This window comes from Cyclobacterium sp. 10D3-21 (assembly GCF_055809755.1).
Genome location: NZ_CM147924.1, coordinates 2,537,542 through 2,595,212, shown reverse-complemented (window position 1 = coordinate 2,595,212; position 57,671 = coordinate 2,537,542). Strand labels below are relative to the sequence as shown.

49 protein-coding genes (2 of these 49 only partly in view) are annotated in these 57,671 nt (G+C 37.2%); 18 read left to right on the top strand and 31 right to left on the bottom strand.

The features are described 5' to 3' along the window. The 3 genes in view from xylA to AC0L7T_RS10530 are tightly spaced (at most 38 nt apart) and all read right to left on the bottom strand, a layout consistent with a single transcriptional unit that may run on beyond the window. Positions 1-394, bottom strand: the 5' portion of a protein-coding gene (xylA, locus tag AC0L7T_RS10540; protein WP_473342569.1) for a xylose isomerase. 920 nt of this gene lie to the left of the window's left edge; only the first 394 of its 1,314 coding nucleotides appear in the window; the start codon lies at positions 392-394; the stop codon falls past the left edge of the window. A 38-nt stretch (positions 395-432) separates the two neighbouring features. Then, the gene (locus tag AC0L7T_RS10535; RefSeq protein ID WP_473342568.1) at positions 433-1,923 is read right to left on the bottom strand and encodes a xylulokinase; all 1,491 of its coding nucleotides are present in this window, start codon (positions 1,921-1,923) and stop codon (positions 433-435) included. A gap of 21 nt (positions 1,924-1,944) precedes the next feature. After that, positions 1,945-3,588, bottom strand: a complete 1,644-nt coding sequence (locus AC0L7T_RS10530) for a sodium/sugar symporter (RefSeq protein WP_473342567.1) — start codon at positions 3,586-3,588, stop codon at positions 1,945-1,947. Positions 3,589-3,958: 370 nt separating this feature from the next. Between AC0L7T_RS10530 and AC0L7T_RS10525 the strand changes: the two genes are divergently transcribed. Then, positions 3,959-5,320 carry a transglutaminase-like domain-containing protein gene (locus AC0L7T_RS10525; protein WP_473342565.1) on the top strand — a complete coding sequence of 454 codons (1,362 nt, stop codon included), beginning with the start codon at positions 3,959-3,961 and terminating at the stop codon, positions 5,318-5,320. A 43-nt stretch (positions 5,321-5,363) separates the two neighbouring features. Here the strand turns inward: AC0L7T_RS10525 and AC0L7T_RS10520 are convergent, their stop codons facing one another. Beyond that, positions 5,364-5,567 (bottom strand): hypothetical protein, encoded by a 204-nt coding sequence (locus AC0L7T_RS10520; RefSeq protein WP_473342564.1) that lies wholly within the window; start codon positions 5,565-5,567, stop codon positions 5,364-5,366. A gap of 191 nt (positions 5,568-5,758) precedes the next feature. Between AC0L7T_RS10520 and AC0L7T_RS10515 the strand changes: the two genes are divergently transcribed. Then, on the top strand, positions 5,759-6,220 hold the full coding sequence (locus AC0L7T_RS10515) for a hypothetical protein (protein WP_473342563.1): 462 nt from the start codon (positions 5,759-5,761) through the stop codon (positions 6,218-6,220). Positions 6,221-6,393: 173 nt separating this feature from the next. Here AC0L7T_RS10515 and AC0L7T_RS10510 read toward each other — a convergent pair whose 3' ends face one another. The 3 genes from AC0L7T_RS10510 to AC0L7T_RS10500 all read right to left on the bottom strand — a co-directional run bounded on the left by AC0L7T_RS10510 (position 6,394) and on the right by AC0L7T_RS10500 (position 9,639). Beyond that, complete coding sequence (locus AC0L7T_RS10510) at positions 6,394-7,077, bottom strand: DUF2490 domain-containing protein (RefSeq protein WP_473342562.1); 684 nt, start codon at positions 7,075-7,077, stop codon at positions 6,394-6,396. Continuing rightward, positions 7,077-7,652: a hypothetical protein gene (locus tag AC0L7T_RS10505; RefSeq protein WP_473342561.1), complete on the bottom strand. Its 576-nt coding sequence runs from the start codon at positions 7,650-7,652 to the stop codon at positions 7,077-7,079. Before AC0L7T_RS10505 ends, AC0L7T_RS10510 begins: the two co-directional genes overlap by 1 nt. Positions 7,653-8,049: 397 nt before the next feature. Next, complete coding sequence (locus tag AC0L7T_RS10500; protein WP_473342559.1) at positions 8,050-9,639, bottom strand: M81 family metallopeptidase; 1,590 nt, start codon at positions 9,637-9,639, stop codon at positions 8,050-8,052. A 302-nt stretch (positions 9,640-9,941) separates the two neighbouring features. Between AC0L7T_RS10500 and AC0L7T_RS10495 the strand changes: the two genes are divergently transcribed. Then, complete coding sequence (locus AC0L7T_RS10495; RefSeq protein WP_473342556.1) at positions 9,942-11,009, top strand: serine hydrolase domain-containing protein; 1,068 nt, start codon at positions 9,942-9,944, stop codon at positions 11,007-11,009. A gap of 14 nt (positions 11,010-11,023) precedes the next feature. Here the strand turns inward: AC0L7T_RS10495 and AC0L7T_RS10490 are convergent, their stop codons facing one another. Both AC0L7T_RS10490 and AC0L7T_RS10485 read right to left on the bottom strand, forming a co-directional pair. Then, complete coding sequence (locus tag AC0L7T_RS10490; RefSeq protein ID WP_473342555.1) at positions 11,024-12,346, bottom strand: ABC1 kinase family protein; 1,323 nt, start codon at positions 12,344-12,346, stop codon at positions 11,024-11,026. A 3-nt stretch (positions 12,347-12,349) separates the two neighbouring features. Further along, on the bottom strand, positions 12,350-13,006 hold the full coding sequence (locus AC0L7T_RS10485; protein ID WP_473342553.1) for a TetR/AcrR family transcriptional regulator: 657 nt from the start codon (positions 13,004-13,006) through the stop codon (positions 12,350-12,352). Between the two features lie 195 nt (positions 13,007-13,201). Here AC0L7T_RS10485 and AC0L7T_RS10480 point away from each other — a divergent pair, with 195 nt between their 5' ends. Continuing rightward, positions 13,202-14,527, top strand: coding sequence for a S41 family peptidase (locus tag AC0L7T_RS10480; protein WP_473342552.1), 1,326 nt, complete (start codon positions 13,202-13,204; stop codon positions 14,525-14,527). Between the two features lie 127 nt (positions 14,528-14,654). On the opposite strand, the gene AC0L7T_RS10475 is transcribed toward AC0L7T_RS10480, so the two are convergent. The 4 genes from AC0L7T_RS10475 to AC0L7T_RS10460 form a co-directional block, all read right to left on the bottom strand. Then, positions 14,655-16,169, bottom strand: coding sequence for a RagB/SusD family nutrient uptake outer membrane protein (locus tag AC0L7T_RS10475; RefSeq protein ID WP_473342550.1), 1,515 nt, complete (start codon positions 16,167-16,169; stop codon positions 14,655-14,657). Between the two features lie 25 nt (positions 16,170-16,194). Next, entirely contained in the window at positions 16,195-19,506 is a 3,312-nt protein-coding gene (locus AC0L7T_RS10470; RefSeq protein WP_473342549.1) for a SusC/RagA family TonB-linked outer membrane protein, read from the bottom strand. 113 nt (positions 19,507-19,619) lie between these two features. Then, the gene (locus AC0L7T_RS10465; RefSeq protein ID WP_473342547.1) at positions 19,620-20,678 is read right to left on the bottom strand and encodes a FecR family protein; all 1,059 of its coding nucleotides are present in this window, start codon (positions 20,676-20,678) and stop codon (positions 19,620-19,622) included. A gap of 146 nt (positions 20,679-20,824) precedes the next feature. Further along, positions 20,825-21,364 (bottom strand): RNA polymerase sigma factor, encoded by a 540-nt coding sequence (locus AC0L7T_RS10460; protein ID WP_473342546.1) that lies wholly within the window; start codon positions 21,362-21,364, stop codon positions 20,825-20,827. 253 nt (positions 21,365-21,617) lie between these two features. On the opposite strand from AC0L7T_RS10460, the gene AC0L7T_RS10455 reads away from it, so the two are divergent. Together AC0L7T_RS10455 and AC0L7T_RS10450 are read left to right on the top strand one after the other, a co-directional pair. Next, on the top strand, positions 21,618-22,370 hold the full coding sequence (locus AC0L7T_RS10455; protein WP_473342545.1) for an acyl-CoA desaturase: 753 nt from the start codon (positions 21,618-21,620) through the stop codon (positions 22,368-22,370). 346 nt (positions 22,371-22,716) lie between these two features. Continuing rightward, on the top strand, positions 22,717-23,085 hold the full coding sequence (locus AC0L7T_RS10450; protein ID WP_473342544.1) for a BlaI/MecI/CopY family transcriptional regulator: 369 nt from the start codon (positions 22,717-22,719) through the stop codon (positions 23,083-23,085). Positions 23,086-23,236: 151 nt separating this feature from the next. On the opposite strand, the gene AC0L7T_RS10445 is transcribed toward AC0L7T_RS10450, so the two are convergent. The 6 genes from AC0L7T_RS10445 to AC0L7T_RS10420 form a co-directional block, all read right to left on the bottom strand. Beyond that, positions 23,237-24,640: a UDP-glucose 6-dehydrogenase gene (locus tag AC0L7T_RS10445; protein ID WP_473342543.1), complete on the bottom strand. Its 1,404-nt coding sequence runs from the start codon at positions 24,638-24,640 to the stop codon at positions 23,237-23,239. A 689-nt stretch (positions 24,641-25,329) separates the two neighbouring features. Continuing rightward, positions 25,330-26,085: a 3'(2'),5'-bisphosphate nucleotidase CysQ gene (gene cysQ, locus AC0L7T_RS10440; protein WP_473342542.1), complete on the bottom strand. Its 756-nt coding sequence runs from the start codon at positions 26,083-26,085 to the stop codon at positions 25,330-25,332. Between the two features lie 130 nt (positions 26,086-26,215). After that, on the bottom strand, positions 26,216-27,475 hold the full coding sequence (gene cysN / locus AC0L7T_RS10435; protein ID WP_473342540.1) for a sulfate adenylyltransferase subunit CysN: 1,260 nt from the start codon (positions 27,473-27,475) through the stop codon (positions 26,216-26,218). Between the two features lie 146 nt (positions 27,476-27,621). Continuing rightward, a complete protein-coding gene (gene cysD, locus AC0L7T_RS10430; RefSeq protein WP_473342539.1) occupies positions 27,622-28,527 on the bottom strand; it encodes a sulfate adenylyltransferase subunit CysD in 906 nt (301 codons plus the stop codon). Position 28,528: 1 nt separating this feature from the next. Beyond that, the gene (cysC, locus tag AC0L7T_RS10425) at positions 28,529-29,122 is read right to left on the bottom strand and encodes an adenylyl-sulfate kinase (protein WP_473342538.1); all 594 of its coding nucleotides are present in this window, start codon (positions 29,120-29,122) and stop codon (positions 28,529-28,531) included. A gap of 36 nt (positions 29,123-29,158) precedes the next feature. After that, positions 29,159-30,916, bottom strand: a complete 1,758-nt coding sequence (locus tag AC0L7T_RS10420; RefSeq protein WP_473342537.1) for an SLC13 family permease — start codon at positions 30,914-30,916, stop codon at positions 29,159-29,161. A gap of 599 nt (positions 30,917-31,515) precedes the next feature. Between AC0L7T_RS10420 and AC0L7T_RS10415 the strand changes: the two genes are divergently transcribed. Beyond that, positions 31,516-32,463: a metallophosphoesterase gene (locus AC0L7T_RS10415; protein ID WP_473342536.1), complete on the top strand. Its 948-nt coding sequence runs from the start codon at positions 31,516-31,518 to the stop codon at positions 32,461-32,463. 145 nt (positions 32,464-32,608) lie between these two features. Further along, positions 32,609-34,510 carry a beta-N-acetylhexosaminidase gene (locus AC0L7T_RS10410; protein ID WP_473342535.1) on the top strand — a complete coding sequence of 634 codons (1,902 nt, stop codon included), beginning with the start codon at positions 32,609-32,611 and terminating at the stop codon, positions 34,508-34,510. Between the two features lie 53 nt (positions 34,511-34,563). On the opposite strand, the gene AC0L7T_RS10405 is transcribed toward AC0L7T_RS10410, so the two are convergent. The 3 genes from AC0L7T_RS10405 to AC0L7T_RS10395 all read right to left on the bottom strand — a co-directional run bounded on the left by AC0L7T_RS10405 (position 34,564) and on the right by AC0L7T_RS10395 (position 37,988). After that, the gene (locus AC0L7T_RS10405; RefSeq protein ID WP_473342534.1) at positions 34,564-35,100 is read right to left on the bottom strand and encodes a CPBP family intramembrane glutamic endopeptidase; all 537 of its coding nucleotides are present in this window, start codon (positions 35,098-35,100) and stop codon (positions 34,564-34,566) included. A 158-nt stretch (positions 35,101-35,258) separates the two neighbouring features. After that, positions 35,259-35,696 (bottom strand): OsmC family protein, encoded by a 438-nt coding sequence (locus AC0L7T_RS10400; protein WP_473342533.1) that lies wholly within the window; start codon positions 35,694-35,696, stop codon positions 35,259-35,261. Between the two features lie 417 nt (positions 35,697-36,113). After that, on the bottom strand, positions 36,114-37,988 hold the full coding sequence (locus AC0L7T_RS10395; RefSeq protein WP_473342532.1) for a TIGR00341 family protein: 1,875 nt from the start codon (positions 37,986-37,988) through the stop codon (positions 36,114-36,116). 463 nt (positions 37,989-38,451) lie between these two features. Between AC0L7T_RS10395 and dnaA the strand changes: the two genes are divergently transcribed. Then, a complete protein-coding gene (dnaA, locus tag AC0L7T_RS10390) occupies positions 38,452-39,876 on the top strand; it encodes a chromosomal replication initiator protein DnaA (RefSeq protein WP_473342531.1) in 1,425 nt (474 codons plus the stop codon). Positions 39,877-39,914: 38 nt separating this feature from the next. Here dnaA and AC0L7T_RS10385 read toward each other — a convergent pair whose 3' ends face one another. Further along, the gene (locus tag AC0L7T_RS10385) at positions 39,915-40,325 is read right to left on the bottom strand and encodes a hypothetical protein (protein WP_473342530.1); all 411 of its coding nucleotides are present in this window, start codon (positions 40,323-40,325) and stop codon (positions 39,915-39,917) included. Between the two features lie 49 nt (positions 40,326-40,374). Between AC0L7T_RS10385 and AC0L7T_RS10380 the strand changes: the two genes are divergently transcribed. Genes AC0L7T_RS10380 through AC0L7T_RS10370 form a run of 3 tightly spaced genes read left to right on the top strand, consistent with a single transcriptional unit; the run spans position 40,375 to position 42,031 of the window. Beyond that, complete coding sequence (locus tag AC0L7T_RS10380) at positions 40,375-40,911, top strand: CopD family protein (RefSeq protein WP_473342528.1); 537 nt, start codon at positions 40,375-40,377, stop codon at positions 40,909-40,911. 36 nt (positions 40,912-40,947) lie between these two features. Then, positions 40,948-41,616, top strand: coding sequence for an SCO family protein (locus AC0L7T_RS10375; protein ID WP_473342527.1), 669 nt, complete (start codon positions 40,948-40,950; stop codon positions 41,614-41,616). Beyond that, complete coding sequence (locus AC0L7T_RS10370; protein WP_473342526.1) at positions 41,597-42,031, top strand: c-type cytochrome; 435 nt, start codon at positions 41,597-41,599, stop codon at positions 42,029-42,031. Before AC0L7T_RS10375 ends, AC0L7T_RS10370 begins: the two co-directional genes overlap by 20 nt. 10 nt (positions 42,032-42,041) lie before the next feature. Here AC0L7T_RS10370 and AC0L7T_RS10365 read toward each other — a convergent pair whose 3' ends face one another. From AC0L7T_RS10365 to AC0L7T_RS10340, 6 genes are all read right to left on the bottom strand, one after another. Beyond that, positions 42,042-42,461: a hypothetical protein gene (locus AC0L7T_RS10365; RefSeq protein WP_473342525.1), complete on the bottom strand. Its 420-nt coding sequence runs from the start codon at positions 42,459-42,461 to the stop codon at positions 42,042-42,044. 247 nt (positions 42,462-42,708) lie between these two features. After that, positions 42,709-43,134, bottom strand: a complete 426-nt coding sequence (locus AC0L7T_RS10360; protein WP_473342524.1) for a hypothetical protein — start codon at positions 43,132-43,134, stop codon at positions 42,709-42,711. A gap of 12 nt (positions 43,135-43,146) precedes the next feature. Further along, complete coding sequence (locus AC0L7T_RS10355; protein ID WP_473342523.1) at positions 43,147-44,367, bottom strand: ABC transporter permease; 1,221 nt, start codon at positions 44,365-44,367, stop codon at positions 43,147-43,149. After that, positions 44,364-45,002 (bottom strand): ABC transporter ATP-binding protein, encoded by a 639-nt coding sequence (locus AC0L7T_RS10350; RefSeq protein WP_473342522.1) that lies wholly within the window; start codon positions 45,000-45,002, stop codon positions 44,364-44,366. Before AC0L7T_RS10350 ends, AC0L7T_RS10355 begins: the two co-directional genes overlap by 4 nt. 6 nt (positions 45,003-45,008) lie before the next feature. Further along, positions 45,009-46,187 (bottom strand): hybrid sensor histidine kinase/response regulator, encoded by a 1,179-nt coding sequence (locus AC0L7T_RS10345; protein WP_473342521.1) that lies wholly within the window; start codon positions 46,185-46,187, stop codon positions 45,009-45,011. A gap of 37 nt (positions 46,188-46,224) precedes the next feature. Then, positions 46,225-47,586 (bottom strand): PAS domain-containing sensor histidine kinase, encoded by a 1,362-nt coding sequence (locus tag AC0L7T_RS10340; RefSeq protein ID WP_473342520.1) that lies wholly within the window; start codon positions 47,584-47,586, stop codon positions 46,225-46,227. Positions 47,587-48,156: 570 nt separating this feature from the next. Here AC0L7T_RS10340 and sucD point away from each other — a divergent pair. The 5 genes from sucD to AC0L7T_RS10315 all read left to right on the top strand — a co-directional run bounded on the left by sucD (position 48,157) and on the right by AC0L7T_RS10315 (position 56,162). Continuing rightward, positions 48,157-49,038, top strand: coding sequence for a succinate--CoA ligase subunit alpha (gene sucD / locus AC0L7T_RS10335; protein ID WP_473342519.1), 882 nt, complete (start codon positions 48,157-48,159; stop codon positions 49,036-49,038). Between the two features lie 544 nt (positions 49,039-49,582). Beyond that, positions 49,583-51,541 (top strand): DUF1592 domain-containing protein, encoded by a 1,959-nt coding sequence (locus AC0L7T_RS10330; RefSeq protein ID WP_473342518.1) that lies wholly within the window; start codon positions 49,583-49,585, stop codon positions 51,539-51,541. A gap of 142 nt (positions 51,542-51,683) precedes the next feature. Beyond that, complete coding sequence (locus tag AC0L7T_RS10325) at positions 51,684-53,069, top strand: DUF1552 domain-containing protein (RefSeq protein WP_473342516.1); 1,386 nt, start codon at positions 51,684-51,686, stop codon at positions 53,067-53,069. A 64-nt stretch (positions 53,070-53,133) separates the two neighbouring features. Then, positions 53,134-54,633, top strand: a complete 1,500-nt coding sequence (locus tag AC0L7T_RS10320; protein WP_473342515.1) for a c-type cytochrome domain-containing protein — start codon at positions 53,134-53,136, stop codon at positions 54,631-54,633. A gap of 53 nt (positions 54,634-54,686) precedes the next feature. Beyond that, the gene (locus AC0L7T_RS10315; RefSeq protein WP_473342513.1) at positions 54,687-56,162 is read left to right on the top strand and encodes a PhoPQ-activated pathogenicity-related family protein; all 1,476 of its coding nucleotides are present in this window, start codon (positions 54,687-54,689) and stop codon (positions 56,160-56,162) included. 83 nt (positions 56,163-56,245) lie between these two features. On the opposite strand, the gene AC0L7T_RS10310 is transcribed toward AC0L7T_RS10315, so the two are convergent. Next, on the bottom strand, positions 56,246-56,674 hold the full coding sequence (locus tag AC0L7T_RS10310) for a hypothetical protein (RefSeq protein WP_473342512.1): 429 nt from the start codon (positions 56,672-56,674) through the stop codon (positions 56,246-56,248). A gap of 452 nt (positions 56,675-57,126) precedes the next feature. On the opposite strand from AC0L7T_RS10310, the gene AC0L7T_RS10305 reads away from it, so the two are divergent. Beyond that, the gene (locus tag AC0L7T_RS10305; RefSeq protein WP_473342510.1) at positions 57,127-57,630 is read left to right on the top strand and encodes a SixA phosphatase family protein; all 504 of its coding nucleotides are present in this window, start codon (positions 57,127-57,129) and stop codon (positions 57,628-57,630) included. Here AC0L7T_RS10305 and AC0L7T_RS10300 read toward each other — a convergent pair. Beyond that, positions 57,617-57,671, bottom strand: the 3' end of a protein-coding gene (locus AC0L7T_RS10300) for an SDR family NAD(P)-dependent oxidoreductase (protein ID WP_473342508.1). 677 nt of this gene lie beyond the right edge of the window; the window shows 55 of its 732 coding nt (coding positions 678-732); its start codon lies off the right edge, out of view; its stop codon occupies positions 57,617-57,619. The two genes, AC0L7T_RS10305 and AC0L7T_RS10300, sit on opposite strands and share 14 nt — an antisense overlap.

Here is a 57,671-nt window from a genome sequence, read left to right as displayed (position 1 = left end):
CTTGTTTTTGTTTTGCATAATCAACTATGGCTCCCATATGCTTCTCATAAGTAGCAATACTGTCTCCCTCATCGATAAGGTCAATGTCATGGAAACAATAAAATGGGGCACCTATCTTGTGAATAAATTCAAATGCTGCATCCATTTTATCTTTGGCCCGCTGAATCGGGTCATTGGATTTATCCCATTTGTGAACGATAGTACCTGGTCCAAATGGATCATTGCCTGTAGCACAGAATGAATGCCAATAAGCAATGGCAAAACGGAAATGCTCTTTCATCGATTTTCCTCCAATAACACGGTTTTCATCGTAATATTTGAAAGCCAAAGGATTTTTAGAATCCTTTCCTTCAAACTTAATTTTATCAATTTCAGGAAAAAACAAATCTGACATAATTGTATTTTTGTTAGGTTTTAGATAAGTATTGTAAATTATTTTATCTGGTTTAGACAATCCTCCCATTGCGCATAAACCTCCCCATATGCTTCTTTCTTTTGAGCATCGGGTTCGAAATCCTGGATTTTAACCAATCCCTGAAAGGCTTCCTCAGGACTTGAATATATACCAGCACCTATTCCTGCTCCTCTGGCAGCCCCCTGGGCACCATCTGTATCATAAAGTTCTAGAGAAACATTGTTCATATTGACAAATGCTTCTCTAAAAATTGGACTTAAAAACATATTGGCCCTACCAGCTTTTACTGTTTTTAAGTTGAGCCCCATGCTTTTCATTATGTTAAACCCATAGGTCAATGCCGCAACTATCCCCTCTTGACCTGCACGAAAGACGTGTCTCTTGTCGTGTTTTAAAAGGTTTAACTTTGAAAGATGTGCCCCTATTTGTTTGTTTTCCAAAATCCTTTCAGCCCCATTTCCAAAGGGTAAAAAGCTTAACCCTTCGGCACCTATAGGTACTTCAGCAGCCAATTGGTTCATCTCCTCATAATCGAGAGACTGGCCACCAAAAGATCGTTTAAGCCAACTGTTCAATATTCCCGTGCCATTGATACAAAGTAAAACCCCATACCTAGGGTCACTTTTTTGGTGATTGACATGGACGAAGGTATTGACTCTAGACAAAGGATCAAACACAGGTTTGGTACTTACGCCAAAGACGGTTCCCGAAGTCCCAGCGGTAGTGGCTAATTCTCCCTCTTGAAGAACATTAAGTGAAAAGGCATTGTTGGGTTGATCACCTGCCCTGTAAGTTACAGGTATTCCCGAGTCCAGCCCCATATCCTTGGCAACTTCAGGCAATAGCCTTCCTTGTATGCCAAAAGAAGAAACTGCATTTGGTAGCAATTCAGCATCTATCCCATAATGGTACAATAGCCTATCTGCTATACTATTTTCGGGAAAGTCCCAGAACACACCTTCTGACAAACCGGATTCTGTGGTAAGTATTTCACCCGTAAGCTTCATCGCTATAAAATCACCCGGAAGCATTATTTTATAGATTTGATCGTACTTTTCAGGTTCATTCTCCTTTACCCATTTGAGCTTTGATGCTGTAAAATTTCCTGGAGAATTGAGCAGGTGACTAAGGCAGTATTCACTCCCTAAATTTGAGAAAGCTTTATTGCCTATTTCTACTGCCCTACTGTCACACCAAATGATGGCAGGCCTAATGACAGCTCTATTTTTGTCCACCATTACCAAACCATGCATTTGGTACGAGATGCCTATTCCTTTGACTTCTCCGGTTTTTACATTGCCCTTAGAGATTATATCTTTTGTTGTTTCTTTGATGTATTTCCACCACATTTCAGGATCCTGTTCCGCCCAATCTTTTTGAGGGGATTCTATACTCATCTCTACTTCGGGTAGTCCTTTTGCAGCCACTACTTTACCAGAATCTGCATCCAGGAGGGTAGCTTTCACAGAAGAACTGCCTATATCATATCCTATAAGGAGTTGTCTCATGTTACGAACGGAAATTAAATTTTACCAAAATACAATGTACAGGGCTGCTATGATGCCAGATATTAGAATTGCACCTATTTTAAATTGAGTGCTTGTCCTAAATAGATCCTTGGTGATTTCTATTCCTTTAGGATGATCATTTCCTTTGCCTTCAAATAAACTGATCGCAATAATAAGTCCTGAAAGGATTAAGAAAACCAAGCCCATTCGATCTATAAATGGTAAGGTAGGTGTCAAAAATTTGAAAGCGGCAGATAAAGGTATGGTAAGTGCGGCAGCTGTTAATGCTGCATTTGAAGTGGTTTTCTTCCAAAAGAAACCAAATACAAAAATGGCAAATACACCTGGAGATACAAAACCAGTATATTCTTGAATGTACTGAAATGCCTGATCTAATTCTCTTAATGCCGGAGCCACAATAGCGGCAACTATAAACGCAACGATGGCTGTTATTCTACCTACTCTTACCTGCTTTCTCTCGGAAGCATTTTCGTCAAAGAAATTTTTATAAATATCCAAGGTAAATATAGTAGCAGTACTATTGGCCATTGAGGCCAGGGAAGATACTATAGCTGCGGTTAAAGCGGCAAAGGCCAGCCCTTTTAAACCTGAAGGAAGTAGTTGCAGTAAGGTGGGATAGGCCCTATCAGATTTGATAATACCTGTAACAGGATCTGCCATGGAATCAGCGAATGCCGGATCCATGCCCTGATTAACAATCACAAAAGCTGCAATACCAGGTACAACAACTATAAGTGGCATTAATAATTTAAGGAAGCCAGCGAAGAGCATCCCTTTCTGAGCTTCATTTAGTGACTTCGCAGCCAAGGCTCTTTGCGTGATGTATTGATTGAAACCCCAATAACTTAGATTAATCACCCACATACCCCCTATTAGCACAGAAAGCCCAGGCAAATCCATATAGGCGTCCCTTTCACCTCCTGCACCGTCAGGTATCATCATTTCTCCTTCATTTATAATCATATTGAAGTGAGATGGCGCTTCTTTTAAAAGTGTAGTAATACCTGCAAAAACATCTCCTGAACCTACCATTGACAATGCAAGGTAGGTAGTGGCCAAGCCACCTAATATTAAAAAGAACACCTGAACAACATCTGTCCAAGCCACAGCCTTTAGCCCACCATAGATCGAATACAACATCGCAAACACTGCTAAGCCCGCAATACCATACATCATGGGTACTCCCAATATGGTTTCAAGACTTAAGGCTCCCAAATAAAGCACAGAGGTAAGGTTTACAAACACATATACCAGTAGCCAGAATACCGCCATTACCGTCCTAACCCTGCTATCATACCTTTTAAGCAAAAATTGAGGCATGGTGCTAATTCCTTCTTTCAGGTATATGGGGAGAAAAAATATTGCTACAACAATTAAAGTAGCTGCAGCCATCCATTCATAGGTAGAAATGGCCAGGCCAAGAGCAAATCCTGATCCAGACATCCCAATAAATTGTTCTGCTGAAATGTTAGATGCTATTAATGAGGCCCCAACTGCCCACCAAGGCAATGCCTTACTTGCCAGAAAATAATCATTGGAATCTTTTACGTGGCCCTCTTTTTCTCTTGATACAAAATATCCCATCAGAATGATGAGGATACAATAACCAACAAATATGGCCAGGTCTAATGAGGTGAAATTCATGAATTTTGGATTAATGGGTTTGTGGTTTTGTCAATTCAGTTGCATATTAGAAATCAAAAATTAAGATGCAATATAATCATTAATGGTTTTGATAAAATAAAATTCCTTAGAAAGTAAACTACTCTTTTCAACCTTGATTAAAAGACGCTGAGGAGCAACCATGGTTGGTTACCTTAGAAAGGCAGCCCATTAATTTTTATTTATTGTGCGTAGGAACTGTATATCAAAGGTCAAATAGCTTTTCTATTTCAGTCGAAATGAATAGATGGATCGGCGTCCATTGACTTGATACTTAATTAAGAAACACTAACTTTGAGTTAAATAATTTCCCACAAATTTCACTTTGAACACATCAACTAAAAGGCTTAAAATGAAAAATCTTTTGTGTTTTGCTCCGCTAATTGGTCTATCTATTTTTTGCTTGGCATTTGTAGGTTGCCAATCCAAAAATAAAGAAATTAACCAGTCAGAAATTAAAACTTCAACTACACCCAAGGTAGACATTGCAGACATAGAGGATGGAATCAAAACCTTTATCGCAGATAAAGCAGCTGACAATGATGGCTATTTTATAGTTAGGGATGAAAGCAAACTATTAAGGCTACATCTAGTGAGGGTTCACACTGAATACCTGTCAAACCTAGGCCCAAACAGTCACTTTGCTTGTGTAGACCTTGCGGATACCAGTGGAGATGTATATGATGTAGATTTTTTCATGGAAGGTAAACCAGGCGCGATGGAGGTAACTGAGACCACCGTCCACAAACTAAACGGTAAACCATTTTATACCTGGAAACAAAAACCTGACAAAACCTGGTATCGCCTGCCTGTAGCTGAGGCAAGTAATAAATTACTTGGAGTAATAGAAGGTGAAGATCAATTCCAATTCAACTATGAAGTCATCTTACCTACTATAAACGGCAAAGCAAAAATGTGGATTCCCGTGGCGGTCACTGATGATTTTCAGGAAGTTGAACTGGTAAAAAAAGAAGTGCCAGGTAAACATGAGATCATAAATGACAATGTAAATAACAATGCAATTCTATTTCTTGAACTCGGCCCTGAAGAAAGTGGCATGCCGGTATCATTGGTTTACAATGTAAAACGAAAAGAAAAAGGCCCCTATGATGACCTGGGTGAGATAGACCCTCGTTACTTGGAATCAAGCGCTTTAATGCCCGTAGGCAGGAGATTCAGGGAATTGGCTTTGGAGGCAATTGGAGAAAAAAAGAAAGACAGTCACCTTATGCAAGCCAGGGCTATATACGATTATATTATAGACAATATGAAGTACATGAAGTATGGTGACTATGGCAAAGGGGATTCGATCTATGCTTGTGATACCAAAACTGGCAACTGTACAGAGTTTCATTCCTTGTTTATATCTATGGCCAGGTCTGTTGGCATTCCAGCACGATTTTCCATAGGAGCAGCCATTCCCTCAGATAGGGACGAAGGGGGTATTGATGGTTATCATTGCTGGGCTGAATTTTATGCGGATGAAAAATGGTGGCCAGTGGATATAAGCGAGGGCAATAAATACACTGCACTTTCCACTTATTATTTTGGTCGCCACCCAGCCAACAGGATAGAATTGAGTAGAGGTAGAGACTTAGCCTTAAACCCTGGACCAGAAGCAGGTGATGTAAATTTCATGGCCTACCCAGTGTTGGAAATTAATGGAAAATCAGCAGTGGCCAAAACAACATTTTCTTTCACAAGAAAAAATTAATTCATTAAAAAAGCGCTAATAAGCGCTTTTTTAATGAATGGAACTACTCCTCTTTTGGGTGTTCATCGCTATCTGTAGGATGTTCGTCATCTGCTGTCGGATGTTCCTCTTCAGAAGCAGGGTGTTCTTCTGTTTGTTCTGTACTTTCACTCTTCTTGTTTCCGCAAGAAGAAATTGTGAACGTAAAGAAAAAACCCATTAACAGGGCCATTAAAGCAAATGCCTTTAAATTTTTCACAATTTTCATGTTTTTTCGGTTTCTGATTCTATTAAAGATACATCTTTTTTAAAAAATTCAAAAACAATAGCCTATTTTTTAGTAATTAACAAAATAGTCTATTGATAAACACTCCATTTCCTAACCGGAAAAATTAAATCAATAAATAGCACTTCTGGCAACCTTTTTGCCACCCTATAATCAAAAACACCTTAATGATTATGGAAAAACTAGCCTACAAGAAAAAAGTGATGGATGAGGCCATTAACCATCAAGAAAGTATCGTGTCAGATTTTAGACAAAGAATAAAGGAAATAAGAGAGGGAGACCAACAACCTCAAGACGAACCTCAGGAATATGATCAGCAAGGACAAGAAAACGAAAGTGCCCTTGTCATCAATCGCATTTCGAAAGAGTTGAATTTTGTTATTGAAGAATTGGATTTTTTAAAACAAATGAAAACTGCAGACAATCTTTTCACTGAAGTAACGCTCGGAGCGGTAGTAAGGACTGATAAAATGACTTTTTTTCCAAGTGTAAGTTTGGAACAATTTGAAGTTGAAGGAGACACTTTATTTGGAATATCTCGAGAAGCCCCAATTTACAATGAAATGAAGGGCAAAAAGAAGGGAGACTCCTTCAGTATGAAAGGTCAAAACTATAAAATCTTGGACGTTTACTAAGCTGGGGAACTAATGATTCAATTAGCGCAGGGTTGCTCACCTGAAAATCCAGCACCAAAACATAGCCACGGATAAATTCCTCTGGCTATGTTTATTCCACTAGGTTCGATTGGTTTTAGAATAATACCTGGAATGATGAAGTTTAGCTTTATAATTAAGATAGGGTATAACTGCTAAAAATTTAAGTACCAGCCAAATTTAAACCAACTCCTGTGTCTAAGATCAGGATCAAAAAAGCGATCAGTTCTATAATCTATTCCTGCCTGGAATTTTTGTTTCTCCTTAGATAGGTGTCCCAGAGAAGCCACTACCCTATTTTCTATACCGCTTTCACCGGCTTGGTAGCTGTAAAGGACTTCATCGCTAAATACCAGGTAGAACTCTCCCGGATCCAAACTTTCCCCTTCAATTGGCAGTTCAAAAGAAATACGGTATCTAAGTCTATAATCATTTTTTTCAAAAGGAGAATAAGTTTGATCTGCTCGAATTCGATGCCCTACCTTATAATTTCCAGGCAACTGAAGAATAGAAATTTGTTGTATTGTCCTATGGCTATTGTCTCCCCTGCTATTCACTCGGTATTGATAACCTCCAGCTATATCTATAAACGGATTGATTTTAGTACTCAAGAATCCTTGAAAATCCGTAAGATTATGAAAGTAGCCTACATCTAGATCCTTGCCTTCAAATTTTTCGGCCATCCCGTGTTGACTCTCTATTTTACCAATTATTTTCAGTTTATCACTGGCTTTTACACCTACCTGAAATTCAGGAAAAAACCCAAATAGGCGCACGGTACCTTGAGCCATTAACTGTGCTGGCAGAATTAAGAGAAAGATTAATAATAATTTCCGCATTAAAAAAACAGATTATTAGAAGGTGATAATATGATTTCTCTTCTCATCAGGATATTACCATCCTTATCAAATAATCCTTCCCACAACTTTTTTGTGTTCGATGCTTGACCATAAAACTCCACTTCATATTTTATCACAATTTGATTCAAAAAATTGGTCTTTACCCAATTTTGGAGGTCATCTTTGCTCCCTGTGTATTGAATTTGAACCTTCTCTATTCTTGATTTAATAAATAAATTCCCCATATAATTTGAAATATTATCCTTAACCGAATGGGGTAATTTTCTCCAATGCTCAAATACTTCTATGTCTTCAATAAATCCATCCTCACTAAATTCAACACTGTATTTTTTACCATTTCGAATAAATTTGGCTTCATAACTATGGCTGTCCGCACTTATTTCAAAATACCACTTCAGTTTTTTCTTCTGGTCAAATACATCTTCTAACCAAGAAATGGCGCGCTCTGGCACCTCACTACTCATAATCTTGGACTCCTTTTCGATCTTCACCTGACTAAAAACCAATAGCGGAAAAGACCACAAAAGTAAGACAACGTAAAACTTTTTTTTCATTTTTTTGAATTTCATTGTACGCATTCTCTTTAAGGGCTTTTCACTTGAATTTTAAATAATACGTTACTATTGAAAATCAACCCATTTTACTCTTGACTTATTGTATACTGAAATAGCCAATTGCCCTACCATCAGGAAATTGAATTCCGCCCTGAGAAAAGTTAAAAGACGCTAGTGCACAATCTGTGAAATAAGAATTTTGGTGAAAATTATAAATAGAATTGCCTGATCTGTTGTTTTCTCACCAACAAATCAGGCATAAAATTTTCATTACGTAAATTAAAGGGAATATATTCGGTCCAGCAACTCTTAGCAATTTAAGATGCTTAATTAGGTACGGATGAATTCAGTCTTTAATAAAATTTTAAACAAGACAAACAATTCTGATCCAATTTGATCAGAATTCATCGGACGAGGGAACTAAACGTGCACTCAAATCAGGTGTTGCCATGTCCTTATCGAACGGAAACATTGGCCTGTTTATCCGTTTAAAATCAAGCCTCTCCAAGTCTTGATCAACACCACCAGGTGTTAGGGCCATTATCCAATCAGCCCTCATGTCGTATAATTCTGGAACAAGATAGCCGATTTTAACGACCACAATATCAGTATCTCTCGGATTTAGGCCAAGATTAGTAAAATCGCTTTCTCTATGATAAGGTTTTCTCTTTTTTGTAACAATTACACGTACACTGCCTACCCTCACTACAACTTCTACTTCTGCATTTCGATCACCTTTTTCAATTGCTTCAACAATACCTGACAGTAAAATTGGAGGTGAAAAACGATCATCAACAGCTGCTCCTGCTTTTGCAGAAACCTTACCACCTACTCCTACTTCCAAAGCTGCTTCCACCAATTCAGGCCCTGGAATGGAAGCATAAATTAAAGATGGGCCAGATTCAGATTTGAATTCGGGTCTGTCTAATATTTCCTTTAAGGTCCAGGTAACATCACCGGCTCCCCCAGCTGTCGGGTTATCCCCCATATCACTTATCATAAATGGTTTAACCTCACTAGCTATGGCCATGTCCAGGCTTTCCTTCAAACTTGCAGTTGGGGCGATAAAATCAAACTCTTTTCGTTTGTCCCAAAAGCTTTTAGCAAGTTTTTCTGCAGTCTGGCTAACTTTTTCTTTTGAATCTCCTGTCACCATAACCACTGCATGATTACGAGGCTCATCCGCCCAGGCATAGCCTACCCAAATCGCAGCATCGATTACACCCTCTTGTTGGGTCGCAGGATTCACCTCTGCATACAGGCTTTTACCTGGTTCAACACGGGTACTCGTTTTCTCCCCCGGAAGCAATATTGGAACAGGCACCCATGCTTTGAATGCTGGCTTACCTTTTCCTGCTTCCAATCGGTCCAAAAGATTGTTTACTGCACGTTTTTTGGATTCCAACGCATCTTCATGCGGTGCCATTCTGTAACAAGTAATTAAATCTGTATTGCCTGCAAGCCTCCAGGAAACATTCCCGTGCAAATCCATAGATGTAGAAATAATGGTTTCTTTTCCTATTACTTTCCTAATTCTCTCAATAAAGTCTCCTTCAGGATCATCTAAACCTACAACACTCATTGCCCCATGGATGTCAAAAAACAATCCATCATATGGTAAATTTTCTTTCAACCTGTCAAGCGTTTCTCCAACTAAAGACTCATAAGCTTCCCGAGAAACAATTCCTCCAGGAATAGCATGTCCCCTTAGTGTAGGGAACCATTCAGCCCGGGACCTATTGATAGAATCCTCGTTCATAAAAGGGTAATAATTAAATATTTCTTCACCTCTTCTCGCATGAAAGGCATCTTTTTCTGAAACTGCTGGTGAGAAAGTACTTGATTCTATCGCTAAACCGGCAATGGCCACACGTGGCAATTTTGCCTCGTCCGCATTCCTCTCCGCGGAATTCCCCCCACAACTGCTGAAAATGAGCACTAAATTTATTAACAACAGTCGATAATAGTTTGAGTTTTTCCTTAGCATAATAGAAATATCTAATGATGAAAAAAGGCTTAATATTGATTTTTTGTACTTATTCAATCAAAATAAAGGAATTTTTAACATAAAGTCTAGGCATGGGCTAAAAATTTTGAATTCACAATTCCATCTTGAATGGAAGCCAAACAAGCCCCCAAATAGCCCATAGTCATTGTCCAATTCAATTTCAGTTTATGAAAAAATTATCCTATACTATTTAACCTTTAATAGTTTGCAAACCTATTGTTCGATTTGCCATTTAATGGTTAAATTTAGTATCTTACCCTTTTAATCATAAATATCAATTTATGTCTAATACCGACAGGGAATCTCCTATTTTTACTGCCTGGCATAAAGCAATCAACCAGTTTTCTATCCAGAAAAAAATCTCTGGTCTTGTACTCAGTATCTATAAAGAAAATTCAGAGCCTTTATTATGGTCAGGTACTACAGGGGATGTATCCTTGGATCAACCCTATTTTATTACTGAGTTAGGAAACCTTCATTTACTGGCAATTGTGCTCAAACTAAAAGTTAGGGGTTTGCTAAAATTGGATCAGCCTATTACAGACTTTCTTACAGAAAAGGAGTATGAGGGTTTGGTAAATATCAGAGGCAAGGACTATACCCAGGATGTCACAATTTCTCATTTACTTTCACAGAAATCAGGCATCCCTGATTTTTTAAATTATTCCCAAGACAAAGAAAACGCTTTAAAAGTTGATATAATGTCTGGGGTGGATCAGGCTTGGGATTATGCTGAGGTTCTTTATAGAACAAAAAATCAAAAGCCTGATTTCAAACCTGGACAATCTAAAAAAGGTGTTTACTCTTCAACAAATGACCAAGTTCTGGGCAGGATCATTGAGAGCATCAATGGCAAGCCCTTAGAAAAGACCCTATATGATTTTCATTTTAGCAGACTTTCTATGAACCAAACCTATATTTATAAGGACCCAAACGATCGAACTCCTTCACTCTTTTCCTCCAAGAACAACCCATTGAATTTACCACTAGCCATGGCATCTTTAGGTGCCACTGGAGGCATCGTAAGTACTGCCAAAGACAGTCTAACCTTTATTAAAGCTTTTTTCCATGGCCATCTTTTTCCTCTTTCCGAACTCGAAAATGCCATGCAATGGCTTCCTATTAAACATGGGTTAAATCAGGGTAAAGGAATTCTTCGCTACCAAAAGCTGCACATTTTACCAACAGTTAGCAAAGATCCAGAGATTATCGGGAATTCAGGTTTTACTTCCGGTGCTTTTAGTTTTTACATCCCTGAATTTCAAACCTTCATGACGGGAACCACCAATCAATCCGATGACTCCCTCCTTCCTTACAAACTGGCCTACAGTATGATAAAGCATCTTTAAACAAAGCATTCCTTTCAACTCTTAAGCCATTCGGGTTTGGTCGTTTTAATATTGGCCTGCAATTGGTTCAGCAGATTGTACAAGCCAAAATAGGTTCGGTTGATATACAATCCATGCCTTGATCCTCTGGCCTGCTTTGATTTCCTAAACATCTTGTCGTTAGAAATCTTATCTCCCAAGGCAAAAATCATTTGAAAATAATCGTCATCTGCAAAATCAAATGTTTCAACATGGAAAGGTTTTCCAAGCAGAGATATCATTTCTTTAAAGGTGTTTTTAAAGTAAGTTTTTTCGGTTGGAGAATCTCTGTCAGATATAAATTCCAAATCATAAAAGATTTGGTCTAATTCTTCCTCTTTGATCAACAAATCCTTCTTTATCAATGAAAAGTATCCGGAATAGAAATCCTCTGGAATTACTTTAACACAGCCAAAATCGATCACGGCCAATTCGTCTTCTCCCTGAATAATAAAGTTTCCAGGATGAGGATCAGCATGCACCTGTTTTAAGGTATGTACCTGGTGGTCATAAAAATCCCACAAGGTTTGTCCAACCCTATCTCTAGCCTTTTGAGTCGGATTTGTTTCAAGCCATTCTTTAAGGTGTTTCCCCTCCATCCAATCCATAGTAATCACTCTGGCACTGCTCTTTTCTTCGTAATATTTTGGGAAATTCAAACCTTCAATATGGCCACATGCTTCAGATATTTCTTTGCTCCTTATGACTTCCAATTGATAGTCAGTCTCCTCCAATAATTTTCCCTCCACTTCATCCATATAATTGTCCAACTCACGTTCATTCATATTCAATAATCTGAGCGCAAATGGCTTGACCAATTTCAAATCTGATCTCACACTTGAGGCCACTCCAGGATATTGAATTTTAACAGCAAATACTTTGTCTCCTTTAGTAGCTTTATGTACTTGACCAATCGATGCTGCATTTACAGCTGAAGTTGTGAAAGTATCGAAAAGGCTTTCTGGACCTTGCTTAAAATATTGATTGAAGGTTTTTACTACCAGCGGATAAGATAAGGGAGGTGCGCTGTATTGTGCCATGGTAAATTTATCCTGATAAGCCCTTGGAAGCATGTTTTTATCCATTGCCATCATTTGAGCCACCTTTAACGCACTACCTTTAAGCTCGCTCAAGGAGTCGTATATGTCTGTGGCATTGTTTTTATGAAGTTCCTCTTTGGTCATGGAAGGATTCACTACCTTTTTGGCGTAGTGCTTCATATAATTGCCCCCAACCTTGGCTCCCGTACTGATAAACTTAGCCGCTCTCTGCACCTTCGTAACAGGTATGCTCTGTTGCTCATTTAATTTCTCTGTCATGGTTTATTTGGATTGGAATAAGAATTTGGCAAAATCGACAAAACTGTCCACTGCTGATTTTCCCATCAGGTCAAAGGCCAAATTCACTGATTTTTCGATGGCAGCATCCGTTTTTTCGAAACCAGGGGAATCATCTTTTAACCAAAACCGAAATACAAACATAACTTGTAACCACATGGCTTCGTGATATTTGTCCGTTAAATAGGGCCTTTCAGCAATCTCCTCAGTTTCTTTTCCTTCATTAACTATGCTATTGGCAAAATCTTTAAATTTTGATTTGAACCCCTTTAATTCTGTTGGGAAACTGCGATCCTTCAAGGATACCTCACCATAAACGGCAAGTAAATAAGATCTTCGATCTTTTAGTTCTTCAATCCAGGTAAATAAAAAACCTAACAGTTTCTCTCTTGAAGTGTAGGGCTGATAAACCTCCTGACTTTGCAAGGCATGGAGGGTGTTGTCAAAAATCAATTCCCATACTGCTTTTTTAACAGCATCAAAAGAAGTGAAGTGTTCGTAAAAGGCCGCTTCTTTCATCTTTAAGTCCTTCGCAAACTTAAAAACAGATGCTGGCTCGTGGCCAGTCTCTAAAATGTAATTGATATAGCCTTCAATAATTTTACTTTTGTCAGTTTGCTGATTTTTAATTTTTTCCGTCATTTTCAAGTACTGATTTAGTCTCCATTCATTAACAAGATAAATGCCCTTGAGGTTTGTTAATTAATGCAAAAACTTTTCAAAAAAAATTAAATATTGTTAGAGAATGAGTAAATTCACGAGGGTTAAATAAAAATTTAAACATCTATTTTTTATTTTTTTTCGTTATTTATAATACAGTTTAACCATACCACTTCAATGTCAAAGGCCAAAAACACTCTTTTTTTATTCATCCTTGTAGTTGTTTTCACTTCAACATCATGTGATAAAAATACTGAGGAAACACCTCAGGATCCAAATCTTGTTAAAAATGCCATATTAGAAAGCATGCAGGAATGGTATTATTGGAACGACCAATTGCCAAGTGTGGTAAACATTAATAGCTATGGGAGCAATGACGAATTACTTTACAATCTAATGTACCTTGAATTGGACAGGTGGTCATACCTTACGACAAAGGAAGAATTCAACAATGCATTTACTGGACAAAATGCAGGTCATGGATTTGGTTTTGGGTTAAATGAGAACGATGAATTATTTGTGTCTTTTGTATACGATGATTCACCTGCCGGAAAAGATGGATGGCAAAGAGGTTGGCAAATTCTTGAAATAAATGACAAACCGATAGCTAACTATAGCGTAGCAGGTGGTTTCAATTTTAATTTGGGAGATGATGTCCCAGGCATTTCCAATACCTTCAAGTTCAAACTACCAGATGGTAGTACCACTACCAGAACCAATATCAAAAACAATTATCAGGCAAATTCTGTCCTTCACAAGGATATTATTGAAGAAGGGGACAAAAGAATCGGCTATTGGGTGTACAACAGTTTTAAAGCAACTGCTAATATTACACCTACCAAAAGTTTAGAAGTAGAAGAAACCTTAAACTATTTTGAATCAGAAAATATTAATGAATTGATCCTGGATCTAAGATACAATGGAGGTGGGTCTGTTGATGTAGCTGAGCAAATAATGAATGCTTTGGTCCCGGCTGCAGCCAATGGCAAATTAATGTATACCAATGCATTCAATATTGACAAGGAAAACCTTAATGAGGCCGCCAATTTCGAAAAGCCCAATAATCTTGACTTAGATAAACTGGTAGTACTTACTTCAAGGGGATCAGCCTCTTCAAGTGAATTGGTAATAAATTGTCTAAGACCCTATATGGAGGTAGTATTAATAGGCGAAAGAACCTATGGAAAACCTGTGGGATCTTTTCCATTGTCCTCATTTAATGAGATATTGGATCAAAACAACGTGGAGTTGGTACCCATTACATTTGCCATTGCAAATGCTTCAGGAGAAGCAGAATATTATGATGGCTTCCCTGTGGATATTGCAGCTTCAGACGACCCTTCGATCAATTGGGGTGACTTAGAAGATGATAAATTATCCAGTGCCTTATCCTATATTCTTTATGGAAGCCTAAATTCAAATTCCCGAATTCTGCCGTCCAAAGATAAATGGCAAATGATCGATGGGTTTACTGGGCTTCAAAAGGAATTCCCAGTGTATTAACCCAAATTATGCAATGGTTTAATGCCCTCCAGGTAAACTTTATAAAATTATTTTTCCAATCTTAAGCATTGGATAAAAAAAAGGTGATAGGATAATCCTACCACCTTTTTTTTCAAAAATTAAATGATTAATAACCTGGGTTTTGCGGAGCTAAATTTGGATTAACGTCCAATTCTAAACTTGGCAAAGGCATTAAATAATCTCTTGAGGCATCAAAATTAGCATGCGGTTCAAGACTATTTGAACCTTTGTAAACTGTCTCACCTAAATTCCTCCTTTTGATATCATACCATCTTTTGTATTCAAAAGAAAGTTCAATTCTCCTTTCTTCAAGTACCAGGTTGATGAATGATTCTTTATCCATCCCAGTTTGAACATCTTCAGGGAAACTATTCATTTGCCCCGCCGCATTTCTGGCCCTTTCTCTAATCTCATTTACCAAAGAAATTGCTTCAGCTGTAGGTCCATTGTTCACTTCAGCAGCTGCTTCTGCTGCTATCAATAACACTTCACCATAACGCATGGCGGCATAGTTATTGTCTGAGTACCTTCCATCAGAATTACTATTACCAGGAAATCTTCTGTATTTGGCAATATGTGGTCGTTGTGTGTTTTGGAACTCAGTATAAGACACCATTACCCCATTGACCAATGCCTCATTTTCAAAACTTACTTTCTTACGGTAATCCCTATCATCCCAGGTGTTGTAAACTGCCATAGAAGGCACGCACACACTCCAGCCCAGCTGATCTGCACCTCTTATTCCTGTCATTGGAGGCATGATATCATCATTTGCGCCACCACTTCCGTTTTGCTGACCAAGAAAATCGATCGCAAAGATGTGTTCTTTTTGGTTATCCGCCATATCTGCTCTGAAGAGGTTTTGATAATCAGGTTCCAAATCATAGCCAAACCTGTCCTTATTATCAATTACCCATTTGGCTTCTTCATAAGCCTTTGTATAATCTGCAAGCGTGAGGTTCACAGAAGCTAAGTAAGACGCCGCTGTTCCTTTGGTAGGCCTTGATCTTACATCGCTTGGTTGCTCATCCGGAAGGTATTGTTTTGCAAATTCTAAATCTGCTAAAATCCCTATATAAACGTCTGCCACAGAAGTCTTGGAAATATCTTTTACCGCTTCAGGATCAGTTATAAAATAATCTATATAAGGAATGTCACCAAATACGCGTACCAAATGATAATAACTAAATGCCCTTACAAATCTGGCTTCGGCTATAAGTTGATTACTAACCGCTTCGTCTAATTCCAAACTTTCTGCACCTGCAATTGCCGCATTGGCAGCTCCAACTACCTGGTACCAATAGGGCCAATATGCTCTGACCATACCATTGTTATCGTCCATATTGAAGTCATTCACTTGCTGCCTTTCAGCAGGAGTACCTCTGTCTCCAATATCCACCATATCACTTCTTAACATGATTGAAGTGACAAATTGCCTACCGTAAAGCCTTTCACTGGCTATCCACCCATAAGCACCGAAGATGGCTGTTTCCACATCTTTGTCGGAATTAAATAAACTTTCCGGTGCCAATAAGCCTACAGGCTTTTCTTCTAAGTCAGCACAGCCTGCAAATAGACAGGTGGCCGCCAATACCAAAGATTTATATATATTAATTTTCATGGTTATTTCTATTTAATTTCGATGCTTAAAATCCAACATTAAGACCTACTGTATAACTTTTTGCATTTGGATAACTACCATAATCCAAACCTAGATTTCGGTTGCCATCTGTAGCGCCATCGGAACGATAATTCACCTCAGGATCATACCCTTCATATTCTGTAAAGGTCAGGATATTCTGTGCACTAACATATAACCTCAGTTTTGATATATTCAAGCGATTTAATATAGTTTTAGGGAAATTATACCCTAAAGAAAGGTTCTTTAACCTGGTAAAAGTCCCATCATAAATCCATCTTGTTGAAACCCTACGGGTCCTACCATTAAATGCCATAGGTACATCTGTTTGGGTATTGGTAGGTGTCCATCTATCAAGTGCCGCTGTCGTAGCATTGTTAATACCTGACATCAGGTTAAGCTCCATTAAGGTATAGCTCAGGATATCATTTCCAAAAGACCCTTGGAAGAAGATATTCAGGTCAAAATTCTTGTACCTAAAGGCATGATTCCATCCCCAGAAGAAATCTGGATTGGGGTTACCAATAATTTCCCTATCATCACTATTAAGAATTCCGTCATTATTAAGGTCTTTGAATTTTTCTCCACCGGGTTCCTGTTCAAAACCTCCACCTGGTATAAAATCATCACCTTCCTGGTAAACCCCATCATAAACCCAACCATAAAAACTACCTACTGGGTAACCTTCTTTCAATAGTTGGGTGGTACCTAAACCAACCATATGACCAGGGCCTGATCCATATTGGATTTCAGTACCTTCTGGTAAAGAGAGCACTTTATTTCTATTTCTGGAAAAATTGATGTCCATGTCCCACTGGAATGCCCCTACAAGGTTTCTAGAACCTAAAGTTAGCTCAACACCTTTGTTTTCTACTTCACCAATATTTCTTAACTGGGTAGTATAACCCGAATATTGAGGCAATTGTACGGCAAACAATAAATCTGAAGTTACCATCCTGTAATATTCTGCAGAGAAAGTAACCCTATCATCCCAAAAACCTACATCAGTTCCGATATTCAATTGAGCTGTAGTTTCCCAAGTCAAATTTTCATTGGCTACGGTGGTAGGTCTTACTGCATTTACAGGTACTCCATCAATAATGGTGAAAACAGGTGTGAACCTGGCCAAAGTTTGATAAGGAGAAATGGCCTGGTTTCCAGTAATACCATAACTACCTCTCCACTTCCAAAAACTGATAAGGTCTGAAGTTTCAAGGAATTGTTCATTTTTCATGTTCCATGCAATGGCTCCAGAAGGAAAGAATGCCCATTTATTGTTTTTGGAAAATGTAGATGAGCCATCATACCTCGCATTAAATGTGATGAGGTATTTATCCCCTAAGGAATAATTTAAACGACCATAATAGGAAGAAATTTGCCAGTCAGTTAATGAAGAATTAGGTGCTTGCCATACTGCAGATGAGCCAAGGTTCCAAAAAGAAAACGCATCCGTAATAAAAGAAGTACCTCTTGCCCCGTAACTCTCACTTTCTGAAGATTGGAAAGAATACCCACCCATAGCTGAAATAGTGTGGTCAGTACCGAATGTTTTAGAATAGGTTAGGTAATTTTCATTTAAAACCAGTGTATTTCTAAAAGCATCTATAGAAGCATCTCCACCAACATTTCTTCCCTCAGTAACAGATGTCGGGGCATAGGTTCCGGTCCTAGATGTGTTGGCTGTGGCACCAAAAGTAGTTTTAAACTTAAGTCCTTCAATTATATCATATTCTGCAAAGAAATTCCCTTGGAACCTGTCATTTACATTTTCATTTTCCAATTGAGTAGCCACTGCATATGGGTTGTCATGCGGATCATTAAGCCTAGCCACTGTGAAAGTACCATCTGGTTTATAGATAGGTTGATCAGGCTCAAATTTGAAAGCAGAAGCCACTACACCTGGAGTTAATCCACCAGAATTTTCTTGCGTTCTTACGCCATCACTGTTACTCCTTCTTGCAAAAAGGTTCAATCCTATTTTAAGTTTTTCTGATGCCTGGATATCCAAATTACTGGTGATACTAAATCTGTTGTAATCAGAATTTATGATAACCCCTTTTTGATCAAAATAAGCTCCTGAAACATAATAATTGACATTATCTGTCCCTCCGGAAATGGAAAGTTGATAGTTTTGGATTCCTCCAGTTCTGAAGATCTGATCCTGCCAATCTGTATCACCACCTGCAGGCTGGATATTTGGTCTTGCGTCTGAAATATAATCGTTAAACTGGTCTGCATTCAATAAATCAAGTCTGTTGATTTCATTTTGCATACTGTAAGAAGTATTGAATTCAATTCTAGCTGCACCAGTTTTCCCTCTTTTAGTGGTCACCATTATGACACCATTGGCTCCCCTGGAACCATAAATTGCAGTTGCAGAGGCATCTTTAAGTACCTCTATAGAAGCGATGTCTTCTGGAGGAGGCATTGCTGCACCAATAAATCCATCTACCACAAATATAGGATCACTACTGGCATTAATGGATGTTCCACCTCTTACCCTTACTTTCATACTGGCACCTGGTGCTCCATTGTTTGATTGGATTTGAACTCCGGCAGCCCTTCCTTGTAAGGCTTGAATGGCATCAATTGCAGGGTAAGCAGTCAATTCCTCAGCTTTTACAGAAGATACAGCCCCAGTAAGGTCACTTCTTTTTTGAGTACCATAGCCTACTACAACTACTTCTTCTAAAGAGGACTCATCCATAGTCATGGTTACATCGATAATCGATTGATTTCCTATGGCAATGATTTGAGGCTCATAACCAATATAAGAAAACACCAAAACAGACCCATCTGGCACTGTTAATGAATAGCTCCCATCTAAATCAGATATCGTACCAGTGGTCGTTCCCTGTACTGAAATGGTGGCTCCTGGCAATGGTTGGCCTTGATCATCCTTAACCACACCTTTGATGGTCTTATCTACTTCCGAAACCTTCAATAATTCTGAGTTTTTTGTAAGTCGAATGTCAATTTGATCATTGACTTGACGAAAACCTAAAGTAGTTTGGGAGGCTATTTCTTTCAAAAATGATTCTATACTAGAATTCCCTTTTGAAAGCACAAGTGATAAATCCTCATTAACATCTGCCTTATCAAAAGAAAAAGTGAAAGCAGTTTCTGATTCTATTTTTAGGAGAAATTCCCCCAAAGTCATTTCATTTTCAGTCACCCTTACCTTTACCTCCTCGATACTTTTAAATTGAGCATTGACATTTAATGCCAAAACCAGGTTGAAGAAAATGAGCTGCAAGGAAAACCCGTATAGCAAATAGCGTGACAATAAGTAGATTGTCTTTTGTAATTTAAATTTCATAGTTTTATTGGTTTACTGTTCAATCAATAATTAAGGTTTGGCATGGCGTATTTCTTTGCCTAACTGCCCAATTTTGAGGATTACCCTCTTTTTTCATTTATATATGCATAACATTAAAATTTTAAGTGAATGTTTTTCCCATTTATATCATAATTAAAATACTCTATGAAGGACATTCTGTCCAACACCAAATCAAGATTTTGATTTTTATACTTTCCATTTAAAACCCAGGTCTCAGAAGGTGTCCCAGACACCCTGATGGTAACACCATACCATCGCTGAAGGCTTGCAACAACTTCCTCAAAACCAGCATTTTTAAAGGAAAGCAACCCTTCTCTCCAACCAATAACAGCTTCCGAAGCTATTTTAGAAATTTTGAAATGATTGTCAGATTGAATGTATTTCAGCTGTTCTCCTGGAACAAGGAGATAGCTTTCTGCTAAGGATTCGGATTGAACTTTGATTTTCCCTGTCAATAAAGAAATCAACACCTCTTGAGGGTTAAAAAAATTAATATTAAATGAGGTACCTAAAGCTTCAGTTTCTAAATTCCCCGAAACCACTTTAAACGCCCGAGACGAGTCTTTCTTTACCTCAAAATATCCCTCCCCTAATAAAACAACCTTTCTTTCAAGGGAATCAAACTCCTCTGGAAACGATAATTGACTTCCTGAATTTAACCATACACTTGAACCGTCCGGAAGTTTGAAATTCAATTTTTCTCCAAACTGTGTAGCTTTGGTAATAACTACTGGTTGTGTCTTCGCAAGCATTTCCATAGGTTTTCCCGATACAGCAAACTTGCTTATCAAATACCCGGAACAGCATGTTAAAATTAAAATTACCGCTACCTTATACCACTGATTTATAGTTCGCCATGATTTTCTTTCATTATAAGGTAACGTACTAAAAGAATAATTGGATGGTTCTTCTTTATCATTTGCTAAAATATTCTGCAGAACTCGGGACTTTACTCCTTGCGAGACATTGAGCGGATGATGTTGTAAACCTAGAAGAATTTCTCTTGCCTTCTTAACCTCCGATAGGTTTTCAGGATGTACATGGAGCCAATTGTTCCAATACATGTCTAAATCCTCATTAGGGTACAATACCCATTTTACAAATTCGGGATTGGTTAATAATAAAAGTGATGTGTCTTCTGTGTTGTCCATTTTTTAATACCTTCAACTCTATAAGAGCTTTATAGGAAAAATGACATCACTTATTTGTTAATTTTTTGTTAAAAAAATTATGGGAGCAAAATAAAAAGAGTTCAAATTTAACAGGCGTAATTCCAGAAGAAGTGAAAACAATACCTTTATTCCATAGAATTCTTAAGTGTAGAAAGGGCTTTATATACCAAATTTCGCGCAGACTTAATATGAGAAAAGCCAAACAACTCACTTATTTGGCTGTAGTTCAGATTTTGAAAATAAAAATAATAAATAGCCTCTCTTTTTTTACTGGAAAGAAGACTTAATGCTTTGTTTAATTTCTCCGATTTCTCTAGTTCAATTTGTTGATCAATTAGAAAGTCTTCATGGGAAAAAGTAATTTGAAATCCTTCCTGACATTCAAATGAGAAAGAGGTTTTGGCTTTTTTTATTTCTTTTATAAGCTCCCTCCTCATACATTTCATTAAGTAAAACTTTATGCAATTTGTTTGGCCAAGGCTTTTTCTCTTTTGTCTGAGATAAATAAAAATATCTTGTATACAGTCCTCAATAAGTTCTTGATTTCCGGTAAGTTGATACCCATAGTTGAGAAGTATGTTGAAATTATCATTGTAAATTTTGATAAAAGCTGCTTCACTCCCATCTTTAAATTGCTGCCATAAATTGGCATCACTTACAACCAACCTTCCATTTGAGTGATCTTCAAATGGAGAGTCCGAGACTGAGAGGTTACTATTTGAGTAGGGCTTATTCATTAAGGCCCTAAATGTATAATTTTCTTTTTAATAATTAAAATGAATACTCAAGTAGCCTAAAAACGATCAAAATCGGCCAGAAAACATGAATATAATCACCTTTTATAAAAAATTAGGTCAGGATTGCTTAATTAACGAAAATACGATTTAATTTTGCAAGCTATATCAAATTATATCTCAAGTGATTCTAATTGTTTTCTTTCTACTGCACTGGTATTTCTCCTTGTTTTGCCAAAGTTTTTTCCTACACAGGTATGCCGCCCACCAAATGTTCGTAATGAACAAATACTGGGAAAAATTCTTTTATGTTTTCACCTGGATGTGTCAAGGAAGCTCTTATCTTTCACCACGTGCCTATGCCATTCTACACAGGATGCACCATGCCTATAGCGATACTCCGTTAGATCCACATAGTCCACATCATACTGAAAACCTTTTTACCATGATGTGGAAAACCAAAAAGATCTACAATGAACACTTCTCCTTCAGGGCAAAACCAGAAGAAAGGTTTGTCAAAGATGTTCCTGATTGGAATAAATTTGATCGTTTTGCAGACACTATGGGAATTCGAATAGGATGGGTAATCGTATATGTCTTAATTTATGTGCTTAGTATTAGTGTATTTGACCTTCCAGGAACGCATTGGTGGATGTATTTTCTTTTACCAATTCATTTCATGATGGGCCCGGTTCACGGTGCGATAGTCAATTGGAGTGGTCACAAATACGGATATGCCAATTTTGATAATAATGACAAATCAAAAAATTCATTGATATTGGATTTCCTTATGCTTGGAGAGCTTTTCCAAAACAATCACCATAGACTACCTAAAAGAGTGAATTTTGCCGTAAAATGGTATGAATTTGACCCTACCTATCCTATTGTTAAACTACTTCATGCTACAGGAATAATCAAACTGAAATCTGCAAATTAGTTTTTCGATCAATTTAAAAAAACTTGATCAAAAAGAGCTAAATATTTCATATTAGCACTATTTATCAATGAATAAATATCCCTTCCAATTGAGTTATTTTTTTTCCTCAAGGGATAAAAAAAATCGAGAAGTGACCAAGCCATCTTGAAATATTATCATTGGCTAATCCCTTATATTGCTAATTGTTGGTAAAAGCATATTGAACGTAACAAATTATTTAAAAAGCTGATCTGAACAGACATTTTCGAAAAATACCAAGGAAAACGTCATGTTTTTTTAAAAAAGTATTGCAATTAAAAAACTAAATGGTTAAGTTCATAAAAAATCACCTACAATTATAATCAATATGAGAGAACTAACAAGAGCAGAAGAGCAGATAATGCAGATTCTATGGGACATCGAGAAAGGGTTTGTCAAAGATGTCCTGGAAAAAATGACCGCTCCAAAACCAGCGTACAATACCGTTTCGACTATAATACGTATTTTGGAAAGAAAGGGTTTTGTAAAGCACAAAGCATATGGAAAATCGCACGAATATTATCCGATAGTCTCTAAAGACGAATACAGAAGTTTTACGATTAAAAATTTATTGACAGGATATTTTAGTGGTTCTTTCGCCAATCTGGCCTCCTTTTTCGCCAAAGATGAACAATTAGATATCAAAGCTTTGGAAAAAATTATGGATGAAGTAAAAGATGACGTTAAAGAAGACTGATCTATAATAGCTAACTCTACAAAACCAAAATATAAAAAAGGTGAACGATTTCTCGTTCACCTTTTTTATTTATAACTCGGATGATGTTCAAAGGGATTTGTAAAATTTTGTCCCATTGGTTTTTCAAAACTGGTAAAACCTGATGGTATTACTAATTGTCATCTGAAGTACCAATCGAATGTACCTGAAAACCTATATTTTTTAGGGCCTTCTTGTCCATTATATTTCTTCCATCAAAAACATGCGCCGGTTTTAGCATATTGTCATAAATTTTTTGCCAATCGTAGGTTTTAAATTCATCCCATTCAGTAAGAACAGCAATGGCATGTGCACCATTACATACCTCATAAGGATCATTTACTACTTTTAATGACTCCTTATTCTCTTCTGAACTACGGCTCCCTAAATAATCCAGGTCAGAATATATTTGTTGTTCAGTCACTTTAGGATCAAAAACAGATACTTTTGATTGTTCATTTAAAAGATGATCTGCTACATAAATAGCGGCAGATTCCCGGGTATCATTGGTGTCCTTCTTAAAGGCCCAACCCAAAAATGCTATTTTTTTACCACTTACGGTATTGTATAAATTTTTGATAATTTTTTTTGCAAATCGTTTTTTCTGGTGATCATTCATGATAATCACCTGCTCCCAATAATCGGCAACCTCATCAAGTCCATATGAACGTGAAATATAAACAAGATTCAAGATATCTTTTTGGAAGCAAGAACCACCAAAACCTACTGATGCTTTAAGAAACTTAGGTCCTATTCTAGAATCAGTTCCAATTGCTCTTGATACTTCATTCACATCTGCTTCGGTATGTTCACAAAGCTCTGAAAGAGAATTGATAGACGAGACTCGTTGCGCAAGAAAAGCATTAGCAGTCAATTTAGATAACTCTGAAGACCATACATTAGTGGTAAGTATTCTCTCTCTCGGTACCCATCTCGCATACACTTCCACCAAGGAATTAATTGCACTCAGCCCCTCTTCAGATTGGTCGCCACCGATTAGCACCCTGTCTGGGGCCATTAAATCTTCTACGGCTGTTCCTTCAGCTAAAAATTCAGGATTGGAAAGAATTTGAAAGCTAATGCCATTCCCTGTATGCTCCAATATATCTTTTAAAGCACTAGCAGTTCGTACAGGTAGCGTAGATTTCTCTACAACTATTTTTTTCTCTTTTGCTACTCTGGCAATTTGCCTCGCACAAAGTTCAATCCACTTTAAATCTGCTGCCTGTCCTTTTCCTTCACCATATGTTTTTGTAGGTGTATTTACGGAAATAAAGATCATTTGAGCCTCATCAATTGCCTTGTCTACATCAGTAGAGAAAAACAAATTCCGACCTCTTGCCTCAGCTACTACCTGAGGTAAACCTGGCTCATATACTGGTATATTTTCAACATTCTCATCGTTCCATGCTGCAATACGTGCCTCATTGATATCTACCACAGTAACTTTAATATCTGGACATTTTTTTGCTATTACGGCCATTGTTGGACCTCCAACATAACCTGCACCAATACAACAAATATTCTGGACTTTCATTTCTTATAGTTTAAAACATTTATAAAATCAGGGTGAACCTCATCTTACCCTTTTACTCTACTAATTAAAAATTTTACTAAAATACTAAAATTTAAATTCGATATGCTTAATCTTTGAATTCGTTTCATCATGAATTTGTTAAAGACTTAAAACGGTAAGACAAGGACTTTTAACTAAATAATCTTTATTAAATAATGCAATACCAAGCTTCTGAGCAAAAATAAACATTTCTTTTGGTTTAACTTTAGATATAAACCCATGCTCAATAGTCAATAATCTTCTGCAAATTGTGGAAATATTAACTCCCTCAAAAAGAAAGCTTAAATAAAGAGGTGAATCCACAGGTCTATTTAACAAAAATACGTTAATACAAGATAATGCCCAAGCTATAAAAAATAAAACAAGAATTAGTCCAATAAACATAGTTAATATCGCTGCTTTAATGTCACATTTAAACAAATTATTTGGTTAATTTCTGGGCTTATAAAACAACCTGAAAACTGGAATAAAGAGTTAAAACCATGCAATCGCTTGAATATTTGGTAAATATATTATTAATTTTTATAAGTTTCCAATAAATTTTAAATAATTGGCAAACAAACGATTATATACTATAATATTTATTTCACCATTAAAAAATTGCACTTCATGTCAAGATAAATCAATTATTTGATTTTTAGGCTATGGAACTAAGAAGCAATAAACCAGGGATTCAAAAGGTCTTCTTTGTTATAATCAAGTGGCTCATTAACGGTTACTTTCTTTATTTCATACCCTAAAGCGCTTAAGATAGCATGAGCAGCGGCAGTATCCCATTCCATGGTTGGAGCGAAACGAGGATAAAGCTGCGCCTTATTATCAGCCAAAAGCATAAACTTGAGGGAAGACCCCATACTAATTACTTCAGCACCAGGATACTGATCAATAACTTCCTGCGTTTCTACACTCAAATGTGAACGGGAAGCTACAATCGTTTGCACTAATGTGTCCCCCTTCTCCAAAAGCTTTATAGGCTCGCTAGTTCCATTGGCTTTCCAAGCACCTTCACTATTACCCCAATACATAATATCCAAAACAGGGGCATATACTACCCCCATAACAGGTGATCCATTATGGATGAGTGCTATATTGACGGTAAACTCTCCGTTCTTTTTAACAAACTCTTTTGTACCGTCCAATGGGTCTACCATCCAGAAAAAATCCCAATTTTTTCTTTCATTATAAGGAATACTTTTACCTTCCTCCGAAAGTATAGGCAATTGGGTGTCCAATAGGTACTCAGCGATTTTCTGATGTGCCGCTAAGTCTGCTTTGGTAAGTGGTGAATCGTCCTTCTTATATTCAAGGCCTAAGTCAGCACTTTCATAAATTTTAAGTATCTCCAAACCTGCAGCTTTTGCTGCAGTTAGGGCAATTTCGGTAAGGTGTTTTTCGTCAATTTGCATGAAATTCCAATAAAAACTAAACTATCTTCGATTAATTATTCTGTCAATAAACAAAAAACATTATCCGTTAACAACAACGGATAATGTTTCAATTTATATGGCAATCAGGTATTTAAATTAAAAATAAACATTAAATCACCATTCCTGCAGCTACCGTTTCATTGGTATTTGGATCAATTAAAATAATTGAGCCTGTTTGCCTGTTTTTTCTATATGGATCAAAAAACAAAGGTTTAGAAGACCGTATACTAATTCTAGCAATATCATTCATCCCTATTTGATCCACTCCTTCTTCCCTATGAAGGGTATTGACATTTACCCTGTAAAGAATTTCTTTTACCATTACCTGACATTCCTGGGTAGTATGCTTTAGTAAAAATTTGGTCCTTCCCATTAAAGGTTGGGTACTCATCCAGCAAATCATGACATTGATATCTTGGGACACGTTAGGCATATTATTGGGCCTTACCAACATGTCACCTCTACTGATATCCAACTCATCCTCCAAGGTCATGGTTACCGACATAGGAGAAAAGGCCTCTTCAATTGGTTTTCCATCTAACTCTATGCTTTTAATTTTAGAGGTAAATCCGGTAGGTAAAACTTTCACTTCATCCCCAGATTTAAAGATCCCTCCTTCAATTCTACCAGCGTAACCTCTGAAATCCTGGTGCTCATGTGTATGAGGACGAATCACCATTTGCACAGGGAAACGGCAATCGATATGATTGAAATCGGACGCAATGTGAACATTCTCTAAAAGGTAGAGTAAAGTAGGTCCCTCATACCATTTCATACTGGTAGACCTGTCCACCACATTGTCTCCATTAAGTGCGGAAATCGGAACAAAATGAATGTCTTTGATTTCCATTTTGCTGGCAAAGTCTTTGTAATTTTTTACGATTTCCTGGTAAACCTCCTCATCATAATCTACCAAATCCATTTTATTAACACATACAATTACATGTGGTATTTTCAATAGGGAAGCGATAAAGCTATGCCTGAAAGTTTGTTCCAACAAACCTTTTCTTGCATCAATCAAAATTATTGCAAGGTTTGCAGTTGAGGCTCCCGTCACCATATTTCTGGTGTACTGAATATGGCCCGGAGTATCTGCAATTATAAATTTTCGCTTAGGGGTAGCAAAATACCTGTAAGCCACATCAATAGTAATCCCTTGTTCTCTTTCAGATTTCAAACCATCTGTGAGCAAAGAAAGATCTACATAATCAAATCCTTTTTTTTCACTAGAAGTTTTAACCGCTTCAATCTGATCTTCAAAAATAGATTTCGAATCATAAAGCAATCTACCTATCAAGGTACTTTTTCCATCATCAACAGATCCCGCAGTGGTAAATCTTAACAATTGATTGGTTTCCTGTATGCTCATATTGTATGTATACTATTTCACTAGAATTATTTATAAATCTCAAAATTGCCGCAAATTTTAATAATTAAATTAGAACACTAAAAAGTGTTGATTTATTTATCAAAAGCATATCCTTTAATCGGCTGGGATATATGGTCTATTTGTTCCTAAAAATAACCACTTTTTTTCCTGTCTTCCATAGCTGTTTCTCCCCTTTTATCATCCGCTCGGGTACCTCTTTCTGTGGTCCTTGTGGTAGCCACTTCAGCAATGATTTTGTCAAGGTCATCCGCATCGGATTCAACAGCGCCTGTGATAGGCATATCCCCGCAGGTACGGTACCTTACCGTTAAATTCTTTATCTCTTCGTTCGGTTTTAATTGAACAAAATCCGATTTAGCAAGAATGACACCATCTCTCACCACACAATCTCTCTGATGAGAAAAATACAAGGAGGGCAATGCAATGTTTTGGGATTGAATGTATTGCCAAACGTCCATTTCTGTCCAGTTAGAAATGGGGAAAATTCTAAAATGTTCTCCCATATGCTTATTACCGTTGAAAAGATTCCACAATTCTGGCCTTTGGTTTTTAGGATCCCATTGTCCAAACTCATCTCTGTGAGAGAAAAATCGTTCTTTCGCACGGGCTTTTTCTTCGTCTCTTCTGGCACCTCCCATAGCGGCGTCTATCTTGTTTTCCTCTAGGGTGTCTAGCAAAGTGACCGTCTGCAATGCATTCCTGCTTGCATTTGCTCCAGTCTCTTCTCTTACTTTACCATCATCTATACTCTTTTGAACCGAGCCAACAATAAGTTGTACTCCAAGCTCTTTCACCAATTCATCTCTGAAGGCAATTGTTTCAGGGAAATTATGTCCTGTATCAATATGAATCAATGGAAAGGGGATTCTGGAAGGATAAAAAGCTTTTCTGGATAAATGAGCCAAAACGATGCTATCCTTACCCCCTGAAAATAACAAGGCTGGTTTTTCAAATTGAGAAACAACTTCTCTAATAACAAAAATTGCTTCTGCCTCTAACTCCTCCAGATGGGATAAATAGTATTGTGTCATATCAAATTTTTATTTTTTTATCTATTTTTTGTACCAATCTTACTACTGCCTCTTCCATTTTTTCCTCAGCAGTATGAACCACTGCAAATGGGGACTCTGGTGGCTCATAGGGTGAGCCTATGCCAGTAAAATCCTTGATCAGACCTTGTCTTGCTTTCTTGTACAGGCCTTTGACGTCTCGTTCTTCACATATTTCTAAAGGGCAATCAAGATAAACTTCAAGGAAATTTTCTTCTCCAACCAATTCCCTAATCATTTCTCTATCAGAAATGAACGGTGATATGAATGCAGATATTACAATTAATCCTGCATCTAACATTAAATTGGCCACCTCTCCTATCCTTCGGATATTTTCTACCCTGTCCGCATTGCTGAATGTCAAATCTTTATTTAATCCCGTCCTGACATTATCTCCATCCAAAAGGTAGGTATGATATCCCATTCTGTAAAGCGCATCCTCTGTAGCATTTGCTAAAGTTGATTTCCCAGAACCTGATAGACCCGTATACCAAATCAATTTCGGCTGCTGACAAAGTGCTTTTTTTCGGTGTTCTCCTTTTACTTTAAATACTGACGGATGAATATTTTCACGCATTTATAAATGAATTTTACTTTACACTTTTTTTAAAAATTATAGGTAATACCAATTAATAAAACACAATACCACAACAGAATAAATCAATGTAAGTGGAAAGCCAATAATAAAATAATCTCTAAATTTATAATTCCCAGGGCCCATTACCATCAAATTGGTTTGGTAACCTATGGGAGTCATAAAATCTCCTGATGCAGCAAAAGCTATTGCTACGAAAAAAGGCGTCAAGGGTTGATTTAGTTGATTTCCCAACTCCAATGCAATTGGAAACATTATTGACACCGCTGCTGCATTGGTAATTAAACTGGTTAAAATCAATGTCATGACAAACAATAACACCAAGGCAACCATCACGCCCGACCCTTCTGTCATATGAATCAATAGCTCCACCAATACACTGGCCGCACCTGATTTATTTAACGCCAAGCCCAAAGAAAGCGAACAAACAAGAATCAATAATAGATCCAAATCAACGGCTTTCTTTAAAGTTTTCAAATTTAACACTTTAAATAGATACAAGGTAAGAATTCCTGCAAAAGCTGCTATAAAAAGATCTATCCACCCAATAATGCCAGTAAATAACACTGCCAAAGCCAATAATGAAGGCAACCTTTTTAGGTTTCCTCTATCTGTACTTATTTCTCCCCTTAGGGTAACAATGATCAAATCCTTGTAATAATCATTGCGATTGTGGTCTTTACCAGTCAACATTAGGAAAAGATCTCCTGCATGCACCCGTGTTTCACTAATATTTCCTTTTAATTGGGTACCATTGCGATGTATGGAAATAATGGAGCCTTGATATTTATTCCTAAAATCACTGTCTTTTACTTTTAAACCTATCAAGGAGGAGGAAGTAGGAACCACTGCCTCTGTCAACTGAAAGAAACCATAATTGGACACATGGCCATCTTCAGGTAAGCTCAAACCGTTTTCCTCCTGAATAAGCTTTAAAATAGCTTCAGAGTTTCCTGCAAAAAAGAGTTTGTCTCCTTCCTGTAAAATTTCATTTGGGCCTACAGGAGAAATCTCATTTTTCCCTCTTCTGATTTCGGCGAGAAAAACCTCTTTAAGTTGTCTTAATCCGGCCTCCTTAACCGTTTTATCATGCATTTTGGAACCAATGGGTAAATAGGTTTCCACCAAATATTCATTCAGGTGATCGATTACTTCACTTTTATTTTCCTCCCTTGAAGGCAATAAGTAATTGGAAGCAATACTTAAATAAATCATCCCAATGGTAGCCACCAAAATACCCAAATAAAGAAAATCCTCGAACCCTAACATGGGATAACCAAACTGGCTTATTAAGCCATTCAACACTAGATTTGTAGAGGTACCTACCACAGTGATCATCCCTCCTAAAATAGTGGAATAAGAAAGGGGAATTAGAAATTTTGAAGCCGGAACCTTATTGGTTTTGGTCCACTCCTTTACATAAGGAATCATGAAAGCCACAACCGGTGTATTGTTTAATATTGCTGAAAGGCTACTTACCAACAACATGAGCCTAAGTCTAAATGTCCCTGGCTTTAATTTTTGACTGAAAATTTTGAAAAAAAATCCAGTTCCTATATTCTGTTGGATACCTGAAGTCAAACCTATTAACAGAAAAATAACAATTATCTGTTTATTGGCCAACCCCATCAAAAACTCTTCAGGGCTAATTATTTGCAATACAAGCAATAAAAATACAGCTCCCAAAAAAGCAAAAGAGGGCCTCAAAAGGTCCTTGTACAATACAATTACCAGAATGATTACTACCGATATCGTTATCAGACCAGAGGAGAACATAAAAATTTAAATTTGTTGATCATAACATCGCCTAACAGGCCACATATATCTATAGAAAAATTTGAAAAATCATTAACCTCACCGATATCCTTGGGTTTGGGAGGCATTTTTTTGTTATAAATGTTTTTAGTTTATTAAAAGTAGTGTACTTGTTATTCGGTAATCTAAATCCAATGAATACTCTTTTCTGAAGTAACCATTTCAAATGATGGGTGATTAAAACATAAAAGTAGTAGATCAGATATATAATTCAAAATTTTCAGATGATTATAAATCCCCTTTTGGTGACATATTAGCTTAATTCAAATTCTTCGAAAAAACAATACTCTTGCAAATTGATAGGGAAACTATGGTTTTACTTTGGGAAAGGCAAGAATTGTAATTAAATAATTGCAGGATGTTCTTTTTTCCAAAAGTAAAATCCCTTGAAAATATAATACTATTCACCCGTAATTTCTTTCAAAACAGCTTGAATATTTGGGAGAAACCTTAATTCTGAATAAAATAGAAGTTAACAACCAGTCTATTCCTTTCAATAAGCCTATGTTTTCAAATTACAATTTGTTTAAATTTAACTGCCAAATTATTATCTTTCGCCTATGAAAAAATCCTTATTTTTCCTTTTTGCTATCCTAACAAGTGCCATTTTATTTTCATGTTCAACCAAAGACGATGGTTCATTTAGTTTTATGGCAATAGGTGATGTCCCTTACCATCTTCCTGAAGATTTTGAAAGATTTGATCGCATGATCTCACAAATTAATGAGGCCAAACCCGCTTTCACAATTCATGTTGGTGACATTAAGTCTGGAAGTGTTCCATGTTCTGATGAATACTATGAAAAAATAAAAGGCTACTTCGACACTTTTGACGAAGCCTTGATCTATACACCAGGAGACAATGAATGGGCAGATTGTGATAGGGAGTCTTGCGGAAGCTATGATCCAGAAGAAAGGTTGGACAAATTAAGGCAATTGTTTTTCTCCAATAGCTTTAGCCAAGGACGTAAGCCCATTGAACTCTCAAGGCAAAATAAAATGGAAGGATTCGAAAAATTCCCTGAAAATTCCACATGGCAAAAATCCGGAGTGACATTTGGTACCTTACATGTTATAGGTTCTAACAATAACTTTCAAAGTGGCGCTGATGCAATAAACGATGAATTTTATGAAAGAGAATTGGCAAATAATTTTTGGTTAGAATCGCTTTTCAAAGCCGCAAAGAAAAACAAAAGCAAAGGCCTAGTCCTCATTTTACATGCTGGATTAAACTATAACAACAAAGATGAAACGAATGGGCATGCCAGTTTCGTTTCCTTGCTTAGGCAACAAGTGCAAGATTTTAATGAACCTGTGCTACTTTTATATGGGGACCACCACCATTTCATGATGGCCAAACCTTTAATAGATAAAAACGGTAAAACCATTACTAATTTTACCGCAGTTCAAGTATTTGGAGACCACGATATCCATTCAGTGAAAATTAAAGTTGAACCTGAAAACCCCAATTTATTTTTAATTGATCCTTTTTATATCGAAGGAAACTAATCAGACTTTATTTTTTCAAAACCTATTTCTGAGATATTCAAATCTAAAATTCGAATATTTTTATTTACATATTTAAGTTAATTAATTTTTTTATTTAACTTACCATACTTTTGCGTAAATATAAAGTATGAAAAATTGTTTCCCCATGGATAAATTCTTGATCGTAGCCAGCTTTTTGTTTGTTTTTTTTGCCTCAAACCTTAAAGCACAAACCCTAAAAATCATCCCTATGCCTGAATCCATTGAAATGGGTGATGGGCACTTGATATTAAAACAGGGAACCATCATTGTAGCGTTTAGTGACGAAAGTAGAAAATCGGCCTCAATTTTTAATGAGATGCTAGCCGCCAAAGCTGGTTTTCGATTACCAATAAAAATAGCGACGACTCAAAGTGAAGTTTCTATAGTACTTGAGGAAATCCAATCACCAAAAAATGACGAGGAGTATTCATTGCATATTGATAGTAACCAGGTAAACATTAAAGGTTCCTCAAAAGGCATCTTCTATGGATTACAATCTCTTTTTCAATTAATAGAGATAAATGGTGGGCAGGTTTCCGTTCCACAATTAAAAATAACGGATGAACCGGCTTTTGGCTACCGCGGAATAATGCTCGATGTGTCAAGACATTTTTTCAGTACCGACCAGATCAAGAAAATACTTGATTTAATGGGCCAATTAAAATTAAACACCCTTCATTGGCACCTTACGGACGACCAAGGTTGGCGTTTGGAAATTAAAAAATATCCTAAACTCACCCAAGTAAGTGCTTGGAGGGACTCGACCATTATTGGTCAATACTATGATTTTAAACCATTTATATATGACGGCAAAGCTCACGGAGGATTTTACACTCAGGAAGAAGCTAGAGATATAGTAAAATACGCTTCCGATAGGAAAATCACCGTAATTCCAGAAATAGAACTCCCAGGGCACAGTTCCGCAGTAATAGCTGCCTATCCAGAACTCGGTAGCTTCGATACTTTTGAGGGAATAGGGACAGGCAGTATCGCTGCAGTTAATGAAAGTGGTAAAGCATATGACAATGATATCAACCAGAATGTACCTGGCTATTGGGGCGTACATTATAATATTTTTGGACCTACCCCTGAGGCTTTTACCTTTTTGAAAGATGTACTTACTGAGGTAATGGAAGTTTTCCCAAGTGAATACATACACATTGGTGGAGATGAAGTACCGAAAGACCATTGGAAAACATCAGAAATTGCTCAAAATGTAATCAAGAAAGAAAAGCTGGCAGATGAACATGAACTTCAGAGTCATTTCATACATCAAATCGAATTGTTTCTCAATAAAAATAACAGGAAACTTATCGGATGGGATGAAATTCTCGAAGGAGGTTTAGCTCCAAATGCCACTGTAATGAGTTGGAGAGGAGAAAAAGGTGGAATTCAAGCAGCAAAAATGGGGCAGGATGTCATCATGACACCCAATAGCCATATGTATTTTGACCATAGTCAGGGGGCTGATAAAACAACAGAGCCATTGGCTATTGGTGGATTCCTGGCTTTAGAAAAGGTTTACAGTTATCATCCCATTCCGGAGGAACTTACAGATGATGAATCAAAACATGTTCTAGGAGTTCAAGCCAATTTATGGACTGAATACATTCCCACTAATAATAAATTGGAATATTTTCTATTCCCAAGAGCCCTAGCTTTGGCAGAAGTGGCTTGGAAAAAGAAGGAAAACAAGGACTTCAATTCATTTAGTTTAGAAAGGTTACCAGAGAGACTTCTAAGCCTTGAGGAAAAGGATGTTTTCTTTAGGATTCCTGAGGCTAAGGTAGAAATTAGCAAAGATGCAACAAGTGGTAGGCACCTTGTAAAAATACATCCGATGGTGGCCAATGCAAGCGTCTATTACACCTTTGATGGCCACAAAGCAGATCAAACAGCAATACTTTATACGGGCCCCATTTTAGCGCCTATTGCTGGGAAAGATCAAGGACCACTCACTCTTCGCTATGTTACGATCACACCGGGAGGCAGAAGTAGTAATGAATTTAGCCAAGCTGTGGAATAGATATGCTTCAATAATTAAATGGGTTATTTTTAAGGCTTTATAAAGCGGAATATTTAGGATTTCTTTATGGCTATCCAATAAAGTAAAATTGCATCAAAAACAGCATGAGCTACCATTGCTGAGAAAATCCCGCATTTCTCAAAAAGGTAGCCTAAAACTGCTATGAATAGAATCATAGCGGTCCCATACACACTTATTCTCCAATTCCAGGGATTGAGGTATCCGTGAATTAACACAAAAAGAACGGAAGTCACCCAAAGACCAAGCAAAGGTTGGATTCCAGCTCTAAATAAAAGCTCCTCTCCCACTCCAGCACAAATGGAAATAAAAATGACCCCTTCTATTGTCCATGGCCAGGTATTGATGAGTTGATTGTACTTTTGCTTTTCCTCTCTAAAAAATGGTGCATTGATAATTTTCAGGGCAATAAATGCGCCCATAATTCCTGACAATAGCCCCGCTAGAAATTGGTTAAGTATTGACCAATTTCCCCTAAATAATGTCACAAAGGTAGTTTGTTGAAAAAAATAAACCAAGAAAAGTCCTGCCAAACCAAATCCAAGAAGGGTGATCCACCCCAGTAATGACATTTTTTTATTCATATACTTACTTCTAACCCGAAACATGTGATATCAATCCTGTTTAGTGGAGCAACCTCTTCAAAATCCGGGTCTTAAAAAAAAGAAATAAAAAAGTACCAAAAAATCATCTTTGGTACTTTCTAAACGATAGCTTATTCCCAAAGGGATTAAGCATTAAATGTAATATTCAAGGAAATTGGTACTGAACTCAAGGCTTGACTTATCGGACAGCCCTCCTTAGCGGCGTTGGCCAATTCTGTGAATTGCTTCTCATCCATCCCTGGTACTTTTCCAGTTAGGTTCAACACAATGCCAGTTATAGCAAATCCTGCATCCCCTTTTTCTATGGTAACTGTAGCGGTAGTATTTAATTCCTCTGCTTCCAAATCCGCACCTGCGATCTGAAAACTTAACGCCATGTTAAAACAACCGGCATGAGCGGCTGCAATCATTTCTTCTGGATTAGTTCCCTTCGTTCCATCCTCATTTTCAAATCTTGTCTTGAAACTATAAGGTGATTTGTCAAAAAATCCACTTGGTGAAGATAGGGTTCCACTTCCTTCTTTCCCGGAGCCTTTCCAAATTGCTGTTGCTTTTCTTTTCATCTTTTTAGGTATTGTTTGGTTTAAAGTTTGTTCTTGAATTTCAATATTCAATGTATTCATAATCTGTCAAAAATACTAAAACTATTGCCCCATGGACTTCAGTTCAATTGCATCTATTTAAACATACAAAAAGAATGCCTTAGCACAATCAAAAATTATCCTCAAATTTTTAGGTATAATGATGTGATGAAAATACTTTAGCCATTTAAAGCTCCAAACTCTTTAACCTTAAATAAGAGTTAAACCATTTCCATATTTACAAATTCACTTAAAAAACCAATCTTTTATTTTTCTTTTTCAAGGTTCCACAATGATGCTTTAGCACTGAAATAGGGTAATTAAATTACCTGATCTATTTGTGATTACAAGTCCATTTTAGTCTCCATTCGATGCCTGATGACCTGTAAACCATTAAAATCAATCGACCTTCATGGCTACCGTCACCTCCAACTCTACCTTATCCCCCACAATCCGTTCAATATCTTTCTTTATAATTTTTAATTGGCTTTTATCCAGGGTTCCATCTGCTACAATTTTCACAGTTAGTCTTATGGGCTCAATATTTCGAACAGAAATATCCCTCAAAATAACGCCATTGGCTGTGTACCCATTTAATTTGGATATGATGTTGTTTTCTCTCACCATGTCCATAAAACCAAAAAACAATGGGAGACTTACCAAACAAACAACTATCAATGAATATATAATCCCGCGTCTTGCAAGCCTGAATGGGCTAAATCCCAGAAACAAAAAGGTTATTGCTGCAGCCATTACCATTCCAGCAAGGTTAGTTAAAAATAAAAGAAAAGCCCCTTGGAAAATATCCCAGTCCAACCATCCTAAGCCTATGCCAGATACCGCTAAAGGAGGCACCAAGGCTACAGCAATGGCCACCCCTGCCAGTGTTTTGGATATTTCTGATTTTGCGCTGGCATATGCCCCAGCTATACCAGAGCCAACAGCAATTCCTAAATCCAATAAATTAGGTCTTACTCTTGATAAAATTTCATCATTGGCAATATTCAATGGGGTAAGCCATGTGATGAATATGGCACATATATACCCCAACAAAACACCCCATCCTATGGTCTTTGAACTATTTAGGATTAAGGTTCGGTCCTGTCTCAATACTCCCATGGAAAGCGAAATAATGGGGGCCATTAGAGGGGCTAGAATCATAGCCCCAATAATTACAGGGGCTGAGTTGCCAAAAAGCCCAAAAGTGGCAATCAAGGTAGCCAAAAACATCAATACAAGGTACACACTTGAAGTGATGGAGCTGGACCTTAAATTGGAAAACAAATCTTTGAATTCCTCAGTTGTTGCATGATTTATAAGCGGAAGTTTCCTTTTTAACAATTCATCTCTTGCATCTCCTCGGGGCAAGGCTTCAACTTTGAACACATCATCAGTTCCTCCTTTATTGTCCATGTTTAACTTTTGTCCAGGCACCATATTTAAGGCTCCTTTACAAATTTCAACTTTTAATTCCTCAGCAGACAACAATATGCCATCCTGAGAATAATCTATTGCTTTATCCCCAGTTATGGTTATTGATGAAGTTTTGATATGAGCGGCAAAAGGAGGTAAATTTGTATCGCCTTTTTTTCTAAATAAACTATTGAGAACAAACCAGAATAAACCACTAATACTTTTGGGCGCTAAAATAAAAGCATGCAGTTTCCCATCATTTATGACAGAATGCTCTAGAATTCTTTTGCTTAGAAGGCTACTCTGAGCATGATGTACGATAATTAAACCTATGGCTGCAGTGTTAATTTCTTCCTGATTACCTGCTTTAATTTTGAAACCATTTAACCTTGTGTTCCAAAAAAGCTTGAAAAAATAATGTGACCTTTGCCAAAATCTTTGCCAACCAAAACGGGCAACCGAACCACTCATTAAGCTCAATGATTCTCCGATCAGTATCGTATTAAAAACTGGAACCCCATTCGCTTCTAGAACATCTACTTTAGAAACTTTCTCATCAAGTAAAATATAAGCGATATTTTCTTCTATGCCAGTTTTAATTCCAAAACTCTTAATTCCATGAATCATTTCAGGGTGTGGCAATAGGGCCAATTCAAAGTTTCTTTCAAGGGCCACAATTAGAAAAGATTTTAGTTGTTCGTCAGAAAGGAAAGTAATTACCTGTTCGACTTCTTGAATTTTCTCATTTATGTCTTTAGAGAACGGAAAGATGGATTTTAAATTGGTCCCAAATGCGGGGACAATGGATTTTTGAACCTGCTCTTCTTCCTTACTATCGTAAATAAGTATTCTGCTTTTCATCAATTATCTCTTAGATTCATAGTAACAAATTCATGCCCAATAATTTATAGGTTATCCTAAAACAGATGCTGAAAAAGTTCGTAGGCCGATAACCATTTTTGCTTTTTGTTTGTATTTAAAAAATAATTCTCACCAATCTATTTAAAGAACCAGTAACAAAATTTATTTTTTAAAACCCACCTCTGGGTAAAGATAAAAAACCAAACCTGAGTTAGTTATTAAAAAGGTAAAAAATACTTCCTTATTTAGACCAATAATTCTAAATTTGTTTATTGTAAAACAAGGAAGTTGTTTAAATTTTCAAATAAAAAAAAGTTAAAATCAGCCTGATCTGACAATGTACCCATAAAGTAAAAAAATCAAGTAAAAAGACATTTTTTATTTAAGATATTTTTCCTCAGTTTTGTTACCCCCTAATAAAGGAGTATTCACGATTTTTCAACTTTCGGTTAAAAGAAATTCAATGAATTCAGAGGCAAATGCTATATGGACTGAATGTTTGCGGGTAGTCGAAAAACACGTCAATGAACAGAGTTTTTCGACTTGGTTCAAACCAATAATTCCTGCACGAATCGATGGTTCTGTGCTCACAATACAAGTCCCAAGCCAGTTTTTTTACGAATGGTTAGAAGACAATTATGTCGAAGTTTTAAAACTAGCCATAAAAACCATTCTAGGGGCAAACGGAAAGTTAGAATATGCGGTAGTAGTAGATAAAGGTAATTCTCAAAACCAACCCTACATGGTAAGCTACCCACAGGGAGTAAATAGCTCTGCTGCTGCCAAGAAAAAGGAAAACCTCGCATCAGCCCACAGCCCCTTCGATCTTTCAAGTTTGGATGAACAAACCACCTTACAGTCCAATCTTAATTCAAGTTATACTTTCAGCTCATTTATTGAAGGCGATTGTAACCGTCTAGCCAGATCTGCTGGATTTGCAGTAGCCAATAAACCAGGCATTACTTCATTTAATCCATTGATGGTTTATGGTGGGGTAGGTTTGGGGAAAACACACCTAGTACAGGCCATAGGCAATGAAATCAAGAATGGCCCAGAAGAGAAGTTTGTGCTCTATGTCTCTTCCGAGAAATTTGTCAACCAGTTTATGGATGGCATTAAAGATGGAAATATCAAGTCTTTCACCAATTTCTACATGCAAGTAGATGTGTTGATTATTGATGACATTCAGTTTTTGGCTGGCAAGGGAAGAACACAGGAAATGTTTTTCCACATTTTCAACCATCTCCACCAAAATAAAAAGCAAATCATCATGACCTCCGATTGTGCGCCAAAGGACTTGATGGGCTTAGAAGATCGATTGCTATCTCGCTTCAAGTGGGGACTGACAGCGGACTTGCAAATGCCTGATTTCGAAACGAGAATTGCGATTATCAGAAAAAAAATGCAGTCGGAAGGAATAGATATTCCTGATAATGTCATAGAATACCTGGCTTATACGGTAGATACAAATGTAAGGGAACTGGAAGGAGTAATGATTTCTTTAATCGCCCATGCATCATTGAGCAGGGTGGAAATCAGTCTTGAATTGGCCAAGACGATTATGAAAAATATCGTAAAGGACATTGAAACGGAAGTAAGCATAGAATTTATCCAAAAATCCTGCGCAGAATATTACGGTATCAAGTTAGAAAACCTTAAAGCTAAAACCAGGAAAAAGGAAATTGTCATTGCCCGACAAGTTGCCATGTACTTTAGCAAGGAATTCACCAATCATTCCCTAAAATCAATAGGATACCATTTCGGTGGAAGAGACCATAGTACAGTTATTCATGCCGTCCAAGCAGTTAATGACCTAATGGAAACAGAAGTATCCTTTAGAAATGCCGTTCTGGAGCAGAAAAAACAATTCAAAATTAGATCTTACTAATTGATCAATTGCTTTAAAATCGTATTGTACCGAAGTTTTTAATTGGGTTCATTGAATGGGTATTTTTTAAAACTTGTTGTACCCATGGCCGTTTTCTCATAACTACCGATACATGATTCCTGGAAATTCACTTGAAAGTAAGGTGAGTTAGGCGATAAATCGAACTGATCAATGGGCTGGTCAAAAAAGAACACCTTGGTATTGCCATACTTGGTATGTGGCATAAAATCCCCATAGGCACGCATATCCTCCCAAAGTTCACTATCAGTAAACACTGCATAAATTCTAATCACGGGCCCAGTATTGTTTTCATTCCTGTAAACAGCCAATTCCGTATAGTTTCCTTCTAGGTCTTTTACCCCTGGTTGATTTAAACTTTGGTAAATGATGACCAGAATAAGGGCAGCAACAAAGAATGTAAGTAGATATATTATATTTTTTGATTTCATATGTCTCATTAACGATCTGAAACCGTTAATTTAGCCAAAAATAGCAAGAATGGCATTCGAATACATTAAAGCATTACACATAATTTTCATTGTTACCTGGTTTGCTGGCTTATTTTATATAGTTAGGCTCTTTATCTACCAAACGGAAGCATTGGATCGGCCTGAAGCTGAAAAAAACATTTTGAAACCTCAATTGGATATCATGGCCAACCGGCTATGGTATTTTATAACCTGGCCTTCAGCGGTAATGACCTTAATATTTGGGACATGGGTATTGTTTTACCGTCCAGGCTATTTGTCTATGCCATTTATGCATGCTAAACTTTCTTTTGTATTGCTACTGTACATTTATCATTTTCGTTGTCATTATATTTTTAAATCCTTGCAAAATGGGATCGCCGTATGGAGCAGTACCAAACTCAGATTGTGGAATGAAATAGCAACATTGTTATTATTTGCCATTGTCTTTCTAATCGTCCTCAAAAGTTTAATAAATATGCTTTGGGGAATTACAGGTTTGGTATTGTTAGGGATAGCCCTTATGTTGGCTACCAAATGGTATAAAAAAATACGAGAAAGGAACTAAACAGCACTTTTTAATGTCATAATAATTAAAAAAATAATGCTTCGATCCATTTATTTCGCCTCCCTCATTTTAGGCTTTTTATTTCTATATTCCTGCCAAGGAAGCTCAAATAACGACACTTTGCCAATTCTAGGCAATCGCCATGTAGAGGAGATAATCGTAGACAATAAGCCAACAACCGACACCGTCTACCATACCATTGCAGATTTTAGTTTTACAAATCAAGATGGGAAGCAGATAACCAATGCCGATGTGAAAGGCAAAGTCTATGTAGCTGATTTCTTTTTCACAAGTTGTCCTGCCATTTGTCCAGTAATGAAAAAACAGATGTTGAGGGTCTTTGAAGTTTATAAAGACAATCCCAATTTCATGATTTTGAGCCACACAATAGATCCAGAATATGATACTGAAACCCTTTTAAAGGATTACTCGCTTAGGCTTGGCATTGAGGATGCAAGTACCTGGAATTTTCTAACTGGTGATCAGGAGAAAATATTTGAAATCGGCCAAACAAGTTATCTTACTACAGCCATGGATGACAAAAACGAACCTGGCGGCTTCTTACATTCAGGCGCTTTTGTATTAATTGATCAAGAAGGAAGGATCAGGGGCGTTTATGATGGTATAAAAGAAAAACAGGTAAACTTACTTATCAAGGATATCCCTAAACTACTCGGAAAACGCAATGAGATTAGCAATAAGTAGTTTAATATTGATGATTTTAACTGGCTGTCATAGTGGGGACAGTAACAATCATGAAGGAATTAATGGAATAAATGATCTAAAAACCAGACAATATGCAATTCTTGGTCAACAGCTCTATTTGCAGCATTGCAGCAATTGCCACCAGGAAGACGGCACCGGATTAAATAGGCTCATCCCTCCACTGAGGCAAGCAGACTACATGTTAGCTGACGTCAATAGAACTCTCTTTATTATCCGAAAAGGTCTCAAAGGTAGCATTACAGTGAATAATGTAGAATACAATCAACCAATGCCTGGGAATAATAATTTAACCCCATTGGAAATTGCACAAATAGGCACCTATATCTATAATATATGGGGAAATGATCATGGAATTATTACCTCCGAAAAAGTAAACGAAGCACTTAATCAATAACCAACCAATACTATAATAATCCTTCGCCTTTTTCTAAAGCCTCAAGAAAATCTTTTTTCACTTTTTCAACCTTTTCAAGTTGATCCTCCAGGTAAACTTTAGCTTCCTCATCTGACATTTCTCCAAGGTCACTCTCAAATTGCCGCATCCATACGAACATCTCGTTATAGGCATTTTCACAATCTATAGCAGCTGCCTTTAATTCAGCTATTTCCTTTTGAAAATTCTCTGAATCTTCCGATTTCTCAAGGTTTTCTGCCTTTTCATTTAATTTTTCCTGCTGAGATTTCAAGATACCTATTTTGGGCATCACCTCATCATGAACCAGGATTACCTGTTCTTTCAATAGTTCATTTTGACTTTTCTTATTCCCACAGGAAAAAACTGAAATGCTTAGCAAAATCAACAGAACAAATGGTGTTTTTTTCATGGCTTATTAGAAAATTATTGTTTACTATTTTAACCTAATGGCAAATAAATTCAAATGTTATAAAAATAATGTGATAAAAAAAGTTAATGCTTTTATTTTAAATTGCTTCTCCATCTAGAATATTAATTAGCCGTATAACAATAATAAGGGGGTGGCAATTTTATTAGATAGCCCATCGTTTTGACATTTTCAATAGCGGAAAGATTCAAATTATAGTTTTTAAAGTGAACAATTCGCATCCTTCCAATCAGGGGTTGATTAATTCAGCTTCTTTCAGGATATACATCAATTTTTCCGGATCATTAGCATTCAACACTAATTTACCCCTAACTTTTACTTTTTTTGAGGTGTATTTGACTGGTTCTTTTAACATCACTTCCATAACTGTTTCTGGCCCTCCAGATCCACAAAAAAAGCATTCGGCTAGAGGAAGGGAGGAAAGTATAATGTGTTCAGGTTTAAACATTCCTTCAAAAGGAATAATATAACCTTCAGCGGTAATCTCTTTACCCTCCATTTGCTGAGTCTTTTCGCCAAAAACCGGCACATACAATTCCCCAAAATCATCTTCTCCGATTTCGTAGGTTACATTGGAAAGGTTCTTCCAAACATTTTCTTGTTGCCCAATGGCAGAAAATGAAATGAATCCTATCATTAAAACTAAATATTTCATGCAATCTTAATTTTACTTGGTTAGTTGACCAGCAATATCTGCTCTGTAGGCATTCCATGCCGGAAAAATGGAGGCCAGCACCCCTACCAACAAGGCATATGCAAGTATCCACCATTCTTTTTCCACAAATACAAAGGCCGTCAATCCGGAAATCACACCTTGTTCATTAATCATAACCAATATATAGAGAAAAAGGTGTCCGAGGAATAAACCTGCTATTGCACCTAAAAAAGTGAGAATTAAACCTTCTAAAAGAATTAACAAAAACAGCTGGCCTTTAGCTGCTCCTATTGCCCGCATAACAGCCAAGTCATATTTTCTTTCCTTTAGTGAATTGAATAATGCGATAAATATTCCTAATCCAGCTATAAATATTATGACAAGCGCTAAGCCTTGAATCAGGGATACACCTATGCCAAGCAATTCAAAAAGTCTCGCAATTTCAAAAGTTGGTGAGGCAGCCAGCAATGAACTTCTGCTATTAATCAACCGAGGGAGTTGAATGGCTGCTATTGGATTTCGGTAAGCAACGAGAACAGTAGTCAATTCCCTGGCTTCATCGGTTTCAGGAAACCCTATTTTTGCCACTTCCTGCTCCAATTTCTCGTGTTCGTAAGCATTATCATGTGAATACCAAATGGACTCAATACTGGTGACAATAAGTTGATCAATTACATTGTTTGAAGGAGCCAAAACCCCTACTACAACATAAGGGTGCTCATCATGTTCATGACTGGCAGATGCAATCCCGTGGGAGCCTACGAAAGTATCCCCTACTTTAAAGCCTTTCTCCTTTGCCACCTTGCTCCCCAAAACTACTTCGAAAGGTTTGGCCCAGGCTTTTCCTGAACTAAAACTAGCATTGTAAAGCTCAAGGTATTCATGATTGGAACCTACAATTCTAAAACCTTCAAAATTATCTCCAAGCCCCATTGGAATGGCCTTTTTTATAAGGCGACTCTTAGAAACCTTCCTGGCTTCATCCAAAGGGATATTACCAGTGGGGAAATCTATATGGTTCACCGAGGAGAGCACCAATTGCAATGGACTCCCTTTGGCCCCAATGACAAGATCAATTCCCGAAGCATCCCTGCTCATTTTATTTTCAAACTGGTCCTGAATTAGCAATAAAACCGTTATTATTGACAAGCCAAGTGCGAGAAGAAGAACATTTAAAGCAGTGCTTAATGGTTTGTCCATCAAGTATTTCCAACTCAACTTAAAAATATTCATAAGTCGTTAGACTTTAAGGTTATGCTTCTTTCAATATGATTTTTTATTCGTTGGTCGTGAGTGACGATTATCAGTGCTGCCTGAAGTTTTTTTGCCTGACCTTTAAGTAAATTCACCACCAACTTTGCATTTTCATCATCTAAACTGGCTGTAGGTTCATCCGCCAAAATAATTTTTGGTTCGTTTACTAATGCCCTTGCAATAGAGACTCTTTGGGCTTCCCCTTCACTCAAAGTTTGTATCCGGGCATTCTGTTTGTCTTGGATTCCCAGCTCTTTTAAATAATGAAGCAGCTTATTTGTCGTCGGTTTTTTGGCAAAAAAATGAGGTAGGGAAATATTTTCAGCCACGGATAAAGGTCCAAGAAGATGTGGCTTTTGAAATACTATCCCAATATGGGCACCTCTAAATTTATCTAATTTTTGTCCTTTTAGCTTGTATAAGGATATGCCGTCAATCAAAACTTCTCCAATAGGAGGGGCAAGTAAGCCTCCTATAATATTTAAAAAAGTTGTTTTACCGGATCCTGATTTCCCTAACACCAATAATTCATCTCCTCCATTTAATTCAAGGTCAGGGATATCTATTTTGGTCTGATTATCATATGAAAACTGAATGCCCTTTACAATAATCATTCCCAGCTATTTTTTTGCAGGTATCTCCAGAGAGAATTCGGTGCCTTTATTGACCCTACTTTTAAACTCGATTTTCCCACCCATGACCTCAATGCACTTTTTGACTATGGACAATCCTAGTCCAGAACCTTCTCTTAGTCCTACATTCTTTGCTCTAAAAAACCGATCGAAAAGCTGGGATTGTTCGGCTATATTGATGCCAATACCTTCATCCTTTATGAATAAGAAAAGGGTGTCGTTTTCATGTTTTACTTTGAAATAAACAGAACCACCATCTTTAGAATACTTTACTGCATTGGACAATAAATTCTCTAGAATTTGGTACAACAAATCCATATCAGAGGTAATCATTTTAGGGAGTTTATCAAAATCCACGTTGATCTTGACATTGTTATCTATCCCAGCTTTCACCATATCCACCACCTCGTTAAGAAATGCAGAAGTATAAATCCTTACCGGCTTATAGTTCATCTTATCAGCATCCGCTTTTCCAAAGAACAAAACACTGGTCAGTAAACTATTAAGGTTTCGTACGGAATTTTCAATTTTATTGGCATGCTTGACCAATTTCGCTTTAAAAGGATGGTCCTTTTCTGCATATAATTTGAGTAATTGTGCAGAACTTAAAATGGAAGTCAGTGGCGTTTTAAACCCATGGGATACGTTTTGAACAATCCTGGATTTTAATTCACTTAATTCTCTTTCCTTTTCCAGTGCTTTTTGAAGCTCTTTATTGGCTTCATTCAGGTCTGCAGTTCTTTTTTTGACCTTTTCCTCTAGCTCATTGTTTAAACTTTGTAACTCTTTCTCTTTTTTATCCTTAAAAATGGCCAATTCAATCACCATATTTAATTCTCTAATATTAAATGGTTTGATGACATAAGCACTCGGATTGGTAACAGCCACCTTCTGCAAGGTTTCGCTATCTGAGCTGGCAGTAAGGTAAACCACTGGAATATTATACTTTTCATTGATAATTTCCGTTGTTTTAATACCATCTAACTTCCCAGAAAGATTGATATCCATCATGACAATGTCAGCATGGTTTTTTTCCAGTATTTCCAATGCTATCTCACCTGAATCAGCCATCCCAATAATTTGGTGGTGATTCTTTTCAAGAGCTTTTTTTAATAAAAGTGCCGAAACGGTATCGTCTTCGGTTATCAATATTTTAAGAGAAAACATACTTACAAAATTAAATAATAACGTGCCCTAAAATAGTTTATTTATAAAGTGGCAATAAAATCCTTACTAAAGTACCATTACCTTTTTCACTTTCCACCTGTATTTGGCCATTTAATTTTTCAACTAAATGATTGGTAATAGCTAAGCCTAAACCCGAGCCCTCAAATTTACGGTTAAAACCTTTACTCTCTTGTTCAAATGGGTAAAACAATTTGTCCAAGTATTCCTTACTCATACCTATACCTTGATCATATACTTTTATGACCAATTGGTTATCAATTTCTTCCACAACAACCTGGATCAAACCTGTTTCTGAATATTTAACAGAATTCCCCACAATATTATTAACAATAATTTGAAGGTATTTCCGCTCTATAGCTGCATTAAATGGTTTTGTTAAAAATTTTGAAGTGACTAAGATACCTTTTTTTATTCCTATAGATTTATGATTTATCAATATTTTTGAAATAAAATCATTGACATTGGTATTTTCTAAAACAATATTTAGCTCATCTGATTCTAATGCAGACAGGTCCAGGAAATTTGTTATGGTATGAAGTAACCGGTCCCCACTTTCTTTAATGATATTGAGATGCTCTATAAGTTCTTTGTCCTCAGCCCTGGTTTGAATAATGTATTCAGTGCCACCAAGTATACCATTTAAAGGTGTTCGAATTTCATGACTCATATTGGAGATGATATTGCTTTTAAGGTGACTTAATTCTTCCGCTTTTTCTTTGGCTATTTTCAAGCCCTTTTCATAGGCTTTTTTCTTAGAAATATCGCGGAAAACGTTTAAATACATCACTTTCCCCTCAAACCTCTCCTTCATTATTGAAATTGAAACTTCAATCTCTTTTTTACCGGATTTTAAGGGAAATTCGATTTCTCTTATGATTTTATTGGCATTATTTAATCGAAGTTCATCCGTAATTTCCTTCTTTACGGTTTCGTAGGTATCCGTACTATTAAATAAATACTGTAGTCCATTATTTTGAAGTTCTTCCTCAGTTACCTCAGCTATTGAGCAAAGGGCGGGATTTGCAGCCAATACCCTGCCACCAGAAACAGAAAGCAGCAATCCATCTTGAGAATTGTCCCAAACAAACTTAAAACGATCTTCCCTTTGGGCAATTTCTAAATTTTTCTTGTCCAGGGTGGTTTTTAGAATTCCCTTGTCTTTTGTCTGACGAATAAAAATACAAACGCCATAAAATATCGCTATTAAAAAGATAAGTGCGATAAGGATAAACCAAAAATTATTGAAAAGTGGATTTTCCAATGCAAGTTGCCCTTTTTCAGGTTCAGTATAATCCGCCATTGAAGCCACGAAGACCAATTGGTATTTGTCGGAAGACAAATTATTCGAACAAACCTTATTATTTCTGGAACTTACCATAATTTCCCATCCCCCTTGCGGATCGATTCATTTAAATTGTATAAAAATCTTGAAGACTGACATAGTTCACATCATTATGATTTAAAAGTTTTACAAACAATCATTAAGGAGTCTCTCGCCTCTCTGCAATATATTAATTACGTGTATTCGATATTTCCATAATTTAAAACTAACCTGAGTATAGGGGAAATTAGCTGTACACCCCCACCCGACGAAAAACAAGCAATGCTGTTTTAAAAACCCTAAATAATACTTTTTCCTACCTTTAGATTTCCATTTTTTAAATCTACCCAAATAAATCCCAATCCAGCATGAAAAAAAAGGTAATATTTAAATGGTCAAATAACTTGCTTCATTAATTTTCTAAGTGAATTTTACGAATTGCCTCGTTTCAAAAAAAGCAAATAAACATAAAAAACAATATGAATTATTTTTTTCATTGGATAGGGTATCTTCCATAAAAATATAAAAAGTTATCGATAGTATAAATTAAATTGATATTGTTTGCCATTTCTTTTTGTGATCACTCTTTATCTCCTATTTTTGTAGCAAATTAATTAAAGTAGACTTATGAGCGTATTGGTAAATAAAAATTCCAAAGTAATTGTACAAGGGTTCACAGGAACTGAAGGTTCTTTTCACGCCCAGCAGATGATAGAATATGGTACCAATGTTGTAGGAGGCGTTACTCCTGGAAAAGGTGGTAGTACTCATTTAGGTAAACCAGTATTTAATACGGTTGAAGATGCGGTTAAATTAAAGGGAGCAGATACTACTATAATCTTTGTTCCTCCTGCTTTTGCTGCGGATGCGATTATGGAAGCTGCGGATGCGGGTATTAAAGTGATCATTGCGATTACTGAAGGAATTCCTGTAAAGGATATGATGAAAGCCAAGCCGTATGTTAAGAAAAAAGGAGCCATTTTGGTAGGCCCTAATTGCCCGGGCGTAATCACTCCTGGTGAGGCTAAAGTTGGCATTATGCCTGGCTTTGTATTCAAACAAGGACGAGTAGGTATCGTTTCCAAATCAGGTACCCTTACTTATGAAGCAGCTGACCAAATCACAAAAGCTGGGTTAGGTGTATCAACTGCTATCGGTATTGGTGGTGATCCAATAATCGGAACATCCACTAAAGAAGCAGTTCAACTATTAATGGAAGATCCGGAAACTGATGCTATTGTGATGATCGGTGAAATTGGTGGGAATTATGAAGCAGAAGCTGCCCAATGGATCAAAGAAAATGGAAACAAAAAACCTGTTGTAGGTTTTATCGCAGGACAGACAGCACCTCCAGGCAGAAGAATGGGACATGCTGGAGCCATTATTGGTGGTAAAGATGATACAGCCATCGCAAAAATGCGTATCATGAAAGAAAATGGTATTTTTGTTGCTGAATCTCCAGCCGAAATCGGTGAGGTAATGGCCAAAGCATTGGGTGTTGATGCATGATATTGCATTACTAATCTTTAGCTTAAATACAGTATTTATATAAGGAGATCAATTGATCTCCTTATTTTTTTGTTATTTTTTATCGATTTAAAATTCAGATTTTTTATTAGGTACAGGTATCCCCTCCTCTCACCATTCTCAGGAGCCGATGTAACCGAATGATAATCAAATACAGACCTAAGCCAAACTTTTTATCAAAAGATACAACCAACGGGTAATACCGGGAGGGGAAGGCAGGATCTTCTGTTTTAATAGCACTCCTTTGGCTACTGCAATCCCTTAAATTATGCCTACAGACTTGGATCAATTTATTTTCTCAATTTATATACTTTAAAAAATTGCCCTATGCCGGCCTTTTTATGGGAATGGCTATGAGGGACTGATTTTGAATTGATTCCATTGTATAATTGATTGGTTATTAACAATTTTAAGTTTAAGCACCACCTCTTCACCTTCCATCAAAATAGTATTGGAATTAATCAATAAATTGCGTTAAATTTAAGCCGTGACCTTTAATAGAATCCAAATAAAACCTATGCCATTGATGAAATCTTATATTTTACTGGTTCTAGCTGCCTTTAGTTTTTTTGCAGTAAAAGCACAGGAAACTTTAGATTACACTACCGAAATAATTCCGGTACTGGACAAGCATTGCTATTCATGTCACAATACTGGAAACCCTAAAGGAGGGGTAAACCTGAAAAGATATGAAGAAGCTGGACGAATTGTTAAAGATGGGCAATTTTGGCTAAAAGTAGTGGATCAAATACGGTCAAAAGAAATGCCTCCATCGAATAAACCAGCGTTAAATGAAGAGGATTATCATGTCCTTCTCGACGGAATCAATGGAATCCTGATCAAATCTCTCGAAAAAAGGACTCCTGGTAAAGTAATCATCCGAAGGTTAAGTCACACAGAATATCATTACACCGTATTGGATTTGACGGGTGTGAATTTTGATGCAGTCAACAGGTTTCCCGCAGATGGTTCAGGTGGTGGTGGATTTGACAATCAAGGAGGATCCTTGTTTTTCACCCCTCTTAAAATGGAAAGGTATTATGATGCCTCTGAAGAAATCGTTTCGAGAATCTTTGAAGATCCAGTCAAATGGAATGAACTTGTTCCTAACAGCTACCGTCAAAATCTTTGGGAAAGGTTTATAAATTGGCTAATGCCTAAATTCACCAATAATTTTAAACCACTTAACCCGCCTGAAAAAGCAGCAGAAGAAGTACTATTCCCTTTTGCCAGTAAGGCTTATAGAAGGCTTTTAAAAACAGAAGAAAAGGAAAAATTTATTGACCTTTTTTCTACAGTCTATCACTCTCGTCCAGAAGATACCGATCCACAAAAATTTAACCTCTCAATTGCTGAAGTTTTTAAGGCCGTATTAATTTCCCCTTCTTTTCTTTACAAAATGGAAGAAGAACCGTTAGGCCCTGACCCAATCGCCTTAGGCGATTTTGAATTGGCTACCAGACTTTCTTTCTTTTTATGGTCAAGCATGCCTGATGACGAGCTATTTAACCTTGCCATGGAAGGGAAGCTTCAAGCTCCCGGGGCAATAGAAAATCAAGTGAAAAGGATGCTCGATGACCCCAAGTCAGAGCGGTTTTCAGAATCATTTGTTAGCCAGTGGTTGGGGATTAATAAACTGAAGGACGTCAATGCACCTTTGGCTGATCTGGTTCGATTTCCGGAATTCACCCCTTCCATTAGAGAGGCCATGTTCAAAGAAACAACTTCTTTCTTCCATTATGTGATGACTGAAAGTAAAAACTTCCTTGATTTAATCAATAGTGATTACGCATTTCTTAATGAAGAATTGGCTACCTACTATGGAATAGAGGGAGTAGAAGGAGACGATTTCAAAAAGGTAATACTCACCAATAATTCGAGGGGAGGCTTTTTAGGATTGGGCAGTGTTCAGGCCGTCACTTCCTTACCTACTCGAACAAGCCCTGTTCTAAGGGGAAAATGGGTTTTAGAGGAAATACTGGGCACCTCACCTCCACCACCGCCACCAGATGTAGCCGAATTGCCCGAAGATGAGTCATTGCACGAAGACCTAGGTTTGAAGGCACTATTGGAAAAACATAGAGATGACCCAGCTTGTCAATCCTGTCACGAAAAAATGGACCCCCTTGGCTTAGGCTTAGAGAATTTTGGCGCTGATGGAAAGTGGAGAGACAGTTATGGCAATACCCCAATAGACCCCACAGGTGTCCTGGCATCAGGAGAAACATTTGCAGGTCCGGCTGAATTGAAAAATTTACTCATGAAAGAGAAAGACAAATTTGCACGTAACCTATCCAAAAAATCATTGTCTTTTGCTATAGGTAGAGGTACAACTTTTACAGATGAAACTGCAATTAGAGAATTGTCTGCCAGCTTGTTAGAAAACGATTTCAATCCAGATAAATTTATTACAGCCTTGGTTCAAAGCTATCCTTTTAGAATGAAAATTAAAGATTTCCAGAAAAAGGTAAATGAAATTGATTAATTACAAGTAAGTGGTTAACTTGAACCATAGTTAAATGTGAAAAGACGTTATTTTAATATTTCAGCTTAACATCTGGTCTTGTGATTATAGAAGGATAATAAACGGGTTTCAAATATAAGCTTGCTTTAAAACATTAGTATTTATGAATAAAAAGTGGCAAATATCTAGAAGGAAATTATTGAAAGGTGTAGGGGCTGCCATTGCTTTACCTTTTATGGAAGCAATGGCTTCTCCGTTAAATATTAAAAAATTTGGCAATGATGGGTTTCCGGTAAGGTCAACCTTTATGTTTATGCCAAACGGTGTTCATCCTGGAAGATGGACACCAGAAGGTACTGGGAAAAACTACAGCCTATCCCCTACCTTGGCTCCTTTAGCACATTTAAAAGATGATATATTGGTGTTGGGCCAGTTGATGAACCAACATTCTATTTTCCAGGGAGCAGACGGGCATTATGCCAAAACTGCCAATCTTTTGACTTGCCTCCCAATCCAAAAAACCGCTGGAGACAATATCAATAGTGGTGGCATCTCAATAGATCAGCTCATTGCCAATCACTATAAAAACGAAACCCTATTCCCCTCTTTGGAATATGGATTGGATCGTATACAGACTGGAGTAGATATCAATGTAGGGTTTACCCGCCTGTATGCCAGTAGTATATCCTGGAAAAATGCCATGACACCCCTATCCAAGGAAATTGATCCTAGGATGGCTTTTGACAGACTATTTCGAACTTTCATTCCAGGAAACAATAAAATAGAAAACCCTTACAAAAGCAGCATTTTAGATGCCGTATTGACGGATGCTAAATCACTTAAAAATAATTTAGGCAGGTCTGACCAAGACAAATTGGAGGAATATTTGGAATCTATCCGATCAATTGAAAAAAGAATTAATAACCAGGATAGCTTAAAAGATTTTGCAAGCAGTATTACCCCTGATATCAAACGTGAGTTAATAAGCGTAAACCAGAATATTGAAGAATATGCTGAAGTGCACAGTGGGGTTAATGTTACAGAAAAAACCCGGTTAATGTTTGACATCATTGCACTTGCAATGTGGAGTGATGCCAGTAGAGTTGCTACTTTTATGTTTGGCAACTCTGTAAGCAACAGAAACTTCTCATTCTTAGAAGGGGTAAATGGAGCCCATCACTCTCTTTCGCACCACATGAATCATCCAGGGAATATGGAACAATATGACCGTATTACCAAATGGCACCTTGAACAATATGCTTATTTTTTAGACAAGCTTAAGGCTATTAAAGAAGGTAATGGCACCTTATTAGACAATTCCTTAGTAATGTTTGCTTCTGGCTTACGCGATGGAAACAGACATTCACCACGAGATCTACCTATTATTGTTGGAGGTCATGGAGGACATAAAGTTAAGTCCGGCCAAAACCTTATCTATAAAGAGAATACTCCTCTGGCCAACCTTTACACAACCTGGATGCAATCTGTTGGTTTGGAACAAACACAGTTTGCAGACAGCACAGGCACCCTAGAAGGCATTCTGGCCTAATTTCTCATCCAATAAAAACAGCACCATAATAACAGGTCCTTAGTGCCTGGTATACAGGAATCATATGGACAACAACGATTTGCCACCAAACGATAATAAGTGGAACCTTTATTCAAGTAAAAAAATATTTTTACCCACTGTTCTTATCCTACTTTACCTCACCCTTCTTTTTGTACCTTTTAGCCTTGAACAAGAAAGCCATTTACTCGTTTTTTTTGGTAGATTTCATCCACTTGTCCTTCATTTCCCAATAGTATTGATCCTGATTACTACGGGTTTTATTTTAATGGGTTTTTTTAATCCCAATTTCAATAAACCCATAATAATCCGTTCACTTCTATGGGCATCAGTTTTCTTCTCGTTTGTCACCATTCTTGCTGGATATCTATTATTTATTGCCGAAGCTTATTCAGGAGACATGGTTAATAATCATCTTGATGGTGCTTTGATCACTGGTATATCCATATCGGTTTGCCTTATTATTTATGAGTCAAATCTGGGTCAAAAACTAAAAGGAGGCTTTGTTTTTTATCTATTTCTTGGATTAGCAAACCTCTCATTGGCCTATACTAGTCATCTTGGAGGTTCCCTAACGCATGGGGAAGATTTTCTAACAGCTCCTTTAGAGGCTTTACTACCTGCAAAAAAAATCGACAAATCCCCTGAGGAAATGCTGATTTATGCCGACATGGTTGCAACAATTTTGGACACAAAATGTGTTTCCTGCCACAATGAAAATAAAACCAAAGGTGATCTGCGCCTCAACAGCTATATGGCCGTAATGGAAGCAGGAAAAAGCGAAAAACATGCAGTCGTGCCTGAAGACACAAGCAAAAGTGAACTTATAGTGCGGGTATTGCTTCCCGAAGACCATGACGATAGAATGCCACCAGAAGGTAAGCCTGGTTTGACGGCGAATGAAATCACTCTAATTTCTTACTGGATAACCAATGGTGCTTCTGACACCCTAAAATATGGGGACATTGAAAATCAGGCAGTATTGGCGGAAATAGAAGGATTGATGCCCGGGATTCAACAGGCACAGTATAAGATACTTGAAGAGAAGGAGGCTTTTGATGCAGCATTGCAGGAATTACAAGAGCTCGGCCAACAAATAGGTGTAGAAATTTCAGCAGATGAAATGACTAATAACAAATACTTTGGAATGAAAATGAAATTCCCGCCAGCACCTGTGGGCAATGAAGAAATTAAAGCATTTTCTCCTTATTTCCCTTACTTCTCACGCCTATCTTTAGCTTCTTCGGAAATAGACGATAATGCGCTATTCCTATTGGGAAAAATGCCTCAACTTCGTAGGCTGATCTTACAAAAAACCAACATAAATGGGGAAGGGCTTCCCTATTTAAAAGAGCTTCCTAATCTGGAAGAGCTTAACCTGTCCTTCACTCCACTGGATGAGGGAAATTTACTACATCTTCTTGATTTTAAAAATCTTCAAAAAGTTTACCTTTTTGGCACTCCTGTGGAGCCTGAAGTAATAGCTGCCCTTCAAAAGCATAAACCGGAAATGGAAATAATTTTAGAAGAAGGCCCATTTTATTAATGGTCTTTTTTCACACTTTCAGGTAATATATCTATAAACTACTCCTATAATATATGTTCCATACATTTAAAATACACAAAGCGTTACAACTGGTGCTGATAATAGGCGTTAGCCTATTTTGTTTTCCCAATTGCCAGTCGAAAGTCAATTCTGAAACTGAGGTTCAGGCGGAAGAAACCAAAGTAAGAGGTTTTGACCTTTTAAAAGCCTACGTAGAAAAGGACCAAGACGCATACAATTACGAACTGGCATTTGAGTCCAAAGGCGATGGCTATTCCTATTATGTGCTTAAAGTCATTTCGCAAAACTGGTTGACAGAGAAAGAAGTAACCGAGACCACTTGGTGGCATTGGGTTTCCTTTGTTGTTCCAGATGAACTTAAGCATAACACTTCACTACTGGTCATTTCCGGAGGAAGTAAAAACACCACCGTTCCTGAAAAACCGGACGACATGATTCTTCAGGCAGCACTTGCCACCGGTTCTACCGCTATAAAGGTTCATAATATCCCTTTTCAGCCAGTACAGTTTGTAGGAGACACGCTTGGTCTAAGAACTGAAGATGGACTTATTGCCTACGGTTGGAGAGAGTTTATGGAGAATGGCGCAAAAGATGAAGATGCTATTTGGCTGGCTAGATTTCCAATGACAAAAGCCGTCGTTTCAGCAATGGATGCAGTAGTAGATTATTCTAAAACCAACTTAGACTTATCTCTAGACAAGTACGTAGTTGCAGGTGCATCTAAACGAGGTTGGACTACATGGACAACTGCTGCGGTAGATGACAGAGTAATCGGAATGGTTCCAATAGTAATAGACATGCTCAATTTGACCCCTTCATTTAAGCACCATTGGCAGACGTACGGGTTTTGGGCCCCAGCTGTAAATGATTATAACCATGAGGGGATTTTCGAGTGGATGGACAGTAAGGAGTTTAATCGATTGGTTGAAATCGTAGAACCTTATGAGTTTCTGGAAGAATACAAAGACATTCCTAAACTTCTAATCAACGGATCTGGAGATCAGTTTTTCCTTCCCGACAGTTGGAGGTATTATTGGAATGATTTACCAGGTGAAAGCCACTTGGCCTATATCCCAAATGCGGGTCATGGTTTGAGAGATTCTGATGCTGCTCAGATCCTTTTGGGATTTTACTCTCAAGTCATTAACAATGTAAAACGTCCCTCCTACAGCTGGGAGGTAAAAGACGATGCCATTGAAATTAAAACAGACATCAATAACCCTCCAGTAGCTGTAAAACTATGGTCTGCGACCAATGAAAATACCAGGGATTTCAGGATTGATGTTTTAGGCCCAGAATGGAAAGCCACAAATATTCCATTTGAAGCAGATGGCGAATACACTATACCTATAGCCTCTCCTTCTAAAGGCTGGTCTGGTCATTTCGTTGAACTCACCTATGCCGGTGATGCACCTTTGAAATTCACCACAGGGATAAAAGTACTCCCAGACACCTACGAACATAAACAATATGTACCTAAGGAAAGAAAAGGAACTCCCATAAATTAATATTTCCATTCCAAAACAAATGCAATGTAGTAATCGCCAGACGGAGTACCCATTTTACCTCCTCCAGCTGCGATTACTACATATTATTTCCCCTCAACGAAATAAACTGCAGGAGTAGCATAACCTCCAACAGGGATTTTATATTTCCAAAGTTCCTCGCCTGTATCCTTATCAAAGGCTCTAATATGCTCGTCTTTAGCCGCCGCGTTAAAAACCACTCCTTCTGCTGTTACTCCAGGACCACCGGTAGAGGCATCATATGCTCCTCCTTCCCACTCTCCTCCTCCATCAAAACCTGGTAAAATCACGGTCAATTCTGTACTGGGAGGTGTAAAATTATAGCCGAACTTTAAATTTTTCAATTTTCCCTTCACATAAGCAGTCGCTACCGACGAAATATTGGTCACCTCTTCCTCAGTAAAAACTTGCCTGGAAAATTGCTGAGGAGAAACTGACATAGGCTGACCTTGCCAGGCTACTTCTCCTAATAGGGTTGAAGGGGGAACTTCCACTTCTTCTATCGGAAAAAGTGGAGTGCCGTTGGCCCGGTCAAATACAAAAATCCTTCTAACTTGGTAATCTGCCCAACTGCTGCTATGGTACTGTCTCCCCTGTTAATCTGAGCTTTGTCCAGTGTTACAGGCCAAATAAAGCTGACAAAATCATTAAATAGCAAATATTTTTATGCAATTTCAACTTATGCATCTAATTCAAGGTCATGTTTTCAACAAATATATCATTTTTGTTGGGAGCAAAAAGGCGATTAATCTTGGATCAAGCATTAGTGCCAGGATTGGGACAATAATCGGCCGAATATTAGAAGTTATGAAAACTGAATCATAGCCTGTTGATTTTAACGAAAGTTTATTATATAAAAGAGTGGCTACCGTCGTTTTAAGCAATAGCACTCTGTTAATTTATAGCATTATACTGTTATTACTTCAAACTCAAAAAGCGGTACCCCATGAAAAAATTAGTAATTTGTAGACATGCAAAATCCTCATGGGATGACCAAGCATTAAGTGACCATGAAAGGCCCTTGACCTATAGAGGCTTAAAAGATGCACCGATGATGGCAGCAAGAATGCACACCAATCATATTTTTCCAGAAAAAATATTGACTTCAGATGCGATAAGGGCAAAAATGACTGCTGAATTTTATCTTAAAGCTTTTGAAAAAATGGAGGTAGGCTACGAAGTGTCACATGCCCTTTACCTGGCTTCTGTACCTGAGCTTTTAAAAGAGATAAAAAAAACAAACAATAAGATAAACAGCCTATTTATTTTTGGGCACAACCCTGGTTTGACGGAACTGGTTAATTATCTTGGAGAGCCTTTGGTAAACCTTCCTACAGCTGCTGTTATGGGATTTAAATTTGACGTAAACAGTTGGGAAAAAATAAGTAGGGACAATCCATCTTTTTGGATGTATGATTTCCCTAAGAATAAATCACCTAAAATTTTCTAACATCCTGCAATACTTCATCGAAATCTAAAGGATTATCTATC

Coding starts and splice junctions, on each gene's coding strand:
- AC0L7T_RS10410 (WP_473342535.1), top strand. CDS start 32,609: ATGGATAAATTCTTGATCGTAGCCAGCTTTTTGTTTGTTTTTTTTGCC.
- AC0L7T_RS10400 (WP_473342533.1), bottom strand. CDS start 35,696: ATGAAAAGAAAAGCAACAGCAATTTGGAAAGGCTCCGGGAAAGAAGGA.
- AC0L7T_RS10360 (WP_473342524.1), bottom strand. CDS start 43,134: ATGAAATATTTAGTTTTAATGATAGGATTCATTTCATTTTCTGCCATT.
- AC0L7T_RS10470 (WP_473342549.1), bottom strand. CDS start 19,506: ATGAAATTTAAATTACAAAAGACAATCTACTTATTGTCACGCTATTTG.
- AC0L7T_RS10340 (WP_473342520.1), bottom strand. CDS start 47,586: ATGGTAAGTTCCAGAAATAATAAGGTTTGTTCGAATAATTTGTCTTCC.
- AC0L7T_RS10375 (WP_473342527.1), top strand. CDS start 40,948: ATGCTTCGATCCATTTATTTCGCCTCCCTCATTTTAGGCTTTTTATTT.
- AC0L7T_RS10520 (WP_473342564.1), bottom strand. CDS start 5,567: ATGAAAATTGTGAAAAATTTAAAGGCATTTGCTTTAATGGCCCTGTTA.
- AC0L7T_RS10450 (WP_473342544.1), top strand. CDS start 22,717: ATGAGAGAACTAACAAGAGCAGAAGAGCAGATAATGCAGATTCTATGG.
- AC0L7T_RS10320 (WP_473342515.1), top strand. CDS start 53,134: ATGGACAACAACGATTTGCCACCAAACGATAATAAGTGGAACCTTTAT.
- cysC (WP_473342538.1), bottom strand. CDS start 29,122: ATGCGTGAAAATATTCATCCGTCAGTATTTAAAGTAAAAGGAGAACAC.
- cysN (WP_473342540.1), bottom strand. CDS start 27,475: ATGAGCATACAGGAAACCAATCAATTGTTAAGATTTACCACTGCGGGA.
- AC0L7T_RS10525 (WP_473342565.1), top strand. CDS start 3,959: ATGAAAAATCTTTTGTGTTTTGCTCCGCTAATTGGTCTATCTATTTTT.
- AC0L7T_RS10315 (WP_473342513.1), top strand. CDS start 54,687: ATGTTCCATACATTTAAAATACACAAAGCGTTACAACTGGTGCTGATA.
- AC0L7T_RS10485 (WP_473342553.1), bottom strand. CDS start 13,006: ATGACGGAAAAAATTAAAAATCAGCAAACTGACAAAAGTAAAATTATT.
- AC0L7T_RS10350 (WP_473342522.1), bottom strand. CDS start 45,002: ATGATTATTGTAAAGGGCATTCAGTTTTCATATGATAATCAGACCAAA.
- AC0L7T_RS10495 (WP_473342556.1), top strand. CDS start 9,942: ATGTCTAATACCGACAGGGAATCTCCTATTTTTACTGCCTGGCATAAA.
- cysQ (WP_473342542.1), bottom strand. CDS start 26,085: ATGCAAATTGACGAAAAACACCTTACCGAAATTGCCCTAACTGCAGCA.
- AC0L7T_RS10515 (WP_473342563.1), top strand. CDS start 5,759: ATGGAAAAACTAGCCTACAAGAAAAAAGTGATGGATGAGGCCATTAAC.
- AC0L7T_RS10380 (WP_473342528.1), top strand. CDS start 40,375: ATGGCATTCGAATACATTAAAGCATTACACATAATTTTCATTGTTACC.
- AC0L7T_RS10345 (WP_473342521.1), bottom strand. CDS start 46,187: ATGTTTTCTCTTAAAATATTGATAACCGAAGACGATACCGTTTCGGCA.
- cysD (WP_473342539.1), bottom strand. CDS start 28,527: ATGACACAATACTATTTATCCCATCTGGAGGAGTTAGAGGCAGAAGCA.
- AC0L7T_RS10490 (WP_473342555.1), bottom strand. CDS start 12,346: ATGACAGAGAAATTAAATGAGCAACAGAGCATACCTGTTACGAAGGTG.
- AC0L7T_RS10480 (WP_473342552.1), top strand. CDS start 13,202: ATGTCAAAGGCCAAAAACACTCTTTTTTTATTCATCCTTGTAGTTGTT.
- AC0L7T_RS10510 (WP_473342562.1), bottom strand. CDS start 7,077: ATGCGGAAATTATTATTAATCTTTCTCTTAATTCTGCCAGCACAGTTA.
- AC0L7T_RS10355 (WP_473342523.1), bottom strand. CDS start 44,367: ATGAATATTTTTAAGTTGAGTTGGAAATACTTGATGGACAAACCATTA.
- dnaA (WP_473342531.1), top strand. CDS start 38,452: ATGAATTCAGAGGCAAATGCTATATGGACTGAATGTTTGCGGGTAGTC.
- AC0L7T_RS10500 (WP_473342559.1), bottom strand. CDS start 9,639: ATGCTAAGGAAAAACTCAAACTATTATCGACTGTTGTTAATAAATTTA.
- AC0L7T_RS10505 (WP_473342561.1), bottom strand. CDS start 7,652: ATGAAAAAAAAGTTTTACGTTGTCTTACTTTTGTGGTCTTTTCCGCTA.
- AC0L7T_RS10405 (WP_473342534.1), bottom strand. CDS start 35,100: ATGTCATTACTGGGGTGGATCACCCTTCTTGGATTTGGTTTGGCAGGA.
- AC0L7T_RS10535 (WP_473342568.1), bottom strand. CDS start 1,923: ATGAGACAACTCCTTATAGGATATGATATAGGCAGTTCTTCTGTGAAA.
- AC0L7T_RS10475 (WP_473342550.1), bottom strand. CDS start 16,169: ATGAAAATTAATATATATAAATCTTTGGTATTGGCGGCCACCTGTCTA.
- AC0L7T_RS10365 (WP_473342525.1), bottom strand. CDS start 42,461: ATGAAAAAAACACCATTTGTTCTGTTGATTTTGCTAAGCATTTCAGTT.
- AC0L7T_RS10445 (WP_473342543.1), bottom strand. CDS start 24,640: ATGAAAGTCCAGAATATTTGTTGTATTGGTGCAGGTTATGTTGGAGGT.
- AC0L7T_RS10530 (WP_473342567.1), bottom strand. CDS start 3,588: ATGAATTTCACCTCATTAGACCTGGCCATATTTGTTGGTTATTGTATC.
- AC0L7T_RS10415 (WP_473342536.1), top strand. CDS start 31,516: ATGAAAAAATCCTTATTTTTCCTTTTTGCTATCCTAACAAGTGCCATT.
- AC0L7T_RS10330 (WP_473342518.1), top strand. CDS start 49,583: ATGAAATCTTATATTTTACTGGTTCTAGCTGCCTTTAGTTTTTTTGCA.
- AC0L7T_RS10305 (WP_473342510.1), top strand. CDS start 57,127: ATGAAAAAATTAGTAATTTGTAGACATGCAAAATCCTCATGGGATGAC.
- sucD (WP_473342519.1), top strand. CDS start 48,157: ATGAGCGTATTGGTAAATAAAAATTCCAAAGTAATTGTACAAGGGTTC.
- AC0L7T_RS10385 (WP_473342530.1), bottom strand. CDS start 40,325: ATGAAATCAAAAAATATAATATATCTACTTACATTCTTTGTTGCTGCC.
- AC0L7T_RS10465 (WP_473342547.1), bottom strand. CDS start 20,678: ATGGACAACACAGAAGACACATCACTTTTATTATTAACCAATCCCGAA.
- AC0L7T_RS10325 (WP_473342516.1), top strand. CDS start 51,684: ATGAATAAAAAGTGGCAAATATCTAGAAGGAAATTATTGAAAGGTGTA.
- AC0L7T_RS10370 (WP_473342526.1), top strand. CDS start 41,597: ATGAGATTAGCAATAAGTAGTTTAATATTGATGATTTTAACTGGCTGT.
- AC0L7T_RS10395 (WP_473342532.1), bottom strand. CDS start 37,988: ATGAAAAGCAGAATACTTATTTACGATAGTAAGGAAGAAGAGCAGGTT.
- AC0L7T_RS10420 (WP_473342537.1), bottom strand. CDS start 30,916: ATGTTCTCCTCTGGTCTGATAACGATATCGGTAGTAATCATTCTGGTA.